This is a genomic window from Burkholderia sp. Bp9143 (genome assembly GCF_003853645.1).
Classification (GTDB): Bacteria; Pseudomonadota; Gammaproteobacteria; order Burkholderiales; family Burkholderiaceae; genus Burkholderia.
The window spans coordinates 55356-113026 of the sequence record NZ_QTPO01000019.1 but is presented as its reverse complement, the minus strand read 5'-3'; the positions used below and the strand labels follow the sequence as shown (position 1 = coordinate 113026).

Below are 57671 nucleotides of genomic sequence, written 5' to 3'. Positions count from 1 at the left end.
TCGCCGGACGTGATGCGCACGCTCGGCAACAAGGTGGCCGCGCGCAACGCGGCGATCGCCGCCGGCGTGCCGGTGATGCCCGCGACCGCGCCGCTGCCCGACGATCTCGCTGCATGCAAGGCGCTGGCGGCGGAAGTCGGGTATCCGCTGATGCTGAAGGCGAGCTGGGGCGGCGGCGGGCGCGGGATGCGCGTGCTCGAGAACGAGCGCGATCTCGAGACGCTGCTGCCTGTCGCGCGCCGCGAGGCGCTGGCCGCGTTCGGCAACGACGAGGTGTATGTCGAGAAGCTCGTGCGCAATGCGCGCCACGTCGAGGTGCAGGTGCTCGGCGACCTGCACGGCACGGTCGTGCATTTGTACGAGCGCGACTGCACGGTGCAGCGGCGCAACCAGAAGGTCGTCGAACGCGCACCGGCGCCGTATCTCGATCACGACGGCCGGCAGGCGCTGTGCGAAGCGGCGCTGCGCCTGATGCGCGCGGTCGGCTATACGCATGCGGGCACTGTCGAATTCCTGATGGATGCCGACACCGGCCAGTTCTACTTCATCGAGGTGAACCCGCGTATTCAGGTCGAGCACACGGTGACCGAGATGATCACCGGGATCGACATCGTGAAGGCGCAGATCCGCATCACGGAGGGCGGGCGGATTGGTCTGGCCGACGATGTCATCGATGGCGCGGGCACGCTCGTCGAACGTGCGGCCGGCGTGCCGGAACAGCAGGCGATTCCGCTGAACGGCAACGCGCTGCAATGCCGGATCACGACCGAGGATCCGGAGAACGACTTCCTGCCCGATTACGGGCGGCTCACCGCCTATCGCAGCGCGGCGGGCTTCGGCGTGCGCCTCGACGCCGGCACCGCCTATGGCGGCGCGGTGATCACGCCGTACTACGACTCGCTGCTGGTCAAGGTGACGACCTGGGCGCCGACGGCGGCCGAATCGATCCACCGGATGGATCGCGCATTGCGCGAGTTCCGGATTCGCGGCGTCACGTCGAACCTGCAGTTTCTCGAGAACGTGATCAATCACCCGGCGTTCATCGCGGGCGACGTGACGACGCGCTTCATCGACAAGACGCCGGAGCTACTCGCATTCGCGAAGCGCGGCGATCGCGCGACGAAGCTGCTGCGCTATCTCGGCGAGCTGAACGTGAACGGCAACGCCGAGATGGACGGCCGCACGCTGCCGGCACTGCCGTTGTCGAAACCCGTGCTGCCGAAGATCGATACGGCGGTGGCGATTCCCGCGGGCACGCGCGATCGCTTGCGTGAGCTTGGCCCGGAGAAATTCGCGAGCTGGATGCTCGACCAGAAGCAGGTGCTGCTGACCGACACGACGATGCGCGACGCGCACCAGTCGCTGTTCGCGACGCGCATGCGCACGGCCGACATGCTGCCGATCGCGCCGTTCTATGCGCGCGAGCTGTCGCAGCTGTTCTCGCTCGAATGCTGGGGCGGCGCGACGTTCGACGTCGCGCTGCGCTTCCTGAAGGAAGACCCGTGGGAGCGGCTCGCGCTGCTGCGCGAACGCGTGCCGAACATCCTGTTCCAGATGCTGCTGCGCGGCTCGAATGCGGTCGGTTATACGAACTACGCGGACAACGTCGTGCGCTTCTTCGTGCAGCAGGCCGCGAGCGCGGGCGTCGACGTGTTCCGCGTGTTCGACTCGCTGAACTGGGTGCGCAACATGCGCGTGGCGATCGATGCGGTCGGCGAGAGCGGGATGCTGTGCGAAGGCGCGATCTGCTACACCGGCGACCTGTTCGACACGTCGCGCGCGAAGTACGACCTCAAGTACTACGTCGGCATCGCGCGCGAGCTGCAGCAGGCCGGCGTGCACGTGCTGGGCATCAAGGACATGGCCGGCATCTGCCGTCCGCAGGCGGTCGCGACGCTCGTGAAGGCGCTGAAGGAGGAAACCGGGCTGCCCGTGCATTTCCATACGCACGACACGAGCGGGATCGCCGCGGCGTCGGTGCTCGCGGCGGTTGAAGCAGGCTGCGACGCAGTGGACGGCGCGCTCGACGCGATGAGCGGGCTCACGTCGCAGCCGAACCTGTCGAGCATCGCGGCCGCACTGGCCGGCAGCGAACGCGATCCGGGGCTGGATCAGGACCGCCTGCACGAGGCGTCGATGTACTGGGAAGGCGTGCGCCGTTATTACGCGCCGTTCGAATCGGAGATCCGCGCGGGCACGGCCGACGTCTACCGTCACGAGATGCCCGGCGGCCAGTACACGAACCTGCGCGAGCAGGCGCGCTCGCTCGGCATCGATCATCGCTGGACCGAGGTGTCGCGCGCGTACGCGGACGTGAACCGGCTATTCGGCGACATCGTAAAGGTCACGCCGACGTCGAAGGTGGTCGGCGACATGGCGCTGATGATGGTCGCGAACGACCTGAGCGTGGACGACGTGCGCAACCCGGACAAGGACATCGCGTTCCCGGAATCGGTCGTGTCGCTGTTCAAGGGCGAGCTGGGCTTCCCGCCCGATGGCTTCCCGGCGAACCTGTCGCGCAAGGTGCTGAAGAGCGAGCCGCCGGCGCCGTATCGTCCCGGCGACCAGATTCCGCCGGTCGACCTCGACGCGGTACGCAAGCAGGCCGAGGCCGCGTGCGAACAGTCGCTCGACGACCGGCAACTGGCGTCCTACCTGATGTATCCGAAGCAGACGGTCGACTACTACGCGCACGTTCGCTCATACAGCGACACGTCGGTCGTGCCGACGTCGGCGTTCCTGTACGGGCTGCAGCCGCAGGAGGAGGTGGCGATCGACATCGAGCCGGGCAAGACGCTGCTCGTGTCGCTGCAGGGCCAGCATGCCGATGCGCAGGACGGCATCGTGAAGGTGCTGTTCGAGCTGAACGGCCAGTCGCGTTCCGCGCTGGTCGAGCAGAAGACGGTCGTGCACGCGGGCAAGGAGCGTCATGGGCTGCAGCGTGCCGATCCGGGCAATCCGCTGCATGTGGCCGCGCCGATGCCGGGCTCGGTGGTGACGGTGGCCGTGCAGCCGGGGCAGCGCGTGGCGGCTGGCACGACGCTGATCGCGCTCGAGGCGATGAAGATGGAAACGCACATCGCGGCGGAGCGCGACTGCGAGATCGCGGCCGTGCATGTGAAGCCGGGTGAGCGCGTCGCGGCGAAGGATCTGCTGATCGAGTTGAAAGACCCGACGCAATGAGTGTCGCCGTGATCGGTTGGCCTTGCTGACCGTACCGGGGACCGCGACGGGCCGGGCTCGCGGCACGTCTCGCACATGGCATTCGCGCGTCGGCACGGAATGAATCGGTTTGCTCGAGTGTTGTCGATGGATATCAGCCACCGACCTTGTTCAGGACCGAAATGAGCTCTACGACCGAACTGCTGGATGCTTCCGTGGCCGCGTGGCACGAGTCGATCGACGCGTTTTGTCGCTTGCAGGATGGGGGTTTCGTCGAACGCGGCGCGCATGGAACGAAGGCGTTCTACAGTGGCGCGCCCGTGTCCGTGCTGAACGCGATCATCAGCATGACGTGTCAGCCTGATGTCGACGAAATCCGGCTGCTTTCCGGCGCGTTCAGCACGTGCGCAGTGCCGTGGAGCATTCAGACCCGCGACGCGAGCACGCACGCCGACGAGATCGCGCGGATCGCGGACGATCATGGCCTGACACGACGCGTCGCGCTGCCGTTCATGACGAAGCGGCTGGCGCGCGCCGCCGCGCCGGCGAACAGCGACGGGCAAGTGGTCGTGCGGCGCGTCACGGCAGCGGACAGCGAACGATACAACGGCGCGCTTGCCGCGGGCTATGAGGCGCCGGAAGGCGTATTTCGCAGGCTGAGCGCGCCGGCCGTGCTGGAAGCCGACGGCATGATGGGCTTTTGGGTGGAGGTCGACGGGATGCCGGTCGCGACTTCGTTCGGCGTCGTGCGCAACGCTCAGGTCGGCGTATTCAATGTGTCGACACTACCGGCCTATCGGCGACGAGGTTACGCGCGGGCCGCGACTCAGGCGGTACTGAATGCCGCGTTCGAGGCCGGCGCGCATACCGCGTTTCTGCATTGCACGCCGGCAGGGCGTCACGTGTACGAGTCGATGGGCTTTACCACCGGCGAGGAGTGGCAGGTGTACGTCAGTCGCTGAATGACGCGGGCGGGCGCACGCGGGAATCGCTCGCATCGTCCGGGCAGCGCCCGGCGCATTCACCGGGCGTTGAACGGCGGCCATTCCATCGCCGACCGTCAAAGCGATCGGGCTTTCGTCTCCGGCAACAGGAGCACCGCCAACAGCACCACGCCATAGGCCGCGCCCGAAAAGATCGCGATGGCCAGCGCCAGACCGAGCGAATGGCTCAGCATCCCAACGAGGCTCGGGAACAGCGCGCCGATGCCGCGGCCGAAGTTATACGTGAAGCTTTGCGCATTCGCGCGGAAGTTCGACGGATACAGTTCCGTCAGGTAGGCGCCGACCCCGCTGAAGATCCCGCATGAAGAAAAGCCCAGTGGAAAGCCCAGCCACAGCATCTGCGCATTCGACAACGGCAGCGTTAGGTACAGACACACCGACACGAGGGACAGCGCGGAGAACAGCATGAAGTTGCGCCGGCGTCCCCAGAAGTCGGAAAGGTACGCGCCGACGACATATCCGCAGAACGACCCCACGATGATCACGAACAGATAAGCGCTGGTGTCGAGCACGGACAGGTGTCGCTCGATCTTGAGGAAGGCCGGCAGCCAGGTGGACATCGCATAGAAGCCGCCCTGGATGCCCGTGCACAGCAGCGCGGCCAGGACCGTGCGTCGCACCTGCGAACGCGAGAAGATGGCCCACACCGACGGCTGGCTGGCGCCTTGTTTCCGGGCTGCGTCCGCCTGCACGAACACGTCGGGCTCCGGCACGTGCTTGCGGATGTAGAGCACGAGCAGGGCGGGCACGATGCCCACCCAGAACAGGCTGCGCCACGCCAGCGACTCGGGCAGGACGGAAAACGCAATGCTGTAGAGAATCGCCGCGCAACCCCAACCGATCGCCCAGCCGCTTTGTACCAGCCCAACTGCCTTGCCGCGATGTGCGGGCGCGACGATCTCGCCGATCAGCACGGCGCCCACCGCCCATTCGCCGCCGAAGCCGAGTCCTTGCAGCGCACGAAGCACGAAGATCTGCTCGAAGTTCTGCGCGAAGCCGATCGCGAGCGTGCAGACCGAGAACCACAGGATCGTGCCTTGCAGTACCTTCACCCGTCCGTAGCGGTCCGCCAGGATGCCGGCAATCCAGCCGCCCACCGACGAGAAAATCAGGGTTACGGTGCTCAGCAGGCCGGCCTTGCCGCGATCGAGGCCCCACAGGTCGATCAGCGAAGCCAGCACGAAGCTGAACACCATGAAATCGAACGCATCGGTCGCCCAGCCGGCGAACGATGCCTTGAATGCCCGCTTGCCGGCGGGATCGAGTTCCGCGTACCAGGACGAGCCGGATCCGGCTCGCAGTGAGACTTCCTCGGCATTTCTTGTTGGCGTCATCGTGTTGTTCGCTGAGTGGGAACGGCGCTATCGGAGCGCGACACGCACGACATCCGGCGTGGCCGGGGCCTGGCGGATGCGTACGCCGGTTGCGTGATGGATCGCATTCAGGATGGCCGCCGCCGTGGGGACCAGCGCCGGCTCGCCGATGCCTTTTGCCCCGTACGGGCCGACGGCCGTCGGCGCTTCGATGAAAATCGACTGCACGTCGGGCATGTCATGCACTGTTGGAATCAGGTAGTCGTGCAGATTGTTATATCGCCCGGGGTGGTACTTCTCCATCAGCGCCATGCCGATACCTTGCGCCACCGCGCCTTCGATCTGTCCTTCGAGCAGCGTCGGATTGACCATTCTGCCGACGTCGTGCGCGGCCACGACCTTGAGCACGCGGACGCGGCCGCTGTCGCAGTCCACCACGACTTCGGCCATCTGCGCGCCGAATGCATAGGTGGCATACGGCGAGCCTTGCCCCGACGCATCGAGCGACGTGGTCGGCGGATCGAAGCTCTCTTCGGCCGCGATGACGTAGCCGTGTGCATCGACCGGCAGCGTCCGCAGATCGAGCACTTCGCCATCCACGACAACGCCGCGCGCATCGGCCGAAATCCGCGCGTCGGATGCCGCGCCGGCGAAGGCGAGCAGCCGGTGGCGCAGCGTCGTGCCGGCGAGGAACGCCGCTCGACCGGTAATGAGCGTCTGGCGCGAAGCGGACGTGCGACCGCAATCCGGCGTCACCGACGTGTCCGTGCCGACGAAGTGCAGCCGATCGACCGGTACCCCCAGCGCATCGGCCGCGATTTGCGGAATCACGGTGTTCGCGCCCTGACCGGCGTCCACCGCGCCCTGGTGCAGGACGATCGTGCCGTCGGGCCGAATGCCGAAGCGCACGGTCGACGGGTTCGGCAACGCGGTGTTGCCGCACCCGTAGAAGAACGCCGCCATCCCGACGCCATGACGCAGGTGGCCCGGCGCGGCCGCATTCAACGTGGCGACGCGGGCGTGTGCGTCACGCCACGCCGGTCGCAGCGCATCGAGGCAGGCGACGAGCCCCACGCTGTCGTCCAGAACCTGCCCGGTCGGCAGGGTGTCGCCCGGCCGCAGCGCGTTCATCGCGCGGAACTCGAGCGGATCGATGCCAGCCGTGAACGCCAGCTCGTCGATGAGTTGTTCCTGGGACATCGTCGTCTGCGGTACGCCAAAGCCCCGGAATGCGCCCGCGGCCGTCACGTGCGTATGAACCGCACGTGCGCGCGCCGCATAGTGGGGGATGACGTACGGCCCGCCGGCATGCACCGGTACCCGGTTGGCGACGGCCGTGCCCCAGGACGCGAACGCGCCGGTATTGAAGTCGGCGTCGAACGTCACCGCATGGAGCCGGCCATCGGCATCGGCGGCCATGCTGGACGTCATGCGGCCGGGATGGCGCTTGGTTGACGTGGCCATCGATTCCTCGCGCGACAACACCATCGCGACCGGCTTGTCGAGATGCCAGGCCGCGATCGCGAGCAGCGGCTGGACCGTCATGTCGAGCTTGCCACCGAAACCGCCGCCGACCGCGGTCGCCACGACGCGCACCTGCTCCGGCGCGACCGCAAGAATGCGGGCGAGATCGGCGCGATGCGGATGCGGCGCCTGCGTGGACGAATGGATTTCGATGGTGTCGCCCACGCGTCGCGCCCAGCCGGCCTCGGGCTCGAGGTACGCATGCTCGACGAAACTGGATTCGAACGTTGCACTCACGACGTGACGGGCGTCTTGCATCGCGCGTTCCGGGTCGCCGCGGCGCACGCGCCCCTCGATCAGCACGTTGCCGGGACGATCGGCGTGCAGCTGCGGACTGTCGTCCAGCACCGCATCGGCGATCGCGAGCACCGGCGTCAGCGGTTCCCAGCTCACCGGAAAGCAGTCGAGGTCGAGCGCCGCGATGGCGGCGCGCTCGCCGACCACCAGCGCAACCGCCTCGAGATGGTGGCGCGCCTCCATCTCCGGAAGGACGGGCTGATCCGCGTACGGTGTCGCGACACCGTGCAGATTCATACCGGGCACATCGGCGTGGGTGAGGACACGGTGCACGCCCGGATGGGCGTGCACGAATGCGTCGAGGTCGCCGAACGCGAAACGCGCGCGGTGATGCGGATTGCGGACCGCGCGCAGGAACAGGCTGTCGGCCGGATAGCCGTCGGCGCCGAAACGCTGGCTTCCATCGACCTTTTCCGGGCCGTCGAGCCGCGTCAGCGGTACGCCGACGGACGGCCCTTCGGACGGCGCAGGCGTCACGCATCGCGCGGCGGCGCCGCAGCCCGCCTCGGTCACCGCGTCGACGATCTTCTGGTAGCCGGTGCAGCGGCACAGCACGCCGTCGATGGCGGCCCGCGCACTGGCGCGATCGCTCACCTCGCCGGCGTCGATCGCCGCCGCCGCGGCCGTCAGCATGCCGGGCGTGCAGAAGCCGCATTGCACTGCCTGATGGGCGAGGAACGCGTGCTGCAGGCGGCCGCCGCAGCGGGTGCCTTCGGCGAGGCCTTCGACGGTGACGACACGGCGCCCCGCGACCTGGCCGACCGGAATCAGGCACGCGTAGCGCGCGTCGCCGTCGACGATCACCGTGCAGCTGCCGCAATCGCCCTGGCGACAACCTTCCTTGGTGCCGAACTGGCGCAGGTCCGCGCGCAGATGGTCGATGAGCCGCTGCGAGTGGTCGGTCGGCAGGCTTCGCCGCGTGCCGTTGAGCTCGAACCAGTCCGGCTCCGGCGAAACCGGCGTGCTGCCGCCCGCGATGGTTTCGCGAACGTCGGCCAGCTGATCAGGCAGTGGATGCGCCACGTGCGTTCTCCTCGATGCAGCATGTGAAAGCGCGCGTGACCGCCAGCCGCGCGAGATGAATGCGATGCGACGCGGTCGCCCGGCAGTCGTCGACCGGAGACAGCTCGGCAAGCGGCGCCGCCGCGATCACGCCGGCCAGTTCGTCGAGCCGCCGGCCCGCGAGTGCCGCCTCGAGCGCCCGCATCCGGCGCGCCACGTCGGATGCGCCGCCGATCGCAACGGCGACCGCATCGGCCGTGCCGTCCGCACTCACGCGCAATTGCGCGGCGGCCGAAACGACGGCGATCGCCGAGCCGTCGCGATTCGTGCATTTGATGAACGACGTCCGGTCGTGCGTGTGTGGTGGTGCAAGCAGCACGGCGACCAGCAGTTCGTCCGCGTGCAGCGCGGTCCGGCCGTTGGCGAGCAGGAATTCGGCCAACGGCAAGCGGCGCACGCCGCGCAGGCTCGCCAGCTCGACCCGAGCGTCGAGCGCCAGCAGCGCGGGGATCCCGTCCGCCACCGGCGACGCATGGCACAGGTTGCCGCCGATCGTGCCCTGGACGCGAATCTGCCGGGGGCCGACGCAAGCGGCGGCCGCCGTCAGCGCCACGGGCAGCCATGCCGTCCGGGCGATGGCTTCCCAGGTGCTCGCCGCGCCGATGCGGATCACGTCGTCGTGCTGCTCGATGGCGCGCAACGCATCGATGCGGCTGATATCGACCCAGGCCGAGCGGGCGGGCACGAGGCCGATATCGGCGAAGGCGTCGGTGGCCCCGCAAACGATGCGCGGCCGCGGCTGTGTTGCCAGCCGGCCGAGCACTTCGTCGATGGTGTGGGCGCGAAGATAGTTCATCGCAACGGGGCCTGCATCTTGATGGTCACGAGGGTCGACAGGGGTCGACAGCGGCGCCGGCACACGCTCAAGCATCGATCGACGCGTCCTTGCGGACCACCCGCAGCACGCTGTCGATCACGAACGTCTCCCAATGGCGCACGGCATCCGGCGCATTCAGCTCCTCCCCGAGGAACGCGGACAACGTATACAGGTTCGACGTATAAAAATACGCGGTCGAGATGATCAGCAGGAAAACGTCGCGCGCCCGGAGGCCCGTGCGAAACAGGCCTTGTGCGACGCCGTTCTCGAGAATCTTCGCGATGATCTCAACCGCATGCGACGAGTACTCGCCCCGGCGCTCGAGCTTGGACAAGTGCTTGCCCTTGTGCAGGTTCTCCGTGTTGAGCAGCGTGATGAAATCCGGATTGCGCCAATAATAGTCCAGCTTGAAGCGAATCACGGACTTGAGCGCTTCCACGGGGTTCGAAGCATCGGGCGCCATTTTGAGCTCCGCCTCGTCCATCCGTCGGTAGATGCCTTCGAGCACCGCAACGAACAGCCCTTCCTTGCTCCCGTAGTAGTAATAGATCATCCGGTCGTACGACTTCGCCAGCCGCGAAATCCTTTCGACGCTGCCGCCTTCGTAGCCGTAGCGCGCGAAGACCTTGGTCGCCGCGTGCAGGATCTTGTCGCGGGTTTCCTGCGCCGCCGCCTCCCGGACACCGGTTCCACGCACAGCCTTGCCTTTTGCTGCTTGAGCCATACCGTTCCTATGGCGGCCGCCAACCCGGCCATTCCGCCTGAAAAAACCTGCACTGGCGGCGTTCCCGCAAACTTTCGTACAGGGAACGCTACATGAACTTAGAATTCTACGGAACTCTTCTCGTGTCCGCAACATGAAATAAATTCACTGTATATTCAATGGTTTGTATTCGCACTACACGGCCGAGCCATCACCGTGGCGAACGAATCTCGCTATCTTCATATTTTTATTTCGAGAAAGTGCTGCTAACATTCGTTTGTGGAGTACTCACTACATGAAAAGTTGATTTCAGGTTGGCAGAGGCCGCAACCCGGTACGCAGGAGATAGACGAATGAACCACGAACTCGACGATTCCTGCAGCGCTTTCGCTGCGCGGACTACCTGGAAATCGCTCTCCGGCCCGAGCGGCCCTGAAATGACCCCGGTCATCGAGGAACTCATGTCTCAATCGCTTCTCGCACTGGACGTGCAGGTGTTGCGCCAGCTTTCCCACACGATGGCGGACGAGGTCGCGCCCGCGACGCGCGTCGGGAAATTGCTCGAGGCCGCGATACAGCACACGGCGGCGACGTGGGGCGTGATTGCGGTGATGCGCGACGGCGGCTGGGAGGGGGCCGCCAGCGCGACGGCGGCGCATCCGTCGCACGTCGAGCGGCTGCCAGCCGACCGGTTGCCGGTGCCGATCATGGCCGCTGCCGTGCATCTGCGCGACGGGCTCGTGCTGCGCGATGCCTGCGCCGCCGACCATTGGTGGACCGACGACTATGTGCGCCGTCGCAAGCCGCGCTCGGTGATGTGCGTGCCGATACGCTGCAATGGTGCATTGATGGGTGCGCTGTATCTCGAACACGGGGACTTGCCGGGCATTTTCACGTCGGCGAACGCCGCGTTGGTCGAGATCGTTGCGCTGCATGCCGGGTTCGTTCTGGAGAACCTGCGTCTGCACGATGAGCTTGCCGCCCGGCAGGCCCGCGCGAACAGCATCGCGGCAAGGATCGGCGACACGCCGTCCGACGCGGATTGTGCGGATCGCTTGAAGGCGTACGGCGAGCTGGCCGCTTCGATCGTGCATGAGGTCGCGCAACCGATCACGGCCATCGATACGTCCGCGCGCGCGGGGCTGAAGTGGCTCGATCGCGGCACGCCGAACCTCGACGCCGCGCGCGAGATGTTCGCCCACATCTGCGCGTGCGCCGAGCGCGCGCGCACCATCATCCGCGCGCTGCGCGCCAACGCACGGCACGAGGTTCCCGCCTTTGCAACGTTCGATCTCGCCGACGCGCTTTCCGAGGCGGCCGAGATCATGGCAAGCACGCTGGATGCGATGAAGGTGCGCTTGCGCGTCGACGAGTTCGTGTCCCCGATGCCGATGCGCGGCGAACGCATTCAGCTGCAGCAGGCCGTCATCGGCCTGCTGATGAACGGCGCGGAAGCGATGCTGGGCATCCCCGAGGAGCGCCGCGTACTCGTGCTGGCGTGCGAAGCCGTTCAGGAGGGCTTGCATATCCGGATCGACGATAGCGGCGACGGCATCGATCCGCGGTTGGCGCAACGCATCTTCGAACCGCTGTTCACCACGAAGCCGCACGGGATGGGCATGGGCCTTTCCATCTGCAAGTCGATCGTGGATGCGCACGATGGTCAACTGGCACTGACGCCGCGCGCGGAAGGCGGCACACGCGCAATGGTGATGCTCCCGCGTTTTTCGATTGACGGTGCATCGGCCGCGCCTCAGGCGGCGTGATGCGCGGCGACGCGTGCAGCCATGTCCGCAGCCTATACGAACGTATGCGGCCATCTATCCTGACGGGTTGTGTAGCTAGCTACAGATGCTATGGATGCCGTTGACGCAGCGCCTTATTCTGGTTCCACCGGTACACGAATCGCATCGGTGACGACTCGGGCGACAGGTGATCGAGTCGGCTTCGCGATGTGGCCGGAACCTGCGTGCCATTCGATACCAGCAACCCAAGGAACCCATCATGAAAATTCGACAAGTCATCCTGAATGGCGGCCTCGCGGCCGTCCTGCTCGCTTGCGTGCAACTGCAGGCATTTGCCGACGAAAGTGCCAATGCGGCGGGCACGGATGCCGCGGTGACGTCCACCCCGACATCGGCCCAGACGAAGAAGGCGACGCGTGCGGCCAATCGCACGTTCTCGCGGTCGATTCAGAGGACGCTGTCGCGAACGAAGGGGCTGCAAGGACAAGCGATCACGGTTTTCGGCAATGCCGCGACCGGGCAGGTGACGCTGGCCGGCCAGGTGCAAACCGAAGACGAAGACCGTCTCGCGGTCGAGTCGGCCCGGAAGATCCGCGGCGTCAAGTCGGTGAAAAGCGAGCTGATGCTGCGTGAGAAAGGCGGCGCCTGAACGAGGGCGCGCGCATCGCGGGGCCGAATGACAGGGTGTCGGTGATTCGTGCGTCCGCTTTCACATGATCGATCCGATTGATTGGGAGAAGAGGTGATGGGGATGCTGCATGAAGCGGACATCGTGGCTCGCACGTTGATCAATGTCCTGGATCCTTCGCAGGAACAGCGCAGCGTGTGCTTGCGAGCGCAGCGCACGCGATACAAGGCGCGATGCCTCGGGCTGCGTCAATGGAACGAGGACGATGCGAGTGCGCGCACCGAGCCGCCTACCAGGATAGCCGTGATGGAGCGCCTGTCGTTGTCCATGATCACTGTTTCGTGGAGCGACTCGTGTTCAGGGCGGTATGCGGAGCAAATCTGGTGCAGGAGCCGCGCGCGCGTGCCGTCGATATGTGCGCTGACGGGGCGTGCGATACAACGCGGCGATCCGGTGTTTCGTCCGCGCGGGAGCGATGTCTGTCTGCCCGGCAACCGCCAGCGGATGATTCTTGCCGCGACCGTTCAGTCGTGCATCGATGCGGCCGACGCGAATTAGGCCGGGCGGCGAACCGCGGACGAACGCGATCGCGCGTCGTCCGCGCGCATCGATGCGCGCCGGCGCTAGGTCGACGCGACCGTGACGACGACAAGCGCCGCACCCGGTACGCGCTCGGCCAGATCGAAGTGAACGGGAGGCTCGCGCCACCAGCGAGCGAACCCGGTGGGCGCGCGATATCCGACGACGATCATGTCCACGCAGGTTGTCGACGCATGCGCGGCGATGGAATCGGCCGCGCGTCCGAAGCAGACATAGCCGCGCGCGGCGATGCCGTGGTCCGTCAGGTTGTCGATCGCTCGTTGAAGATCGCGATGGGCGGATTCCGCCAGCCGCTGATGGGCGAGCTCGCTGAGCAGTCCGGCCGACCGCGCGTTGGCGGTGACATTGTCGACGATGGCGACGACGTCGACCGTGGCCGACAATGCGCGGGAGAGCGACGCACATCGTGCGAGCGCGGCGTTGGCTTCGTGGGATCCGTCATAGACGAGCAGCATTCTGGACAACGATGACATCTTCGATATTGGCGGCGGGGGAATGAGATCGCCCGTGACGGGCATCGGTACAGGCGGTCCGCACGCGGGCACGTGCGTGGAAGCGGGCGCGACTGCCAACACTGAACACGCGATGGCGATCGTTTATTCCGATGCGATCCTCAGCGCCGGCGATCGTATGCCGGCCGGTTCGCATCGGCAGGCGCGCGACGTCGCGCGTCGACGTCAGCTCCGCGCGTCGACGCGATGTCCCGTCTCCCGCTACACGTCACGCGATGCGTCGGCCGTGCCGAGGAATCCCGGCATCTTCGCGGCTTCGCCCGGACGCGGATGGGCGGCCGCTGATGAAGCGCGCACGTGCCGGCGAGCATCGCGCCTGCCCATGCCGGACCTCCGGAAAACGTCGGTGCTTCAATGACCGGAATAGAGTTTCCTGAGCGCGTCGAGCTCGCCGCTCTGGCGCGCCCGAGCGAGCTCCTGACGCACTTCGGAACGTGTCTTTCCCGTCGGCATCGCGATGGCTGGTGCCCATTGGGTCGTGGACGCGGCATCTTGATTCCCTGTCGTCGAATCGACGGGGGCCGCCGCATGGGCGCAGGCTGCGGTAGCAAACGCGACGAGCGCGAAGGTGATCCTTGAAGTCTTCATGTCGGAATCCGGAAGGTGAGTCGATCGAATGTTATGCACGGCCTCTGGCGAACGCGGGAGCCGGATGCACCGGCCGCGTCGCGAATGTCGTCAGAATCCGTCGCATATGTATTGAGCGCCGCAAAGGTATCCCGCATGTGTCCGCGGCGTGGTGTTTTGCAATGTCATGTATCGATGCGGACACGCGATACATCCGGATACGAAAGCGCCGATCATGACGCGACGCGAATGCGCTTCGGCAACGCGCAGGCATTCGCCGGCGCGCGTTGTTGCATTGACGATATCGGGCTGGAATAATCGGCGGGTTCGCGTGTTATCACGGGTACCTGGAAGAAGGGCGAGGCGGCCGGTGAGATGCGACACCGCACGAGCGAAATCGAGTGCGCCCCACGGCCTGCGGCCCGCGTCGCGACCGCGGGTTCGAACGAGCGGATACAACTCGGCATCCCGCCGCGGCGCGTGGCACGGGTGTCGCATGCCGTGCTCCACGCCGCCGTGCCAGCGGCGTTCGAGCTGATGAACGCCACCGTTTCCTTACTGCATTCGCATGATCGAACTTTCGACACGCCGCTTTATCGAATTGAGCCCCGGCCCGCCACGGCTGCACCGCGCGATCGACGACCATGCGCCGCCGGTTCTCGTCGCCGGGCGCGGCGTCGCGGCACCGTCCGCGGTCGCGGCGCTGCAACGCGAATATGTGTTGCGCTGGGCACTCCACGAACGCTGGTCCGCCGTGCCGCAAGCGATCGTGTCGCACGGTGGCGGCGCCGTGCTCATCCTGGCCGATCCGGGCGGGATGCCGCTCTCCGTTGAAGCTATCCCGCACCAGCGTGTGTCCGCGTTTCTGCGGCGCGCGATTTCGCTCGCGACCGCACTGGGCGAGATGCATGCGGCCGGTATCGTGCATCGCGCGCTTGCGCCGCATCGCTTCCTCGTGGATGACGACGATCGTGCGTTCCTGACGGGCTTCGGCCATGCGATCGGCCCCGATGCAACCGACCCGTTGCGCGACACCGCTCTCGAGTGGGACGACACGGATTTCGTCTATACGGCGCCCGAACTCGGCACGCGCATGAACCTGCGTGTCGACGCGCGCGCCGATCTTTATTCGCTCGGCTGCATTCTCTACGAGCAGTTGACCGGCGTGCCGCCATTCGATGCGACCGATGCGGCCGGGCTCGTGCACGCGCACGCCACGCATTCGGCGCGCGCTCCTCACGAACTCGTTCCGCGCGTACCCGAGCAGATTTCGCGGATCGTCGTGAAGTTGCTCGAAAAGGCGCCGGAGCAGCGTTACCGCACAGCCGCGGGGCTCGTCGCCGACCTGCAGCGATGCGAGCAGTGCCTGCGCCGCGACGGTCGCATTCCGATGTTCGCGCTCGACGTTCATGCGGCGCTGCAGCGTCTGCAGCAAGCCGATCACGTGGTGGGCCGCGAACAGGAGATCGACGCGTTGCGCGCGCAGTACCGTGCCGTCGCCGCCGGTGGCGAGATGCGCATCGCATGGGTTTCCGGCTACTCGGGCATCGGCAAGTCGACGCTGCTGCTGGAGGCCGTCGCGCGAATCAGGCACGACGGCGCGCTGCTCGTGGCCACCAGCAAGGGTGAGGAAGGGCGCCGCGGCACGCCGTATGCGATGCTTGCCCAAGCGCTGGAGCCGCTGCTGCAATTCGTGCTGGGTTGCGCGGACGACGAATTCGACAGGTGGCGCGCGCAAATCGGAACGGCCGTGGCGCCCGTCGGACGCACGCTCGCGCGATTCCTGCCGGCACTCTCGGCGGTGCTGGGCCCGCAAACGGGGCCGGCGGAGCAATCCGAACTGGCGCCCGGGCTGGAGCGGGAGCGCGTGCTGCAAGCGATCGCGCGGCTGATCGCGTGTTTCGCGACGCCGGAGCGCCCGCTCGCGCTGCTGCTCGACGATCTGCAATGGGCCGATGCGGGCACGATCCAGGTGCTGGAGCGGCTGGTGCAGCAACACCGCGACACGGCGTTGCTGCTTGTCGGCGCCTATCGGGGCAACGAGATCGATGCGGGTCATCCGTTGCGGGCCGGCCCGCTGGCGGACTTTCCCGAGGCATTGACGGTGGAGCTCGGGCCGCTGAACGAGCGCGCGACGACCGAGCTGATCGCCCATGCGCTGCATCAGGACACCGACGCGCTGCGTCCGTTGTCCGATCTGATCGGGCAGAGAACCGGCCGCAATCCGTTCTTCGTGCATCATCTGCTGCGCCTGCTGGCCGACGAAGGCATGCTCGATTACGATGCGGGCGCCGGCCTGTGGCGCTGGAACATGGCGCGCATCGCCGCGCATCGCGGCGGCGATGACGTCGCGATGATGCTGGCGCGGCAATTCGAGCTGCTGCCGGACGCCGCGCGATTCATGTTGCGACTGCTGGCCTGCATCGGCCAGCGAGCATCGACGCACCTGCTGGCCACGGCGGCCGGCCTGAGCGAGCCCGATGCGATCGAGGGGCTGCAGGCGGCGCTCGATGCCGGCAGTCTCCAGCGCGACGGCGACGACTGGACGTTCTGGCACGATCGCATTCGCGAGGCCGCGTATGCGTCGATCCCGGAGAACGAGCGCGCGCCGCTGCATCATGCGATCGCGTGCCGTTTGCTGGCGGCCGGCGAGGCCTGCGCCGATACCTTCGTGCTGGCCGCGCAGGCGAACCTCGCCGGCGCGGTGGTCGGGACACCCGCGCAGCGCCGCGCGTTCGCGCGCGTGAACCTGGAGGCCGGACGGCAAGCCCGGGCTGCCACCGCGCATCATTCCGCGCTCGGCTTCTTTCGCGCGGCCGTCGATTTCCTCGGCGAACGGGATACCAGCGACGACGGGCTCGAGGCGCGCATGCTGTGCGGCGAGGCCGAGTTCATGACCGGGGCGCTCGAAGCCGCCGAAGCGCGTCTGGCCGAGCTGGAGCGCGTAGCCGGCGACGGCACGTTCGGCGCGGATCTCACGCGCCTGCGCGCGGCGTTGTACACGGCGCTGGGTCGCTTCGATCTCGCGCTCGGCGTCGGCCTTGCGTTCCTGAAGCGCGCCGGCATCGATATCCCGCTCCATCCGGACAGCGCGGACGTGCATCGCGAATACCTGCGCCTGCGCGGCTGGCTGGATCGCAACGGGATCGACGCGCTGCGCGACCTGCCGATCATCGCCGATCCGCTGCAGCGCGCGATCGTCGACATCTTTGCCGACCTGATCCCGCCGGCACTCTATTCCGACCAGGATCTGGTCGACATGATTCTGCTGCGCGCGGTGAATCTGGCGATCGAGCACGGCCATTCCGATGCATCGGCCGACGTCTACGTCTGCATGAACCAGATCTTCGGCGTGCGTTACGGCGATTACGCCGCGTCGCTCGCATTCGGCGAGCTCGCGCTGCATCTGGTCGACGAACGCGGGCTCGATCGGTATCGCGGCCGCGTATACATGGCGCACGGCACGATCGTGGTGCCGTGGGTGTTGCCGGCGCGCTCGGCCCGTGGGTATATCTCGCGGGCATTCGAGATCACGGTCGAGTGCTGCGATCATACGTTCGCGCTCTATTGCAAGCGCAACGAGGCGACCGGCATGCTGTTCGCCGGCGAATTTCTCGGCGACGTGCGCGATACGGTGACACATGGGCTCGCGATCGCGCGCGATGCGAATTTCCAGCTCGTGATCGATGCGCTGCTCGCGCAGCAGATGCTGCTGAGGCGGTTACAGGAAGGCGACAGCGACGATCGCGACCTGTTGGCGCCGCCGGAGGGCCGGCCGGCGACCCTGGTCGATCTCGCGTACTGGGTCTACAGGCTGCAGGCCGCGTTGTTGTTCGGCGATCTTCCGGACGCGCTCGACGCGCGTCGGCGCGCCGAGGCTTGCGAGCATGCGGCGCGTTCGTTTGCCGAGCGCGCCGATCTGCCGTTCTACGGCGCGCTCGCCCTGCTGGCGCTGCCCGGCCGCGACGCGTCCGACGAGGCTGCGCTGCAGCGCCATGTCGAGCAGCTCGACGTCTGGGCGCGGGCGTGCCCGGCGAACTTCGTCGCGCGACGCGAGCTGGTGCGCGCCGAGCACGCGCGCGTGAACGGGCAGCCGCTGGACGCGGCGGAAGCCTATGCGCGCGCCGTGATGCACGCTGGCAGACATGGCTTCACGCAGGTCGAGGCATTGGCCGCCGAGTATGCGGCGCGCTTCCATGCGGGTCGCGACAATATCGCCGCGCACGCGTATTTGCGCCACGCGCTGAGCGCATGGCAGCGTTGGGGGGCGTTGGCGAAGGTGCGCCAGTTGCAGGCCGCGCATCCCGATGTATTCGATGCCGGAGCCGGCAATCCGGTCGGGAGCCGGATGCACGCACTGGACGTGAGCGCGGTGCTGCGCGTGTCGAACGCGCTGGCGAGCGACATCGTGCCGGCGCGTCTCGTGGAAACGCTGTTGCGCACGACGCTCGAAAGCGCCGGGGCCGAGCATGGCGCGCTCGCGGTGCTGCGCGAGGGCGTCTGGCATGTACCGGCGCGCGCGGACGTGATCGACGGCACGATCGTCGTGACGCAGGAGGCCGTGTCGTTGACGGCGAGCGTGCTGCCCATCTCCGTCGTGCAGGCGGTCGCGCGGACGCAGGAAGGCGTGGTGATCGACGATGCATCGGAGTCGCCGGTTCATGGTCAGGACGCTTATGTTCGCCGCCGGCGCCCGCGTTCGGTGATGTGTGTCCCGCTGATGCGTTATGCGACGCTCGTCGGCGTGCTGTATATGGAAAACAATCTGGCGGCGCGGATGTTTACCGCGGCCAAGGCGGCGCTGGTGGAGGTGATCGCGTCGCAGGCTGCCTTCGCGCTCGAGAATGCGCGGCTCTATGAGGAGCTGGTCGAGCAGAACCGTCAGCGCGCGCATGCCGAGGAACAGTTGCGTGCCGCACTGGCCGGCCTCGAGCGCGCCAGCCGGCTGACCGCGATGGGCGAGCTCGTCGCGTCGATCGTCCACGAGATCGGACAGCCGATCGCCGCCGTCGACACGTCGGCAAGCGCCGGGTTGCGCTGGCTGAACCGGGAACCGCCGGACGTCGGCGAAGCGCGCGCGATGCTCGAGCACATCAACCGGAGCGCGGCGCGGGCAAAGAGCATCATCCAGGGGCTGCGCGCGAAGGCCCGCAAGGCCGCGCCGCAGTTTGCGACGGTCGACCTCGCCGAGGCCGTGCGCGAGGCCGCGGCGCTCGTCGCGCGGCAGCTCGACACGCTGGACGTGGTGCTGGAGCTGCGCAGTCACGAGGGCCCCGTCTATGTATACGGCGACCGGATCCAGCTCCAGCAGGTCGTGATCAACCTGCTGACGAACGGCGCTGAATCGATGGCCGAGCTCGAGACGGCGCGTCGTCTCGAGCTTGCGTGCGAAGCGCACGGCGTTGACAGTGTGCGCGTGAGCGTGGAGGATTCGGGCAGCGGCATTGCACCCGATATCGCGGACCGTCTGCTCGAACCGCTTTTCACGACCAAGGAGAACGGGATGGGCATGGGCCTCGCCATTTCGCATTCGATCGTGGACGCTCACGGCGGCACGTTGACGCTGTCGCCGCGAGAAGGTGCCGGTACGCGCGCAACCGTGATGCTGCCGCGCGTCGATCCATGATGTGTCGTCCGTCGGCGCGACGCGCGGCGCGCAGGTGGCGGACAGGTTCTTCGAGTTGTTGTGTTTGAGCCGCCGAGCGGTTACTCCTGAAAATTCATCAGCGAATATCGATGCCGGAAACCAGAATGCCCCACGCGACACCTGATCGGAACAGCCGCATCGTCTACGTCGTCGACGACGACGAATTCGTTCGTGCCGCGCTGATCAGCCTGCTGCGATCGATCGACCTGGAGGTTCGCGCCTTTGCGTCGACGGAAGAGTTTCTCGCGGCACCGAAGGGCGCGGGACCGTCGTGCCTCGTGCTGGACGTCAGGCTGCGCGGGCAGAGCGGCATTGCGTTTCAGACGTCGCTGGCGGAGAGCGGCGGTCCGCAGATGCCGATCATCTTCATCACCGCGCACGGCGATATCGCGATGACGGTGAAGGCGATGAAAGCCGGCGCGATGGATTTCCTGACGAAGCCGTTCCGCGACCAGGACATGATCGATGCGGTGATCGCGGCGCTCGAGCGCGATGCGAAACGGCTGCAGGACGATCACTCGCTGCTCGATCTGCGCGCGTGTTGGGAATCGCTCACACCGCGCGAATGCGAAGTGCTGCAACACGTCGCGACGGGCTTGATGAACAAGCAGGTCGCGGGCAACATGGGCATCGCCGAGATCACGGCCAAGATTCATCGCAGCCAGGCGATGCGAAAAATGAAGTGCCGCTCGGTGGCCGAACTCGTGCGCAAGATGACCGCACTCGGCATCAACGTGCCGTCGCGCTAGCGGCAGCGCGGGCGAGGACAATCATCGGCGCCGTGCATCGCGCGCGCCGCTTCCAAAAGGCGCGCGCGCCGCTCGTTTACCCGGATCCTTCATCGATCGACCCATGCACGCACGCCGAGCCTACCCATACGTAGGTATGATGACGATGCCGCGGCGTGACGGTATGCTGGCAACTTGGGTAACAGTGCTCGGGACGGGCCCGGTCCGTCCCCCTCGTCATAAGCAGGGATGCCTTTTTCACTCTCAGCCTCCGATCTCGTGTCCATTGTCGACGACGATCCCTTCGTGCGCGCCGCCGCGGGAAGTTTCGTGCGTTCGCTGGGCGGAGAGGCGCGCGAATTCGCGTCGGGGCCGGCATTCCTGGCGTCCGACGTGGTGTCGCGCACGCGTTGCCTGATCTGCGATCTCCAGATGCCCGACATGGATGGCCTCGAAGTGCTGGCCCGGATGGAAGCGCTCGGCCTGCGTATTCCTACCGTGCTCGTCACGGCGTTCGTCAGCGCTCGCACGTCCGAGCGAGCGCGGGTCAGCACCGCGCTGTGTCTCCTCGAGAAACCGATCGACGCACAGGAGCTCGAAGGGTGGCTCGCCCGTGCGCTCGGATACGGCTGATCGCCGGCCCGCGCCGCAACGGCAACCTAAACCTTCGTAGGGGGTAGATGGCCGCTTGTTTGATGGTGCGAACCCCCGCACGCATGTTTTCATCTTCCCTGTACCGTCCGCCGCGACGGCGACAGGAGAACGAAGATGGCCAACATTCCTACCTTATCGTCCGGAGCCTGGTTTGACGCTCGGCTCACGCGCTCCATCCGCAACTTCAGCCGCACGTGCCGCGAGCATGCACGCGGTCTCGTCGCGTATCCGGCCCGGCTGTTCGTCGTGGCGGGCGTGCTATTCGTCGCGGCGGCGCTGTACGACGCGCGCGACCTGCTCGCGAATGCGTTGCTTCCCGCCGTCGACGGCAATCTCCTGATTGCGAGCGTGACGTGCGCGCTGCTCGCGCTGGTGGCGGCGGTGCTGTGGCTGCGTGCGCTGCGACTGGACGCGGCAATCCGGCAACTCGCCGCGGCACTCGAGGACCACGGGCTGGAAGAGTTGCCCCGTTCACTGGTCGAGTGCGGCACGCCGCCGATCGCGAGACTGGCCGCCGCGATCAACGACGCGCATCACCAGCATGCGGATCGCGTAACGGAATTGCTGCATGTGCTTGCTTCCTATGCGCATGATCTGCGCACGCCGCTGACGCGCGTGATGCTGCGTAGCGGCATGCTGGAAGATCGCACGTTGCGCGATGCGATGGAGCGCGACCTTGCCGAGATGGGCGAGCTGATCGACGCGAGCCTCGCCTGCGCACGGCTTCAGTGCAGCGTGGCGGAGCCACCGCGCAGCGTCGACGTGGACGCGTTGCTCGGCTCGCTGGTCGACAACTATCGCGACGCGGGGCTCGCCGTCGCGCTGGACGGGCGACTGGACTGTCCGCTCGTGACGTTTCCGCATGCACTGCGGCGCGTGCTCGTCAACCTGATCGACAACGCACTGCGTTACGGACGCGATGTCCGCCTGTGCGTTCGCGTCGATGCCCGGCGCGTAATGCTGGCGGTGGTGGATTCGGGGCCGGGCATCGTGCCGGCGGAGATGGAAGCGGTATTCACGCCGTGGTATCGGGCGCCGCAGACATCGGCGCGTGCGCCGGGATCCGGTCTGGGGCTGGCGATCGCACGGCGGCTCACGCAAGCGATGCAGGGCGAGCTGCAGTTGAACAATCGCAGCACCGGAGGCCTCGAAGCGCGCGTGACGTTGCCGCTCGCTGTCGCGTGACGGCACGGAGGCGATGCCGGCGGCGCGGCGCACCGGCATTGCCTCGAATTCCGCTTTCCGAATCGCGTTTGCCTAGACGCTCTCGTCGGTGAGCTCGTCGGCGACATCCTGCCGGCATTCGCTCACGTGGAGCCGATAGCCTTTCGCGTAGACCGACTGGATCGACCATTCCATGCCGATCGACCGCAGGCTCGCACGCAGCCGGCTGACATACATGTCGACCGACCGGCTCGTGGCCCCGCCGTCCCAGCCCCACACGACCGAATGCAGATCCTGCCGCGGGACGACGGTGCCCAGATGCGATGCCAGGTGCCACAGGAGTTCGAATTCCTTGGTTCCGAGCGCGTGTGCGATGCCGTCCGCGACGATGCTGAGGTTCGTGCGGTCGAGCAAATGGCGCCCGACGATCATCTGCCTGCTTTCATTTGCCGACGCGCGGGAACGGCGCAGGAGCGCGCGGATGCGCGCGAGTAGCACCCTTCGGTCGAATGGCTTGACGAGGAAATCGTCGGCGCCGGTGTCGAGGATCCGGACGATGTCCTCTTCACTCGAATGGATCGTCTGGAAGATCACCGGCACCGACGGGCTCGCCCGTCCACGGACCCACGTCAACAGCCTGTCGCCGCCGATGCCGGGCAGATCCCAGTCGAAAATCATCAGGTCGGCCCAGTGATCCGACAAGTAGTTTCGCGCATCGAGACCGTTGCCGAAGGCGCTCACATGATAGCCCTCGGTCTTCAGCCACGACGCCAGCAGCGATCGCTGGATCACGTCGTCTTCCACGAGAACGATTCGTACTTGCTTGCCCATCATGACTCTCTCTTGACCAGCGCAGCCTTGGACGGCCGCGCTTGCTCCATTTCCGGCTGCGCGAAAGCAGCGTCGGCCGCGGTGAGGAGGCGCGTGCCGGCAATCGCCGCGCTCGAGTTCCCTCGTCTTGAAGCTGGCGCCTCGACACCCGTCTCGCCATCGCATCTAGGGAGAACAATCGTCCTGATGCAAAAATTCCATTGCCGAAGCGTCGCTCGGTTGCGGCTGACGGACAGGCCGCCGCGTGCGAGCCGGTACGAGCCGATCGTTGCGGACGCTACCTTTCCCGACGTACAGCGGTTGTCCGTTTGCCGCGAATTCCGACGCATGCGCGATGCCGTCCGACATGAGTGAGGTCGTGCAGGCATCCTACAACAGGATCGGATCGTGAAAAATTGCCCGACGGGCCTTCAATGTATCCAATCCTTTCCGTATCCGTCGCGGATACAGAGCGATACAAAAAACCTGTCGATTCACGGGCGATCGTGCGCTTGTTTAGCGTATCCCGGGGAAATGGCGTGGGCGCATATATCGTCGTCGCGCGACGGAATATTCACAAAAAATGCTTTGCGAAATTATTTATATTTATGAAATTCGCATAGGCTGGCCTATATGCGCTTTCCGTACGCAGCCGATATCGGTCGAGCACCCCCGCGATTCAATGATCGGGCAGCGGCAGTGCGCCGTCGGGCAGTGCCGCGTTCCTGGGCAGTTTGATGAAATCGCCGGGCTGCGGATTCAGGCTGCAGGGAATCACGGCGTGCTCGGGCGCGCCGGCCACGCTCGCTGACGGTAGCGGCATCGCAGGCGCCGGCACGGACGGCGATCGATATATCAGGTACGTGGCCGTGTAGGGGACATTCAACACCGAGCCCGCGAGCACGCAGGGCCGGTCGGGCGGCAAGCCGCCTTTCGTCTGCACCCGCAGGATGAGCCCGGTTCGCGCGAACCGGGTCTCGAAGACCTTGTCTCCCCCGTTGAATCGGGCGACGAGCCTGGCCCATGGCAGGCTGTCCGGGCTCACCGTCGCCTCGGCGTCCGGGCGACTCACGACATAGCTGCCGTCGTAACTCGAAAAGTAGCCGCCCGGCAACGCGGTGCCCACACTCTCACCGGTCGAATCGACGAGCGTCGACTGAACGCCGCGATACACCCAGTTCAAGCCCTGGTCGCCACGATCGCACCGGTACACGACCTCTCCGCCCGCCGCCCGGCTTGGCGCCGCCGAGGAATTGCCCCAGATTGGCGAACGCCTGCAATACGGAAGACGTCACGCCGAAGATCGCGGCGCGTTGGTTGATGTCCGAGAGCCACGCATATTGAATGGAAGGGCCGATGGCGCCGAGCACGGACCCGGTCGTGCTCAGGATCGCCATCGCGGCAAAGAACGCCGTTCTTCTCGGCGTGGCGCTTTCACGCAATTCCGCTATCGTGCGCGCCGCGTCGTGCGCATGCTCGAGTGCCGCGTCGATTCGAGCGAGGCGTTCGTCATCGTCGGGGAGATCGTTGCGGAACTCGCGAACGGCGTGCTGTATCGCCGCGAGGTTGCCACTGAACCGTTCGGCGTGCGTTCCATAATCGGCTGCGGGCGACGCGGGAACCATGTCGCCTCGAAGCACTTCGTTTTCGCGAGGAAAGATGGCCGCGTGCAAGCGGGCAATGGAAGTGCAGGCATTGTCCAGATCGGCGTTCATCTCGACGAAATCCTGGGCAGGGACGGTGTCGAGCCACGTATTCAGAGACGGCTCGGGAATCCGTATTCCTGACTGTTCCGCCGGTGCCGAATGTACTTGCGAAGTGTGGGTGGGGAGGACGGAAGATCGATCGTCGCAGGAGCGCGCCGTTTTTTTCGACAACGTGTCGAAAATGGGCCGAAGCATGCGAATGATCAAGCCGTTCAACGCACCGGTTTGAAACGCAGCGCCTGCCGCGCTCAGTGCAAATCCGGCAACCTGATAGCCGGGAGGGGGTTCCTGCCCGGTCGCCTTGTTGATGCCGAACAGGATCGCGAGCGCGAAAGCCTGGTCGAGCGCCTGCGCAAATCCCTGCAACTGATTTATCTGACCGCCGGCATCCTTGAATCGTCGTTGCCCGTCGGTGGCAAGCGGATATTCCGTTATGGCAGCGAAGAGCAGCGCAAGCGCCGATCGGGATGTCACCAGCTTCGTCATTTCCCCGACGTTGTCGAAGCGCACATGGGTCGCCGGAATGAGTCCGGGCAGCGCGTACCATGCCGCATTCTTGGCCGCGATCGCCCCGACTACTTCCGCAAGTGCAATGCGGCGCTGGGTTTTGCTGACCTTCGACGACGCGCAGGCGTCGATCGTGGTCGATGCGGCGGCCAACCGTGATTCGAGGTCGTCAACCAGACGCCCGAGCATTGCCTTCACCGGCCCCGCGGTCGCGATGAAATTCCGGGCGTCTTCGATCTTTCGACGGTTCTCCTCCGTCAGGCAATCGGGGCCCGGGCCGCGCAGTTCATCGGTGACCCTGCGGTGAAAATGAGCGGCTTTGGCCAGCGAGCCGGTGAGCCGGTGAGCCGGTGCGTCACCTTTTCCAGGCCCGCGAGCATGGCCCGCGCGTCGCGCACGCTGATTGACGCAGGCGGATGAGCCCCGACGACCGGCAGTTCGACGACATTCGGTTCAGACGCGATCACTGCGTGGGAGATGTGCATTGAGGACGTCGTCGATACCGCGCCATCCAATGACGGTGCCCAACTTCTCCGGCGATTGTCCGGCGCTCCGGCTGCCGGGGAGCGGTCGCTTCGGTTTATCGCCTGAAGTGCGGTCAGGCCAGGGGAGGCGGTCGTTCGAGATCGCGTCGTTTCTGTCGAGTTCGTCGGTGCGCCGGCGTCGGTCGGGTCAGCCGTGGGGTCTTGTACGCCGGTGTTACATATGCTCGTGGTTCGCATGAGTATCTGCTTTCGTTGTCGATAACGCGCGGAAGCTCAATGATCGGCGGTACATCGTTCGATTGCTCGCGCAGCACGATATGCGCATCGAAATTGCGAAAGCATGCGCGAGGTGAATGGGCGAGCGGTCTAGCGTCGAAGGCATTGTCTGACCTTGGCCGATGATCGCGCGGATTTTGCACGGCGTTTTTTCAGAGCGGATGGGGAATAGCCGAACGCCTGGGGTGGTATAGATAGCGGACACCGTCACTCCCGACGTGTTCATCCTTTTTCGCCGATTTGACTTGATGCAAGGTCAGAGAGACGGTTCTCATTTGGAGCCCGTGATGAAAAAGTATGTTCCTTACATTGCTTAGGCTGTTATGGCTGTAGCCGCACTGATTCCGGGGCTCGCAGTTGCTTGGCCGCCGACGTGGGATTATTGAACGCGTGACAGGATTTCCGGCGTTTTGACGTCGGCCCGGCTGCAGAGAACTTGTATCGGTAGTCGGTGCCCTGTGGTCGGCCGTGCCAACACGCGTGAAATTGTAGTTGTTCGGATGATCTGTTCTTTTGTAAAGGTCTCTCATCGACCGCGCAACGTTCTTCGGGACGATTGCGCGATCACCGCGTCGTACTCACGGTATCGCCAGATACATTCCGATACGCGACGGACATACGCGAGATACATGGCGGGCTCCCAATGACGCATGACGTCGGGTTCGGCGAGTCCGCGATCCCGCGGACGCACGGCGAACACCCGTTTTCACGACGTGTGCGGGACCGGACGTCGATCGCAAATGACCGGGAGTGCGACAATGAATGACAGCAAGGTTTGGTTCATCACGGGCTGCTCCGGCGGCTTGGGTCTTCAGCTTGCGGAGGCCGTGCTTTCCGCCGGCCACAAACTGGCGGCAACGGCGAGGGACGGGACGCGTCTGGCCAGCCTCGCGGACGCATATGGCGACCGGATTCTTGCGATCCCGCTGGACATCACCGATCCGGACGCGGCGCGCGGCGCCGTCAGCCTGGCGGTGGAGCAATTCGGCCGCCTCGACGTGCTGGTGAACAACGCGGGCTATGCCGATCTGGCGTCGATCGAAGACATCACCGACCAGGCGCTGCACGAGCAGATCGAAGTCAACTTCTTCGGCGTGTGCAATGTCACGCGTGCGGCGCTGCCGTTCATGCGTCGGCAACGGGCCGGCCACATCATTCAGATCTCGTCGGTGGGCGGACGAGTCGGCGGCCCCGGGCTCGCCGCCTATCAGGCAGCCAAGTGGGCGGTGGGCGGGTTCTCGGAGGTGCTGGCGAAGGAGGTTCGCGATTTCGGCATCCAGGTCACGATCGTCGAGCCGGGATCGATGCGGACCCGCTGGGCCGGTTCGTCGATGACCATTCCGCCGATCAGCGACGCGTACAAACCGATCATCGAACCGGTAGCGGCACGCTTGCGCAGCATCGACGGCGCGCAACCCGGCGATCCCGCGCGGATTGCCCGCGCGCTGCTCGGCATCGCTGGATCGCCGACAGCGCCTTTGCGACTGCTGATGGGCAGCGACGCGGTCGCGGTAGCCGGCGCGGCGGCAAGCTTCCGTGCGGAAGAGGACGCGCAATGGCGCGAATTGAGCGAATCGGTTTCGTTTCCGCCGGCGCAGCCCGAATGAAGCCGGCTGCCGGGGACCGCCGATGACCACGCTGTGCGAGGACAACATCGTGGCGCGGGTGCTGCTGAACGTGCTCGATCCATCCGCCGAGCAGCTCCACGCGTGCACGAAGAGATGGTCGATCGGGCACCGGCCGCGCCGTGCAAGCACGGGTTTGCGCACGGCGCGGCGGCCCGTCAACGTCGTGATCGTCAGGCGGATTTCGGCCAGCGCGATAAGCGTCTCGTGGAGCGACGCGTGCCTGGGCAAGTCTACCGAGCAGATCTGGAGCAGGGGTTTTGCCGACGGCGCGGCGGTCTGCGCACTGACCGGGCGTTGCATCGGCCGCGGCGACCCGGTGTTTCGCCCTCACGCCGGCGAGGCGCGCGTTCCGGTCAGTCGAGAACTCACGATCCTCGCCGCAACCGTCGCGCAGCGTCCCGATCTGTCGCTCGCCGATACCTGAGCGCGTCGCACGCGTGCGGGAACGTGGGGCGGTCGTCGGCGCCTATACGAACGTATGCGGCGCATCATCGGAACAGTTCATTTCCGCGATTGCGGATTGTGCGGATCATGTTGCGATGGCCTGGGGGCGGCGCGCTTGTCGCGCCGCCGCCCGAATCGACCGGAATCTTGAAACAAGGGGAAGCATGATGGCCGATCCACGCACGATGTCGCCGCGCGTCGCCTCGTTCGTGCTGCTCGGCGCGCTGTTGACGGCATGCGGCTACGGCGCGACGTTTCTGCTGTCGATGCATTTCCGTGTGGCGGGCGGAAGCGACATCGACACGGGGGCCGCACTGGCCGAAGCGATGATCGGTGCGCTGATCGGCCTGCCGCTGGTCGCGTCGTGCGCACACCGGATCGGCGCCGCGCGGGCGACCGCGCTGGCGGCGCTGGTCGTCGGCGCAGGCGTCGTCGGCTTCGCGCTGATCGGGCGCACCGGCTCGCTGAGCGTCGTGCCCGGCTTGCTGGTCGGCATTGGTTGGGGCGGGTTCTGCCTCGCGGCGCCGATGATGATCGCGGAGCGCACGGCGGATATCGAACGTGAGCGCTGGTTCCTGCGGTTCGGGTCGTTTCAGATGGCCGGCGTCGGCGGCGGTCCGGCCGTTGCGGCACTTGCGATTCGCAATTGGCACTGGACGACGGGCGCGGTGTTCTGCACGGTCGGCGCGCTGTGCGCGACGGCCGCGGTGATGCTGGAATGTTTCGGCCGCCTCTCGCCGGCGTCGCACGCCGTTGCGCCGCCGATGCGGGATCGGTGGGTTCGCGAGATGGGCGCGATCGTCCGCACGCCTGCGATCTATCCGATCGCGATCATCGCGCTCGGCTCGAGCGTCTTCTCGGGGCTGATGACGTTCCAGATGTCGATGGCGCAGGGCCCCGGTGTGAAGGCCGGAACGTTTTTCGGTCTGTATTCCGCCACGGTGGTCGTCATCCGCGGGCTGCTCGGCGCGGTCGTGATTCAGATCCGCGTCAGCGCGACGACGCAGATCCTGCTCGGCTTCATGATCCTGAGCGTCGCCGTGACATTCGCCGTGCCGCACAACGCGCTGCTTCATTCGGCCAGCGCCGTGCTGCTCGGCACCGGGTATGGCCTCGTCTATCCGATCGTGCAGGCGCAGGCCGTCAACAGTGCCGATGCGCGGCACCGGCACGCCGTGCTGACGTGGTTTGTGGCGTCGTACTTCGTCGGCGCATTCGGGTTCCCCGCGCTCGGCAGCATGGTGCTGGTCAGCATGGGCAAGACGATGCTGTTGATACTGATCGCGGCTTGCGGCTTGGCGGCGCTGCTTCTGTCGATCGTCGAGCACCGCAAGCGGGTATTGCCGGCGGCGTGCTGAACGCACGCGCCGGTGTTGCGGAATCCGTCTCCGGTGCGACGCGCGACGATGGTCGGCGTCGCGCGCACACGAGCCGAGCGGCCTCCGGCGGTCAGCTCACGGCTTCCTGGAGTATCGCGCGGACTTCTTCGAGCAGTCCGCGAATCGCGCCATGGCTCGTATGCGTGAGACGCAGCACGCCATCGATCGTGCACGCGCCGATGATCTGGTCGTCGGCGAAGCCCGACGTCACGATGGGGCCCCACAGCGCTTTGAGCGACACACTTTCGTACTGGGAGGCAATCGGCTGATTGCCCAGATTCGACACCATGACGTCGAAGGCCAGCACGGCCGATAGAAACCCGGCCGCATGCTCGACGCTCGGCCGCGTGGACATCACGGCATCGAGTGCCTTCAGTTCCGCCGCCACGCTCGCGCGCGCTTGCGACGGTGCAAGATCCTGTTTGATCTTGCGGGCGGCGGTCCATATATCCATACCGCGCGGGTGATCGTCGATCGTGATGGTCTGCGTGATGTAGACGCCGGCGGCGGCACGCGCGTCGTCGGAGAGACCGCGCAGGTCGATCGGCGTGACGGTCCTCAACGCGCGTTCGATCCACGCGCTGGACAGACGCCGGCCGGCTTCGTGAACGGCCGCGGCAATCGCGCCATGCACGGTGGTTTGCTCGGCACGTGCGCGGATCATGAGCTGGCGGGTGACGTCGGCGGAAAGCGCAATGGCGTCGACATGCGGCGCTTGCGCGGCGTCCGGACGAAATGGCTTGGGCGCGGGCGCCGGCGCGGGGGGCGGCAAGACGGCGGCGTGGCTCAGATCGGTATCCAGCACGGTCTCCAGCGACGGCACCAACGGCAACGGCGCCAGTCGCTCGCCCGACAGGATACGCAACAGATCGTCGATCAGCGATGCACTGCCCATGCCGTCGACCACGGAATGATGTGCGACCAGAATCAGCGTCGAGCTGCATTCGCCTTGCAGCAAGGTTGCGCGCAGCAGCGGCGCCGCGGACCCGACGAAGCGCGCGGCGATTTCGCGGGCCGTTTCCGCCTGCCACGCGGTCGGGTCTTGCTCGAGCACGCGCAACGGCACCGCAGCGTCAGTCACGCGATAGAAGCCTGAATTCCGTTGCGCGTCGGCGGCGATGCAGGTCGATAGCAGCGGATGCCTGTGCTGCAGCGCCTGAAACGCCGCACGCCACGCGTCCGGCGCAAAGCGCCGGTCGATCTCGGCGACTATCGCGAAATGCGTCGGCCGATTCTGGTCGAGCAGCCAGAACAGGTGTTCCGTGCTCCCGAGCGCCCGCACGAGCCGCTGATTGTCGTCGATTTCCTGCGATGGATTCCGCACCGTGTGACTCCCGAAGTGATGGTCTGCCTCAATAGAACAATCGAGGAGGGTGCGCTATTCCGCCATGGCCGGGTCGCTCGACATGTGCCGGACTATTTTTTCCTGTCGTCGGGATTGTAGGTCGCATAGAGCTTCGTATAGCCCGGCGTGTCGAAATGTCCCGTCCATCCCTTCGGAAGCGTGACGGCCTCGCCGGTCTTCACGAGCATTACCGAACCGTCCGACGACGTGAGCTTCACGCTGCCTGACAGAAAGTACAGGAACTCGTTGTACGGCAGCCCGTGCGGCCCCTTGATTTCCTCATGCGACGGCCCGGATCGATAGACGCCAGTCTGGTAAGCGTTGTCGGTCGACGTGAACGTCGCGACGTCCGCGCTCGTTTCGCCGGCTTCGTCTTTTTTCACGGTGTCGGCGCGATTGAATATCGCACCGGCAAGGTCGGACCTCGACGCCTTGATCGGCTTGATCGTTTCGGCGTGCGCGTCGACCGCGGTCATGACGCTGAACGACAGCAGCGCTGCGAGGGCGTATCTGGACATCGGCTATCTCTCCGTTGGTTTTTTCGTGGCAGCGACGCAAAGGGTGAGCGCGCTGGCGTGGCGCCATTTTGTCGGAAAAACCCGTCTTCGTTTGGCGATCGATCGAAAACGCGACGGCAGTTTTGTTTCTCAATGTGTATGAAACCGGTCTGGATACATGGCCTTGAAAAAGCCATTGGTCGAGACACACGTCAGATACGTGGTCTGGATTTAATGCATCTCATCGATCGAATCCGATCAGCGCGCTCGAGACGGCTTCGCGAGATCCGCGACCGCTGAAGGCCCCGACAGATTCGCGACAGCCGAATTTATCCAGGAGAACGACATGAAAGTAAAGACGATCGCTTTGGCTTTCGCGGCGTGCGCCGCCGTTGCAGCCGCCACTTCCGCTTTTGCAAGCAGCGCCGTCGACACGAGCATCAACGACCAGACCATCGGGCAGGCGAGCCAATGGGCGACGGGCGGCAAGGCGCCGAAGGGCAAGACGCGCGCCCAGGTTCGCGCGGAACTGGTGCAGGCGGAGAAAGACGGTCAGCTCGCGGCGCTCGACCAGCTCTATCGAGGCAGTTGATTGCCTGCTGCCGACGCGATGCCGATGTTCGGCATCGTCATTCACCCACCCCGTTCAACACGACACCGACCATGAACCACGAAACGAAAATTCTGTACACCGGCGAGGTTCGCACCACCGGCGGCCGCGACGGCGCCGCGCACAGCGCGGACGGCCGCCTGGATGTGAAGCTCGCCGCGCCGGGCTCGGCCGCGCCCGGCACGAATCCCGAGCAGCTGCTGGCCGCCGGCTGGTCGGCCTGCTTCATCGGCGCGATGGGCCTGTCCGCGCAGAAGCTGAAGGTTTCGCTGCCGCGCGACACGCATGTCGATGCGCAGATCGATCTGGCCACGAACGACGGCGCGTACTTCCTGCAGGCGCGGCTGAACGTCAGCGTGCCGGGCATCGACGCCGACGTCGCGCAGGCGCTGGTCGATGCGGCGCACCAGACGTGTCCGTATTCGAAGGCGACGCGCGGCAACATCGACGTGGTCGTCACGGTGGTCTGATACGCGTGCGGCGCTCGACGCGATCGACGCGCCGTTGGCAACTCTCCGGAAGGTGCAATGACCGCATTGACGTGGTGTGCGATTTTTCTTGCCGCGCTGACGGCGATCTCGAGAATGCCGCGCGGGCTCACGCTGAGCCTGCTCGCCATCGGCTATGCGATCGCGTTCGCGTCGCGGCAATTGCAGCCGATCGCGCTCGTGCCGATCGCGCTGCTGGTCGGCACCGGCGTGCTGTTGCAGCGGAATCTGCCGGTCGCCGGCAAGGTCGTGTGCAACGTCGTCTTCTGCGTCATTGCGGTCGGTCTGTTTCAGCATTGGCTGCCGGGTTTCGACAATCTCAGGGTGATTCATGCGGCACGCCTGACGCCGGATGCAGCGCCCTACACGATGTATCTGAACTTCGACAAGCCGCTGATCGCGTTCTGGCTGGTGCTGGCCTGCCCGTGGGTTCTGCCGGAGAAGCCGCTGTCGACACGGGCGATCGCGGCGGTCGTCGCGTGCGCGGCGACAGCGGCGGTCTGCTTCTCGATCGCGTGGTGGGCCGGGTTGATTGCGTGGGCGCCGAAGTGGCCGCATTTCGCATGGCTGTGGGTGCTCGACAACCTCCTGCTGGTCGCGTTCGCGGAAGAAGCGTTTTTCCGCGGCTACGTCCAGGCGGGCGCGACACGGTTGATGCGTGCACAACCGAATGCCGGCTGGCTGGCGCTTGTCGCAGGCGCCGTGTTGTTCGGCCTTGCTCACTATCAGGCCGGCGCACTGCTGGTTCTGCTGGCCGGCCTGTCCGGCATCGGATACGGGCTCGCCGCTCGCGCCGGCGGTCTCCAATCGGCCGTGCTCGCGCACTTCGGCGTCAATCTGGTGCAGTTCGGGTTGCTGACCTATCCATTCATCGCCCGTGCCTGAGCGAACGCACGCTCTGGCACGAGGGCCTGTGATCCGGCAGTTCGGGTAATACGCGACGGCGGATGGAATATCTGCGCCGTCCAGCTGTTTACGTGCACTGCAGGGGTGTTGCCCGCTCAATTTCGCCTAAACCCATGGATACACGTCAGATACTGCAGTTCGTCAACGTCGGCTTGGTTGCACCGCGGGAGGATCGACGTAGATGACCGCAGCCGAACTGTCCGCCATGCTCCCCGCGATGCTGCCGCGTCTCTGGACCTTCGCGTTGCGAATCTCCGGCGACCGGCACGACGCCGAGGATCTCGTGCAGGGCGCGTGCGTCCGTGCGCTCGAACGAGCGCATCAGCTACGACCGGGAACCGCGCCGCTCAGCTGGATGTTCTCGATCGTGCAATCCACCTGGCTCAACGAACTCCGCGCACGCAGCGTGCGTCGGCGCTCGGGCATGGACTGGGACGACGACCTGCTCGAAACCATCGCCGATCCCACCGCGCCGACCCTGGAACAGCAGGCGCTGGATGCGCAGATCGTCAGGGCGGTGCAGCAGCTCCCCGAGGCGCAGCGCGTGGTCATGTTGCTGGTCGCGGTGGAGGGGCTCAGCTATGGCGAAGCGGCCGAGGCGCTCGGCGTACCCATCGGGACGATCATGAGCCGGCTTTCGCGTGCCCGCCAGACGATTGGCACCCTGTTCAGCGATGGAAAGGAACGACCCGTGAAAAGCGCGGCGAACAGTGAGGATCAGGGGGCATGAAAATGGACGACATCCTGCTCATGGCATACGTGGATGGCGAACTCACGTCGCACGAGCGCGAGGAAGTCGACAGGGCGATCGGCAGGTCGGCCGAGATCGCCAGGCGGGTCGTCTTGTTCGAAGCATCGGTGTTGCCCTATCAGCAGGCGTTCCAGCGACAGGAATGGCCGGCGGTGCCGCAGAGCCTGGCGCGCACGGTCGCCGACATCGCGCTCGCGCATGCCGCGCCTGCGACGCCTTCCGCGGTCGGCGACGGTCGCCGGGAACCGCCGGCATCGCAGCCCGACGGACGCGCGCCGTCCTCCGTACCGGTTCGCTCCCGCGTTCGCACGATGATGCCGTGGCTCGCGGTCGCCTTCGTCGCGGGGGCGTTCTGCTGCGGCGCCATACTGCGCTTCGCGCCGGGCGCGGCACAGCGCGCATTCGCGCCGCCGGGCGCACCGGTGACGGCACAGGCGCAGCTATCCCCGTGGATCATGGCGGCCGTGAATTATCAGCGGCTCTATACGCGCGACACCATCGCGCTCGACACGCCGAATCTCGCCACCGCCGCGCACACGATGGACGCCATTCGCCGCGACGACGGGCTGCGAATACGGATTCCGGACCTGCGCCCGCTCGGCCTGACGTTCAAGCGCATCCAGCGCCTGGACTTCAACCACAAGCCGCTGGTGCAGATCGTCTATCTACCCGAGAAAGGCCTGCCCGTCGCGCTGTGCGCGATGAAGGACGAACGGCCCGACAGCGTGCTCGCCCGACAGCAGGTCGGCAACATGGATGTCGCGACCTGGCGTCGTGCGAGGATCACCTACGCGTTGATCGCCGCCCCCGGCGATGCGGATCTCGGCGCGATTGGCAAGCGGATCGCCGACAACGGCATGGAAGCCATGCTCGGTCAGTTGTCGCAGGCCGTCCAGGCGTTCGCGAGCTGAAGGTTTGCGCCGCACCGTCGCCGGGCGCCGCCGCGATGCGGGCGTCGGCGCCGGCGTGCAGGGGCGTAATGGAATGACAAGGGCCGCTCGGCTGTTATTGGCGTGAAGCACGTCACCGGGTTGACGCGCTGCTCCTGACTTCGGATCTCTTCCAGATGAATGCTCCAGACGCGTTTCAGATTCCGGTTGTGCCGCACCGCTCGCTGACAGGCAGCGATCACCGAACGCTGGTGCTCGCCGCGCTCGGTGGTGCGCTCGAGTTCTACGATTTCGTGATTTACGTGTTTTTTGCGACCGTCATCGGTCAACTGTTCTTTCCGCCATCGATTCCCGACTGGCTGCGCCAGCTGCAGACCTTCGGCATTTTTGCGGCCGGCTATCTCGCGCGTCCGCTCGGTGGCGTGGTGATGGCGCATTTCAGCGATCTCGCCGGCCGCAAGCGCATGTTCACGATGAGCGTGATGCTGATGGCCTTGCCCACGTTGATGATGGGGCTGCTGCCGACTTACGAGTCGCTCGGGATTGCCGCGCCCGTGCTGCTCCTGCTGTGCCGGGTGTTGCAAGGCGCGGCGGTGGGCGGCGAAGTGCCCGGCGCGTGGGTGTTCGTGTCCGAACACGTGCCGCCGCGCCATGTCGGCTATGCGTGCGGCCTGCTGACCGGCGGCCTGACGCTCGGCATCCTGCTCGGCTCGCTGATCGCGTCGGCGATCAACCATCACTATTCGCCTGCCGCGATCGGCGCCTATGCGTGGCGGCTCCCCTTCGTCGTCGGCGGCCTGTTCGGGATCCTGTCCGCGTTTCTGCGCCGCTGGCTCGATGAAACGCCCGTGTTCGCCGAAATGAAGCGGAGCCGGTCGCTGACCCGCGAAGTGCCGTTGAAGGCCGTGCTGCGTGATCATGGTCGAGCCGTGCTGGTATCGATGATCCTCACCTGGACCCTGACCGCGGCGATCGTCGTCGTCATCCTGATGACGCCGACGCTCGTGGCCAAGCGCTTTCATGTCGCGCCCGCGCTTGCGCTGCAGGCGAATTCGGCCGCCACGTTCTGCCTGACGATCGGGTGCGTCGTCGCGGGGTCGATCGCGGGGCGGATCGGTACCGGCCGCACGATCTTCGTCGGCTGCCTGCTGCTCGGCGCATCGTACTGGCTGATGGCCGCGCAGCTCGCCGTCGATGCGTCGCTGCTGCTGCCGCTTTACGCGGTGTGCGGCTTCTTCGTCGGTGCGGTCGCGGCGATTCCGGTCGCGATGGTCCAGGCGTTTCCGCCGGCCGTGCGCTTTTCCGGCATCTCGTTCTCGTACAACGTCGCATATGCCGTGTTCGGCGGACTCACGCCGGTGTTCGTCTCGCTGATGCTGAAATCGAACCCGCAGGCGCCGGAACTGTATGTGGGCGTGCTGTGCATCGCGGGCGCCCTGGCAGGATGCGCATTGCGCCCCGCGGGCCAGCCGGCGCGCTCGGGTAGCACGTGCACGCGTCGGTAGTCGTGTCGAACCCGCTGTGCGATCCCGCGCATGCGCTGACGCCGCGCCGTCCACGGATGCCCGAGGTTGCGATCGTGCAGGCGCGTGGCCGGCGCGGCGCGCGTCGCTCGCTATACGTTGACGACGCCGCGCCCAAGCTCCACCACGCGCCCGCCGACGTCGATCGCGCCGTTCTCGCCGACCGACAACCGAAGCAGGCAAGGTCGGCCGACGGCTTCGCCCTGTTCGACCTGAAACGCGGCGGGCAGCGCGTGATTGGCTGCAAGCAGCCAGCCGCCGAGATTCGCGCAGGCCGACCCGGTGCCCGGGTCTTCGAAGATTCCGCCGCCCGGCTTCGCAAAGAAATAGCGGGAGACCACTTTCTCGGGACGATGCGGATCGAACGCGAACACGTAGGCGGTCTTGCGGCCGAGGCTGCTGGTCGGCCAGATATCGAGGTAGGTGCTTTCGGGCCGGGCGCGGCGCACGGCCGCGGGGTGCTTGACGGCGACCAGCAGTTGGTCCGCGCCGGTGTCGACCCAAAGCGGCGGCGCGAGCAAATCGTCCGTCGTCAGTCCCAGCATGGCCGCCGTGTCGGTATCGGGCAACGCGCAAGGCGCCGTTTTCGGCATGCCCGCGTGCGGGGCGGTGAACGTCCACACGTCGCCGTCGGCCTTGACGTCGACCACGCCGGCCTTGAATTCGAGTGAGAGTTCGTCGCCTGCATTCAGCAGGTCGCGCACGACGTGCGCGGTACCGAGCGTCGGATGGCCCGCGAACGCCATTTCATAACCGGGCGTGAAGATGCGAACGCGTGCATGCGCACGCTCCGACGGCAGCACGAAGGTCGTTTCCGACAGGTTGAACTGCACGGCCAGTGCCTGCATGGTCGCGTCGTCCATGCCGCGCGCATCGTCGAACACGCAGAGCGGATTGCCGCCGAAGGTGGATTCGGCGAATACGTTGAGCAGGCGGAACGCGTACTGGGTCATCGGGATCTCGCGTGGGTGGGTCTGGCCGGTCGAGTTGCGCGCGCATGTCAGGCTGCTTCGGCACGAACCCGTATTCTGCCGGACCGATTGCGTCGATTGATACACGGCCGCTCGGAATTTCAATTTTCGTGCATCATCAGGGTTCTCCGATTCGTCGATGTCGATCCGGTCCGGGTCAGGGGGGCGGTTGCCGACGAACCCGGATTCAACCGGCTTGAACACAACGACGCCGCACCCATGCAACACCTGTCGGGTTCAGTGTCGCTCAACGCTTGCAGCATCAGGCATGCAGGAGGAAGACATGGAATCCGACGGGAGCGACCTGAAAACCGAGGGCGGGCTCGCGAAGGCACTTGCGGACACCGCTTCGCCGCAAACCGTGCTGGAAACGATCGCACGCGGCGTGGAAGGCCTGCTGATTCCTGCCGACACACCCTGGCCCACGGCGCGGCTTTACCTCGCGGACAACGACGGACAGTGGAAATTCTCCGCTGTCCTGGTCGCGCTCGTCGCGCGGCGCGAGCCGACGATCCTGCTGACCAAGCGATCGTCGGGGCTCAGCGAATACTCGTCGCACGTGAGCTTTCCCGGCGGACGTCCGGCGGAGTCGGACACCAGCATCGGTGCGACAGCGCTGCGCGAGGCGTTCGAGGAAATCGGCCTCGATCCCGGCGCGGTCCAGATGATCGGAAGCCTGCCGATTCATAAAACCCGAAAGCGCAATCACGCCATTTTCCCCGTGATCGGCTTCGTGCCGGAAACGGCCGCCTGGGAAGCCGCGCCCGCTGAAGTCGAGGAGATTTTCGAGTTTCCGCTCTCGACGCTGCTCAATCCCGATCTGCCGCGGCAATACAGCGACGGCGAACGCGCCGGCGCCTGGTATTGGGCGGATCAGGCGCAGGACATCTGGGGCGTGACCGCGGTCATCCTGAAATCGCTGGCGGGTCTGGTGCTCGACGCCGAGCGCGGCGAGCGTGCACGTCCCGAGTAGGTGCACGCACCGGGCCTCGGGCCCGCAAGGGGCACGCGCGCCGCTCGCGGCTCAGTGCGACGACACGAACACCGCATCCTCGAACGCCGCCGGAATCGCGAACTGCGCACGCATGCGCTTCGCCTCCTGCGCGGGCGTGAGCCCGAACAGCCGCTTGAACTCCCGGCTGAACTGCGACGGGCTCGTATAACCGACCGCATGGCTGGCTGCCTCCGCCGTCAGGTCCTGACGCACCATCAGCAGGCGCGCCTGATGCAGCCGCGTCGACTTCAGGTACTGCATCGGCGACACCTGCGTGATCGCCTTGAAGTGGCTGTGGAAGCTCGGCACGCTCATGCCGGCTTCCCCGGCCAGTTGCGCGACGTCGAGCGATTGCGCGTAGTCGGCGTGGATCAGGCGCAGCGAACGGCCGATCCGGCCGAACTGTCCACGCATCGCCAGCGCGTTCCTCATCGCGCTACCCTGCGCGCCGATCAGCACGCGGAAATACAGCTCGCGCAGCAACCCGGGGCCGAGTACCGCCGCTTCGAGCGGCCGGTGCATCGCCTCGACGAAACGCACCACGGTCGCCTGCATCGCGTCGTCCATCGGCGACGACATCATGCTTCTCGGCGCCTGCACGGGTTCGGCGGTCCCTTCGCGGTCGATCTGCGCGGCCAGTTCCGCGGCCATCGGGAAATCGAGGTGCAGATACAGCGCGAGCAGCGGGTGCGCCGCCGTCGCGTCGGTTTCCATGCTGAACGGCACGGGCACCGAGACGGCCAGGTAGTGGTCCTCGTCGTACAGATAGCGTTCGCCGCCGAAATAGCCGCGCTTGCGGCCCTGGCACACGATCACAATGCCCGGGTCGTACAGCACCGGCGTGCGCGACAGCGCCCGGTTCGAGCGCAGGATGCGCACGCTCGGTAGTGCGGTCAGGTTGTAGCCTTCGTCCGGCGCCATCGCATGCAGCAACGCGATCAGGCGTTGGCGGCTGCGCGCGGGCAGCGACGGCGATCGGGACGACGAGGGTGCGGCGCTCATGGTTTTGTGCAAGAAATTCAGCGGAATCGGGCTTATTCGGTGTAGATCGCCAGACTAGCATGCATGCTTCGATCGACATTCGGGAGAAGCTCACATGGCATCCGGCAATATCATGCTCATCACCGGCGTCAGCAGCGGCTTCGGCCGCGCGCTCGCACAAGTGGCGCTGGACGCGGGTCATACGGTGGTCGGCACCGTGAGAAGCGAGGAGGCAAGGCGGGCGTTCGAAGCGCTGTCCCCGCATGCGGGCATCGGGCGCATGCTCGACGTGACCGACTTCGAGCGCATCGACGACGTCGTCGCGGAGATCGAGTCGAGCGTCGGGCCTGTCGACGTGCTGGTGAACAACGCCGGCTACGGGCACGAAGGCATCATGGAGGAGTCGCCGCTGTCGGAGATGCGCCGGCAGTTCGACGTGAACGTATTCGGCGCCGTCGCGATGATGAAAGCCGTCGTGCCGTTCATGCGCGAACGCCGGCGCGGCCGCATTCTGAACATCACGTCGATGGGCGGCCACATTACGATGCCCGGCATTGCCTATTACTGCGGCAGCAAGTTCGCGCTGGAAGGGATTTCCGACACGCTCGGCAAGGAGCTCGAGCCGTTCGGCATCGCGGTGACCGCCGTGGCGCCGGGTTCGTTCCGCACCGACTGGGCCGGCCGTTCGATGACGCGAACGCCACGCTCGATCGCCGATTACAACGCGCTCTTCGATCCGATCCGCCAGGCGCGCGAGGAGAAAAGCGGCCGGCAACCGGGGGATCCCGCGAAGGCCGCCCGCGCGATGCTCGCAGTCATTGCGGCGGACCGTCCGCCGGCCCATCTGTTGCTCGGCAGCGATGCGCTTCGGCTCGTGCGCGCCAAATGGTCGGCGCTGGAAGACGACATCCGTGCGTGGGAGGCGGTGACCGTGTCGACGGACGGTTGAACCGGCACGTGATCGCCCGCCAGTCACGCGCGTTCGGCCGGTTCGTTACGCGCGCGTGCAGTGAAGCGTGGCTCGATCGGACGATCAGATTTCGGGATGCGAGCAGACCGCTTCGATGTTGTGCCCGTCCGGACCGATGACGAACGCGGCATAGTAGTTCGCGTGATACTGCGGGCGCAGGCCGGGTGCGCCGTTGTCCTTGCCGCCCGCCGCCAGCGCTGCACGGTGGAACGAATCGACTTGCGCGCGCGTGTCGGCGGCGAATGCGAGGTGAAGGCGGGCCGGTTTCTCGTCGGTCTGGAACAGGCACAGCGTCGGCTTGCCCGGTGTGCCGAGTTCGACGCCATAGGTCGGCACGCCTTCTGCGAGGACCGCTACGCCGAGCGGTTCGAGTGCACGGAGAAAGAACGCCTTGCTCGCTGCATAGTCGCTGACGCCGAATTTGACGTGGTCGAACATGAGGGGCCTTGAAGTGAGTGGGGCTGCACGGCGGATCCGACGCGATATTGCCATAGGTCACGGCCGCCCGCAGGGGCCCGATGGATGCCGGCATGTCATCGGCTTCATGACACGGTCGCGGTTTTCCGCTACAACAGCGAGGTGCCGCATCGACCGGCGCGGTGTGCCGCCGCGCCGCAGTCCGTCACCGACGCCCGCCCGGGCGGCCGGCCGGCACGTGTTGTTCACCTACCCCAAAGGAGCCTGCAGCCATGCCGACCATCACCACGAAGGACAACGTCGAGATCTTCTACAAGGACTGGGGCCCGAAGGATGCACAGCCGATCATGTTCCACCACGGCTGGCCGCTGTCCTCCGACGACTGGGATGCCCAGATGCTGTTCTTCGTCCAGAAGGGCTATCGCGTGATTGCCCACGATCGCCGCGGCCACGGCCGGTCGGCGCAGGTTTCCGATGGCCATGACATGGATCACTACGCGGCGGACGCGTTCGCGGTGGTCGAGGCGCTGGACTTGCGCAACGCGGTGCATATCGGCCACTCGACCGGCGGCGGCGAAGTCGCACGCTACGTGGCCCGCCACGGCGAGCCGGCCGGCCGCGTCGCGAAGGCGGTGCTGGTCAGCGCGGTGCCGCCGCTGATGCTGAAGACGGATGCCAATCCGGAAGGCCTGCCGCTCGACGTCTTCGACGGCTTCCGCAAGGCGCTCGCCGACAATCGCGCGCAATTCTTCCTGGACGTGCCGTCGGGCCCGTTCTACGGCTTCAATCGGCCCGGCGCGACGGTACATCAGGGCGTGATCCGGAACTGGTGGCGCCAGGGGATGGAAGGCAGCGCAAAGGCGCACTACGAAGGCATCAAGGCCTTCTCGGAAACGGACCAGACCGAAGACCTGCGGTCGATCTCGGTGCCGACGCTCGTGCTGCACGGTGAAGACGACCAGATCGTGCCGATCGCGGACTCGGCGCTGAAGTCGATCAAGCTGCTGAAGAACGGCACGCTGAAGACGTATCCGGGCTATTCGCACGGCATGCTGACGGTCAACGCCGATGTGCTGAACGCCGACCTGCTGGCCTTCGTCCAGTCGTAACGCGATCGGCGCATGCCCGCTTTCGCGGGCCGCGCCGCGCTGGCCGGCTATGCCGGCCAGCTTAAATCAGCTTGGGAATCCCGCGCGTCATGCCGAAGGGGGATGACGCCGCGACTTGTGGCGGTGCTGTACCGCGTTTTCGACGAAGCGGTGCGTTGGTCTCATCGCACGCACGCTCACCCGGTCGGTACTGCACACATCACGCATCACGCATCGTTCGCGGCGCTGTCGCCAACATCGCCTTCGATCGCGGCCATCAGGTCGTCGACGCCCACCATCAACGCCCGTACCTGCCGCAGCGATTCGTACTGGTGCAGCACCGAGCGCCATGACGGCAGTTCCAGCAGCGCGTGCCAGACGACGCCGAGGCCGCGCAGATCGGCGTCCGAGTGCTGCGTCAGCGCGCTCGCGTATTCAAGGCTCGCCGGCGCCGACAACAGCTGCATCCGGCTCGCGGCACCCAGCAGGCGCGGCGCCGGGTCTGCCGATGCATCGCAGCAGTACAGCACCTCGCGCTGCAATGCGGCATCGTCGATCGTCAGCGCGTGCAGCGACGCACCGTGCAGGCGTACCGCGCCTTCGCGCGTGTCGAACGCATAGACGGTGTCCGGATCGGCTTGCGCGAGCAGGCTCAGGCCGCGCAGCAGGCGCGGCAGATCGGTCGTCGCGGCATCCGCGGACGCCTTCGCCTCGACGAGGAACCGGACGTGCCACGCGGCCGACGGATCGTCGCCGCGCGCGCGCTCGAGCAGCACCGCATCCCACTCGGTTTTCGCGCGGTCATGCTTGCCCGGAATCGACGCCGGCACGCGCATCGACGTGACCACGCGATAGGTGCGGTGCGCATCGCCCGCATCGAGCTGCGCGGCCAACGCGTCGAGCGCCTGCGCGGCCAGCGCTTCGACGGCCGCGCCCCGCTGTTGCGACGTGACGCCCTGCGCGACGGCGAGCGCGCTGCCTTCGAGCGGACCCTGGCGGCCCCACAGCGTGCGGTATTGCTGGACGTCCGGATCCCGCGACAGTGCATGGAGACGCTGCAGCCGGGCCAGCGCGGCACTGTCTTTCAGTCTGGCGATGTCCTGCTCGAACGCGGTGTCGGTCGCCATCTCCGGTTGCGCGAGCAGGTGCCGCAGCGCGGCATCGAGTTCGTCCCACGCTGCGCCGGCCGCGGCCGCATGCAGCCGCGCGAGCGGCTCGCGTTGCCATGCCTGCGCATGCCGTTCGAGCCGGGCCGGATGCGCGATCGTGTTGACGGCCGAGCGCAGCATGCGCCGATCCTGTTCGGCATGTGCGGCGAGTGATGCGTATTCGCGCACGGCCGCCGCGCCATGTCGAAGCACCGCGGCCTGGAAGGCGGGGTCGCCGGATTGCACGTCCATCGCGTCGCGGATCATCCGCGCGAGCGCGTCGATGAAACGGCGTTGCAATGCCGCGTCGGGCGGTCGGCCGTCGGCCCGCATCCGGCGCGCTTCCTCGATCACGATGGCGATGACGGTGGCCGGGTTCGCGGCGTCGGTCAGCGACGACGCGCGCACGAGCGGCGGCAGCCGGTAGCGGCGATCGACGGCGCGCAGGACTTCGTTCAGCAGGGCGGGCAACGGTGTCGGCGGCATGGCGAATGACGGGAGGGCACGCGGTTCGCGCGCGTGACGGGCGATGTGCAACGGTATCACGTCGCGCCGGCAGGCAGGGCCGGGCGCCGCGCGCTCGCCGGGATTCACGCGCGGGCCGCCCCCGCCGCCGGACGTCAGGCCGTCAGCGTCACCGACAGGCTGCCGAGTTCGCCGAAGCGCACCGTCAGCGCATCGCCGAGCGGCACGTCGATCGCGCCCGCATACGAACCGGTCGTCACGATCTGGCCGGCGCGCGCGCCGTCGCCGCGCGATGCGAGGAAATTCACCAGCCACACGAGCGGCTTGAGCGGATCGCCGTCCGGATGGCGGCCGTCGATCGTGCGATTCAGCGCACCCTCGAACGACAGCGCGAGCGTCTCGAGCGGCGCGTTCAACCCGTCCGGTACGACGGGGCCCACGCACAGCCCCTGGTTGAACTGGCCGTCGGCAAGCAGTTCGAATTTCGACGCGCGCGCGGGCTCCGCATAGCGGCAGCCCAGCACCTCGAGCACGATGCGCACTTCGCGGATCGCGCCGCGCACGTCGAGCTCGTCGTACGGCTGCGCGCGGGCGGGCAGGTCGCGATCGAGCACGAACGCGATTTCCGGCTCGATCCGCACGATCGGGCCGCCGACGACGCGGTACGGCGCATCGGCTTCGCGGATCGTCGAAGCGAAGATCGGCGCGACGATCACGCGGTCGGGCGGCGGCAGCGCGCATTTCCAGCCGCCGATGGTCTCGCCGAGCAGGTCGGCGACGCGATGCTGGATCGCGAGCGCGGTTTCGACGTTCTCGGGGCGCAAGGCGTCGGGCAGCAGCGGGCCGGGCACGCCGGCATGGCGGGCGGCGACGAGATGCTGGGCGGCGCCGGCCACGCGTTCGGTAGTCGTTGTCATGTCGGTTGAGCGAGTTGAAGGTGAGCCGGCAAAATGGGGCCGGACGAAGGTCGCAACATCGATGATAGCGCTTTCGGCGGCATGGCCGCTCGGTTGCACGGCGCGGCCGCCGGTACGGCGCGCCGATTGCACCGCGTGGCGCTTTGCCGCACGACCCGCTTCCGGGGAATCTTGATCGCCGTCAACCTTCGCACCCGCCGTCAGCCGATGATGGGCACATGGCCGCGCGCCACCGCGCCCGGCAACTACCCCAGCGAGGTTTGCATGTACAAGAAGATCATGGTGGCCGTCGACGGCAGCGCTTCGTCGAAACAGGCGCTTGCCGAGGCAGTGAAGGTGGCACTGGCGGGCGACACGCACGTCAGCGTCGTGTACGTGGTCGACAAGTCGGTGCTGTTCACGTACGCGGGCCGTTTCGACCCGCACGCGCTCATCGAGGAAATCCGCGACGAAGGGCGCAAGGTGCTGCGTGAAGCCGAGCAGGTCATCGCGCAAGCCGGCGCGAAAGGCGAGGGCGAGCTCGTCGAAACCGAGAGCATCGGCGAGGACATCGCGGAACGCCTGCAGCGTTACGTGAAGGAGCGCGGGATCGATCTCGCGGTGGTCGGCACGCATGGGCGGCGCGGCATCCGGCGCGTGGTGCTCGGGAGCGTCGCCGAGCGCTTCGTGCGCGGCTCGAAGTGCCCGGTGCTGCTGATTCGCGGCGACGACACCGGCGTGCCGGCTTCCGCCGCGGCAGCCTGACGCGGCGAGGGCGCGATGATACGTCGCCAGTACCGGATCGTCGTCGCGGCGATTGCCGTGTTCGTGTCGCTCGCGGGGATGATGGCCGTCGTGACCGGGCTGCTGTTCGACGAAACGATCGCGCTGCGTGGCGGCGCGATCGCGTTGATCGCCGGTGTGGCCTGCTTTGTCGTGATGCTCAACCCGGGGCCGAAGGGCGAGGGTTGACGGGCGGCCCGTGCCGGCTCCGCCGGTCAGCGGCGCCCGACGCGCGCGGCTCGCGCGTGCCGTGCCGCCGCGCTTGTTGTTCCTTGCCCGTCTGCCGCGCCCGACGCATTTGCGTCACCCCTCTCCAGCCGGTATCGCCAGCTGCTTCAACACATCAGCCGGCACCGCGCTTCTCCGTCGAATCTTCCTCGCATACCTGAAGGCGTCGCACATTTCATCGCGACCCGGGCATAGCCATGCCCGGCCTTTGCTGCCGCGTGCACATGCGTCGTCCGCACTGACGGGCGGGACGAAGCGCGTCGCGTCGTGAAAATGCGCTTCCCAAATGTAATGGTGTGATCGACGGGCGGCCGGCATGACGTCGCACGTGTTGCGCGGTCTTCCATGAACAAACCGGCGCGGCCCGGCGATTCCCGATGGACGTCGCCGGTCATTGCAGCGCAATGCACGCGGACTACGCCCGAAGCCATGATTGACCGGCCATCCCGCGTCCGGCATGGCGGCTGCCGTCTCGCGATCGCTGCCCGTCTGGCGTCGTTGTGCACCGGTGAACGATATCGTGATTTGTATCAAGTCGTGATACGTCGATTCGAAAGAGAATCGATTCGACCCGGCCGCAAAGGATGAGCACGGACGGAACGATCGACATCCGATCGTCCTTTACAACCGGTAATTCACCTCCTTAAATAATCAGGGTCTGCCAAAAGACCGGAAAAAACGAGATCCCCATGAGCCATTTCCTGGATAGATTGCGTTATTTCTCCACCACAAGGCCAACCTTCTCCGACGGACATGGCGCCGTCACGGACGAGGGCCGCAAATGGGAGGACGGCTACCGGCTGCGCTGGCAGCACGACAAGATCGTCCGTTCGACCCACGGGGTGAACTGCACGGGTTCGTGCTCGTGGAAGGTCTATGTGAAAGGCGGGATCGTCACCTGGGAAACCCAGCAGACCGATTACCCGCGCACGCGCCCCGACATGCCGAACCACGAACCGCGCGGCTGCTCGCGCGGCGCCTCGTACTCCTGGTATCTGTATAGCGCGAACCGTCTCAAGCATCCTATGGTTCGCAGCGCGCTGGTGAAGCTGTGGCGCGAACGCCGGCGCACGCTTGGCGCCGTCGACGCCTGGCGCTCGATCGTCGAGGACGACGACGCGCGGCGTTCGTACCAGAGCCGGCGCGGGCTCGGCGGCTTCGTGCGCGCGAGCTGGGACGAGGTCAACGAAATCGTTGCGGCTGCAAACGTTTACACGGTCGAGCGGCACGGCCCCGATCGCGTGGTCGGCTTCTCGCCGATTCCGGCAATGTCGATGGTGTCGTACGCGGCGGGTTCCCGCTACCTGTCGCTGATCGGTGGCGTATGCCTGAGCTTCTACGACTGGTATTGCGACCTGCCGCCCGCGTCGCCGCAGACCTGGGGCGAGCAGACCGACGTGCCGGAATCGGCCGACTGGTACAACTCGACGTTCATCATGATGTGGGGCTCCAATGTCCCGCAGACCCGCACGCCCGACGCGCACTTCCTCGTCGAGGCGCGCTATCGCGGCACCAAGGTCGTGTCGGTGTTCCCCGACTATTCGGAAGGCGCGAAGTTCGGCGACCTGTGGCTGCACCCGAAGCAGGGCACCGACGCGGCGCTCGCGCTCGCGATGGGGCACGTGATCCTCAAGGAATTCCATCTTGCCGGCAAGAGCGACTACTTCGTCGACTACTGCAAGCGCTACACCGACATGCCGTGCCTCGTGCGCCTCGTGCCGCACGGTGACGGCTACGTGCCCGAGCGCCTCGTGCGCGCGTCCGATTTCGACGACTCGCTCGACGAGGCCGCGCATCCGGACTGGAAGACCGTGATGATCGACGACGCGACCGGCGAGTTCGTCGTGCCGGTCGGCTCGGTGGGTTTCCGCTGGGGGCAGCAGGCGGATGCCGACAAGGGCAAGTGGAACCTGCGCGGCGAGACCTCGAAGGGCGCGGCGCTGTCACCGCGGCTGACCTGCACGGCCGAGCACGACGACGTGGTCGACGTGCTGTTCCCGTACTTCGGCAACCAGCCGCACGCGCACTTCAACTCGACGCAGCACGGCTCCGAGCTGTCGCGCCGGATCGGCGTGCGGCGCGTCGCGACGCGCGACGGCGAGATGCTGGTCGCGACCGTCTATGACCTGTTCGTCGCGAACTACGGGCTCGACCAGGGGCTGGGCGGGCGTGACGTAGCCGCCAGCTACGACGACGATCTCCCGTACACGCCGGCGTGGCAGGAAGCGATCACCGGCGTGAAGCGCGCGGACGTGATCTCGGTCGCGCGGCAATTCGCGGAGAACGCGCACAAGACGCAAGGCAAGTCGATGGTGATCATCGGCGCGGGGATCAACCACTGGTTCCACATGGACATGTCGTACCGCGCGATCATCAACATGCTGATCATGTGCGGCTGCGTCGGCAAGCCGGGCGGCGGCTGGTCGCATTACGTGGGCCAGGAGAAGCTGCGTCCGCAGACGGGCTGGACCGCGCTCGCGTTCGCGCTCGACTGGAACCGGCCGCCGCGCCACATGAACGCGACGTCGTTCTTCTACGCGCACACCGACCAGTGGCGCTACGACACGATGGACCCGGGCGCGCTGCTGTCGCCGCTCGCCGACAAGACGCAGTTCCACGGTTCGCCGATCGACTACAACGTGCGCGCGGAACGGATGGGCTGGCTGCCGTCCGCGCCGCAGCTCGCGGTGAATCCGCTGAAGGTCGGCGCGAGTCTCGGCGACCCGGCGCAGGCCGGTGCCGACGTCGCGCGGCAACTGAAAGCCGGCATGCTGCGGATGGCGTGCGAGGACCCCGACTCACCCGACAACTTCCCGCGCAACCTGTTCGTGTGGCGCTCGAACCTGCTCGGCTCGTCGGGCAAGGGCCACGAGTATTTCCTGAAGCACCTGCTCGGCACGACCAACGGCGTGCAGGGCGAGGATCTCGGCGCGACGGGCGGCGCCCGCCCGGAGGAAGTGAAGTGGCACGACGAAGCGCCGCGCGGCAAGCTCGACCTGCTCGTCACGCTCGACTTCCGGATGTCGACGACCTGCATGTATTCGGACGTCGTGCTGCCGACCGCGACGTGGTACGAGAAGGACGACATGAACACGTCCGACATGCATCCGTTCATCCATCCGCTGTCGGCGGCGGTCGATCCCGCGTGGGAATCGAAGAGCGACTGGGAGATCTTCAAGGGAATCGCGAAGCGTTTCTCCGAGCTGTGCGCCGGCCATCTCGGCGTCGAACGCGACGTCGTGCTCGCGCCGATCGCGCACGACACGCCGGGCGAACTCGCGCAGCCGTTCGACGTGCAGGACTGGAAGCGCGGCGAATGCGAGCCGGTGCCGGGCCGCACGATGCCGGCCGTGATTGCCGTCGAGCGCGACTACCCGAACACCTACGCGCGCTTCACGTCGCTCGGGCCGCTGATGGACAAGCTCGGCAACGCGGGCAAGGGCATCGGCTGGGATACGAAGGACGAAGTGAAGCTGCTCGGCCAGCTCAACTACACGGTCGCCCACGGCGCCGCGCAGGGGCGCCCGCGCATCGACACGGCGCTCGACGCGGCCGAGGTGATCCTCGCGCTCGCGCCGGAAACCAACGGCGAAGTCGCGGTGAAGGCATGGCGTGCGCTGTCCGGCATCACCGGCATCGATCACGCGCACCTGGCCGTCGCGCGCGAAGACGAGAAGATCCGTTTCCGCGACATCCAGGCGCAGCCGCGCAAGATCATCTCGTCGCCGACGTGGAGCGGGATCGAATCCGAGCACGTGTCGTACAACGCCGGTTATGTGAACGTGCACGAGCTGGTGCCGTGGCGCACGCTGACCGGCCGTCAGCAGCTGTACCAGGATCATCCGTGGATGCGCGCGTTCGGCGAGTCGCTGTGCGCGTACAAGCCGCCGATCGACACAGGCAGCTACGCGCATATGGTCGGCAAGCGCTCGAACGGCAATCCCGAGCGCGTGCTGAACTTCCTGACGCCGCACCAGAAGTGGGGAATCCACAGCACGTACACGGACAACCTGCTGATGCTGACGCTGTCGCGCGGCGGCCCGATCGTGTGGATGTCGGAGGACGACGCGAAGGCGATCGGCGTGGTCGATAACGACTGGATCGAGTGCTACAACTCGAACGGCGCGTTGTGCGCGCGGGCGGTGGTGAGCCAGCGGATTCCGTCCGGGATGGTGATGATGTACCACGCGCAGGAAAAGATCGTGAACACACCGGGCTCCGAGATCACCGGCACGCGCGGCGGCATTCACAACTCGGTCACGCGCATCGCGTTGAAGCCGACCCACATGATCGGCGGCTATGCGCAGCTGTCGTATGGCTTCAACTACTACGGCACGGTCGGCTCGAATCGCGACGAGTTCCTGATCGTGCGCAAGATGAACAGGATCGACTGGCTCGATGGAGAAGAGGCCGTAACCGACACACCGAACGTTCGGGCTTTGCATGGGATGGGAGTAAGCGCTAAAGCGCCAACTCCCATCGACACCGGAGAAACGTCATGAAAGTACGTGCACAGATCGCGATGGTGCTGAACCTCGACAAGTGCATCGGGTGCCATACCTGCTCGGTGACCTGCAAGAATGTGTGGACCAGCCGCGAAGGAATGGAATACGCGTGGTTCAACAACGTCGAGACCAAGCCGGGCATCGGCTATCCGAAGGACTGGGAGAACCAGGACCGCTGGCGCGGCGGCTGGCAGCGGCGTGCGGACGGCAGGATCGAGCCGCGTCTGGGCGGCAAGTGGCGGCTGCTCGCGCAGATCTTCGCGAACCCGCACCTGCCCGAAATCGACGACTACTACGAGCCGTTCACGTTCGACTACGGCCATCTTCAGGAAGCGGGCAACACGCGCGCGATGCCGGTGGCCCGGCCGCGCTCGCTGATCAGCGGCCAGCGGCTCGAGAAGATCGAGTGGGGCCCGAACTGGGAGGAGATCCTCGGCGGAGAGTTCGAGAAGCGCGCGAAGGACTATAACTTCGAGTCGGTACAGAAGGAAATCTACGGGCAGTTCGAGAACACCTTCATGATGTACCTGCCGCGCCTCTGCGAGCACTGCCTGAATCCGGCGTGCGTCGCGTCGTGCCCGTCGGGCTCGATCTACAAGCGCGAGGAAGACGGCATCGTGCTGATCGACCAGGACAAGTGCCGCGGCTGGCGCATGTGCGTGTCGGGCTGCCCGTACAAGAAGATCTACTACAACTGGCAGAGCGGCAAGGCCGAGAAGTGCATCTTCTGCTATCCGCGCATCGAGGCCGGCCAGCCGACCGTGTGTTCGGAAACCTGCGTCGGCCGCATCCGCTACCTCGGCGTGCTGCTGTACGACGCCGACCGGATCAGCGAGGCCGCCAGCGCGGAGAACGAGAAGGACCTGTACGAAGCGCAGCTGTCGCTGTTCCTCGATCCGGAGGATCCGGCCGTGATCGCGCAGGCCGAGCGCGACGGCGTGCCGGCCGCGTGGATCGACGCCGCGCGGCGCTCGCCGACCTACAAGATGGCGATCGACTGGAAGATCGCGTTCCCGCTGCATCCGGAATACCGGACGCTGCCGATGGTCTGGTACGTGCCGCCGCTGTCGCCGATCAACTCGGCCGCGAACAGCGGCGCGCTCGGGATGAACGGCTACCTGCCGGACGTCGAATCGCTGCGCATTCCGCTGCGTTACCTGGCGAACCTGCTGACGGCCGGCGACGAGGCGCCCGTGAAGCTCGCGCTCGAACGGCTGCTCGCGATGCGTGCGTTCATGCGCGCGCGTCACGTCGACGGCATCGATGCGCGCGGCGTGCTCGACCAGGTCGGGCTGTCGCTCGCGCAGGTCGAGGAGATGTACCGCTATCTCGCGATCGCGAACTACGAGGATCGTTTCGTGATCCCGACGACCCACCGCGAGTATGCGGAGAACGCGTACGACCTGCGTGCATCGTGCGGCTTCTCGTTCGGCAACGGCTGTTCCGACGGCCGTTCGGAGGGCAGCCTGTTCAGCCCGAAGAAGGGCACGAAAACCATTCCGATCCACGAGGCATCCCGATGAGCACCGCACCCGATCCGACCTACGCGGCGTTCGCGGCGCTGCTCGACTATCCCGACGACGCGCTCGTCGACGTGCTCGACTCGATCGAAACCCACCTGCGCGAACGCGCGCGCGTGCCGAAGGCGGTGCGCGCGGGCCTCGATCGGTTTTTCGCGTACGTGCGCGAGCGCGACCTGCTGACGCTGCAGGAGAACTACGTGGCGCTGTTCGATCGCGGCCGCGCGACGTCGCTGCACCTGTTCGAACACGTGCACGGCGAATCGCGCGATCGCGGGCAGGCGATGGTCGATCTGCTGCAGATGTACGAGCGGCACGGGCTGACGTTGAACCCGGGCGAGTTGCCCGACTACCTGCCCGTGTTCCTCGAATATCTGTCGCGGCTGCCGGCACCCGATGCGAGCAACCTGCTCGGCGAGACCGGCGAGATCCTGCGCGCGCTGGCCGGCCAGCTTGCGCAGCGCGGCAGCCATTACAGCTTCGTCGTCGGCGCGCTGTTGCCGATGGCCGGCCTCGCGCCGGTCGACGCACCGGCGGATGCGGACGACGACGTGGCCGCCGCGCGGCCGAGTGCCGACGACTACCGCGCGCTCGATGCGTCGTATGCGGACGAAGCGGTGCGCTTCGTCGGCGCGGCGACGCCGGCCGAGCAGACGGTGCGGTTCCACGACAAGCGGCCGGCCCGCGGCGCGTAAGCGCGGGCCCAACTGGGGAAAGACATGAATGCTTACTTGCATCAGTTCCTGTTCGGGATCTACCCGTACATCTGTCTCGCGGTGCTGCTGGTCGGCAGCCTGATCCGCTTCGACCGCGAGCAATACACGTGGAAAAGCGATTCGTCGCAGCTGTTGCGCCACGGGATGCTGCGGCTCGGCAGCAACCTGTTCCACTGGGGCGTGCTGGTCGTCGTGCTCGGCCACTTCGGCGGTTTTCTTGCGCCGCACTGGCTCGTGTCGCCGTTCCTGTCGGCGTCCGGGCACCAGCTCGTCGCGATGGTGGCGGGCGGTGCGGCCGGCGTCGCGGCGATCATCGGGCTGACGATCCTGATCTGGCGTCGTCTCGGCGACCCGCGCATCCGCAAGAACAGCCGCAAGTCCGACATCCTGATCGTGCTGATGCTGTGGGTGCAGCTCGCGCTCGGGCTCGGCACCGTCGTGCTGTCGACGCGCCATATGGACGGCGCGATGTTCGAGCAGCTCACCGACTACGTGAAGGGCGTCGTCACGTTCCGGCCGGACATCGCGAGCCTGCTGGTCGGCGTGCCGCTCACGTACCGGCTGCATATCCTGCTCGGCTTTACGATTTTCCTCGTGTCGCCGTTCACGCGGATGGTGCATATCTGGAGCGGCATCGCATCGGTCGCGTACCTGATTCGCCCGTACCAGCTCGTGCGCAAGCGCTGAGGAGGCCGCATGAACGACGTTCTCTCCGAAGTCGCGACGGCGCCGCTGACGATCAACGGTGTCGCGATCGACGACGCGGCTATTGCCGCCGAGGCCGGGCATCACGGCGACGCGCCCGATCCGCTCGACGCGGCACGGCATGCGCTTGCGGTGCGCGAATTGCTGCGGCAGCGCGCGGTGTCGCTCGCGCTGATCGATGAAGGCGCGCCGCTCGACGATGCCGCAGTCGACGCATTGCTCGAGCGCGAACTGACGCACGTGCCCGAACCCGATCGCGCCGACTGCGAGCGCTACTACGCGCAGCATCCGGCACGCTTTCGGCGCAACGACATCGTCTATGCGAGCCACGTGCTGTTCGCGGTGACCGACCGCGTGCCGCTCGCGCCGTTGCGGCAGCGCGCGGAACGCGCGCTCGCCGACGTGGTCGCCGCGCCCGATACGTTCGAAGCGCTCGCGCGCGCGTCGTCGAACTGCCCGTCGGCACAGGTCGGCGGCAGCCTCGGGCAATTGCTGCGCGGCGACACCGTGCCGGAATTCGAGGCCGCGCTGTTCGACACGGACGGGCTCGGCGTGCTGCCGAAACTCGTCAATACACGCTTCGGCTTCCACATCGTGCGCATCGAGCGCCGCGTGCCGGGCGACACGGTGCCGCTCGACGAGGCCGCCGGCCAGATCGCCGCGTACCTGTCGGAACGCGTGCGGCAACGGGCGATGCGGCAGTACGTGGCGATACTCGCGAGCGGCGCGCGCATCGAAGGCGTGACCTTCGACGGCGCGAACGGGCCGCTCGTCCAATGAAACGGGGTTTTGCGTATGTCAACTCAACAGGGTAACCTCGGCCGGGCCGGGGACACACAGGCCATCCCGCTGCGCGCATGGTCGGTGCTGGCCGCGAGCACGCTCGCGTTCATGGTGTGCTTCGTCGTGTGGATGATGTTCGGCGTGCTCGGCGTGCAGCTGCGTACCGATCTCGGCCTGAACAGCACCCAGTTCGGCCTGCTCACGTCGACGCCCGTGCTGACCGGCGCGCTGATGCGCTTGCCGCTCGGCACGTGGACCGACCGCTTCGGCGGCCGCATCGTGATGACGGTGCTGCTCGTCGTGTGCGCGATTCCCGTCTACATCGTCAGCTACGCGACGCAGCTCTGGCAGTTCCTGTTCATCGGGCTGTTCCTCGGCTGCGTCGGCGCGTCGTTCGCGGTCGGCACGCCGTATGTCGCGCGGTTCTTTCCGCCGAAGCGGCGCGGGCTCGCGATGGGCGTGTTCGGCGCGGGCACGTGCGGCGCGGCCGTGAACCTGTTCGTCACGCCGCTGCTGCTGTCCGCGTACGGCTGGCGCTTCGTGCCGCGTGTCTATGCGATCGCGCTGCTCGTCACGGCCGTGATCTTCTGGTTCGCGTCGGCGCCCGATCCGGGGGCCGGCAAACGGGGCGGCTCGATGCTCGACGCGTTCAAGGTGTTGCGCGACCCGCGCGTGTGGCGGCTCTGCCAGTACTACTCGATCACGTTCGGCGGCTTCACCGCGCTGTCGCTGTGGATTCCGCAGTACCTGAAGAGCGAATACGGGATGTCGCTCGTGATGGCGTCCGCGTTCGCGGCAGGCTTCTCGCTGCCGGGCTCGGTGCTGCGCGCGCTCGGCGGCGCGCTGTCCGATCGCTTCGGCGCGCACGCGGTCACGTGGTGGGGGCTGTGGGTCGCGTGGATCGCGCTGTTCCTGCTGTCGTATCCGGCGACCGACTTCGTGATCCATACGATCGACGGCACCGCGTCGCTGAACCTGGCGATGCCGGTGGCCGGATTCGTTGCGCTGACCTTCGTGCTCGGTGCGGTGTTCGCGTTCGGGATGGCGTCGACCTTCAAGTACGTCGCCGACGATTTCCCGGACAACATGGGTGTCGTCACGGGCATCGTCGGGCTCGCGGGCGGGCTCGGCGGCTTCCTGCTGCCGATCCTGTTCGGCGTGCTGCTCGACCTGCTGCGGGTGCGCACGACCTGCTTCATGTTCCTGTACGGGGTCGTGTGGGTGTCGCTGATCCTCATCTACCTGTCCGAGGTGCGGCGCACGCCTGTGGTGGGCTGACCGTTCCCGCGCGATGCCGGCAGCGTCCGGCATCGCGCGGGTGTCGTGCAACGCTTCGGGCGTTTTCGAGCGTGCGCAGTTCTGTCAAACTGGCGCCCATGACACCGCGCCTCGCTCCACTGCCTTCCTCCGATTCCGCACCTGCACCCGCGGGCTTTCCCGACGCCGATGAACTGGCCGCGCTGCGTGCGTGGTATGCGGGCATGACCGTGCGCCAGGCCGTCGAGCGCTATCTGCCCGATCGTCTCGGCGAAGGTCGCTCGGCGCGCGGCGTGATCGGCGGGATTCGTCGTCGCCTCGTGCGTGTCGCGCGGCAGGCCGGGCGGCCCGATCTCGCCGAGCAGCTCGGTCATGCCGACAGCGAGCGCATTCAGGCGGCGAAAGCCGCGACCGATGCGATCGGCCTGCTGCGCCATGCGCGCCCGCCGGTGCCGCAGATCAGCGACGACGTCGGCCTGTGGCTGCCGGCGCGCGCGGTCGTCGCGCTGCGTGCGCACGGGATCGCGACGCTGGCCGACCTGACCGTGCGGATTCCGCGGCGGCGTCAGTGGTGGCGCGCGATCGCGGGGCTCGGCGTGGCGAGCGCGCGGCATGTCGAGGCGTTCTTTTCCGCGCATCCGGAGCTGACCGAGCGGGCGCGCGCGCTGATCGCGGCGACGCCGCGCAGCGGCATCGTGCCGTGGGAGCAGCTGAAACTGCCGCACGAGGTCGACGGGTCGGCCGGCACGTTCCGCGCGCCGCGCGCGACCAGCACGCTCGATGCGGACAACGACTATGCGGCCGTGCACGCGTGGCTGTCGCTGCACGAATCGGCCGCGACGCGTCGCGCGTACCGGAAGGAGGCCGAGCGGCTGATCCTGTGGGCGATCGTCGAGCGTGGGCGCGCGCTGTCGTCGCTGACGACCGAGGACGCGGTCGCGTATCGCGCGTTCTTGCGCAACCCGACGCCGCACGAACGCTGGATCGGCCCGGTGCGGCCGCGCGGCGCGCCGGACTGGCGGCCGTTTTCGGGCGGATTGTCCGCACGTTCGGCCGCCTACACGCTGTCGGTGCTCGGCGCGCTGTTCCGCTGGCTGATCGAGCAGCGCTACCTGCTCGCGAATCCGTTCGCGGGCGTGAAGGTGCGCGACACGCGCGGCGCGAACGCGCTCGATACGTCGCATGCGTTCACCGAAGGCGAGTGGCTGCTCGTGCGCACGATCGCCGACGGGCTCGAATTCCAGAAGCGCACGGCCGACGGCGCGCCGCAGTCCGGCTGGACGCCGGCCGCCGCGCAACGGCTGCGCTTCATCCTCGATTTCGGTTATGCGACCGGGCTGCGCGCAAGCGAACTGGTCGGCGCGACGCTCGGCGACATCGATACGGACGCGCACGGCGATGCATGGCTGAAGGTGATCGGCAAAGGCAGCAAGGCCGCGCGCGTCGCGCTGCCGCCGCTCGCGCGCACTGCGCTCGATCGGCATCTGGTCGCACGGCGGCTGCCGGTGACGCCGGTGCGCTGGCGGCCCGATACGCCGCTGATTCCGAGCCTCGCGGAAGACGGCGCGGCCGGGATCACGAGCGTGCGGCTGTGGAAGGTGATGCAGCGGTTCTTCGCGCAGACGGCCGCGCTCGTCGACGACGACAACCCGGCGCTCGCGCAGAAGCTGCGGCAGGCAAGCCCGCACTGGATGCGCCATACGCACGCGACGCATGCGCTCGCGCGCGGCGCGGAGCTGACGACGGTGCGCGACAACCTGCGGCATGCGTCGATCTCGACGACCTCGATCTATCTGCACGGGGATGACGTGAAGCGGGCGCGGCAGATGTCGAGTGCGTTCTCGGCCGACAAATGAGCAGCACGCGGAGCCGGGCGCACGCGCGGTTGCGCGAGGAGTGAACGGAACGACACCGCATCGGCGACGGTCAGAAGGGTTATTCGGTAACGGAGTGGATGGATGGCATCGAGTCAGGGAACCGTCGATTTCATTGTCGAGCAGATGGCTCCGGCGGGCACGGTATCGGCCCGCAAGATGTTCGGCGAATATGGAATCTACTGCGACGGCAAAATGGTCGCGCTGGTGTGCGACGACCGACTGTTCGTCAAGCCGACTCCGGACGGGCGTGCGTTTCTCGGTGCGTGCGAGGAAGGTCCGCCGTATCCGACGGCGAAGCCGCATCTCGTCATCGGAGGCGAGCGCTGGGACGACCGCGAATGGCTGTCGACGCTGATCCGGATCACCGCCGCGCAATTGCCGGTGCCGGTGAAGCGGAGCCGATAGCGGTCGGCGTATTCTGTGAACCATGCGCGCCAATACTGCGCCCCCCGCAGGAGCACAAGAATGGAGACATCCGAACACCCGCAAGCCCCGCGATACGCGCGCCGCGCCTGGCGCGCGCTGGTCGCGGCGCTATGCGTCGGCTGGAGCGCGCTGTCGTTCGGCGCGGACGGCGCGGCGGCGCTGCTCGACCGCTACCACAGCCTCGGCGAGCAACTGAAGAACAACCCGTTCCATCGCCCGCTTTACCTCGAGTCGTCCGAGGCATCGTCGTCGCTGAAAGGCGACATCTACGCGGTCGTCGACTACCCGTTCTCCGTCGTGAGCGGCAAGCTCAACGACCCCGCGCAGGGCCCCGCGAACTGGTGCGCGGTGCTGATCCTGCACCTGAACACGAAGTACTGTCACGCGTCGACCGGCAGCAACGGCCCGGTGCTCGACGTGAACCTCGGCCGCAAGATCGAGCAGAAGCTGTCGGATACCTATCGCGTGCAGTTTCGCTATGGCGTGGCCGCCGCGACGCCCGACTACTTCCAGGTCGACCTGACCGCCGACAGCGGCCCGATGGGCACCAAGGACTACCGGATCGCGCT

General features: G+C 66.6%; 50 protein-coding genes (2 of these 50 cut by a window edge). 33 read left to right on the top strand and 17 right to left on the bottom strand.

The window, feature by feature from the left end; all coding sequences use genetic code 11:
- A protein-coding gene (locus tag DIE23_RS16580) for a pyruvate carboxylase (protein WP_124613125.1) crosses the window boundary here: on the top strand, positions 1 to 3183 show its 3' portion. 339 nt of this gene lie to the left of the window's left edge; 3183 of the gene's 3522 nt are visible here — the last part of the coding sequence; its start codon lies off the left edge, out of view; the stop codon is at positions 3181 to 3183.
- Positions 3184 to 3344: 161 nt separating this feature from the next.
- Entirely contained in the window at positions 3345 to 4124 is a 780-nt protein-coding gene (locus tag DIE23_RS16575; protein ID WP_124613124.1) for a GNAT family N-acetyltransferase, read from the top strand.
- Positions 4125 to 4222: 98 nt separating this feature from the next.
- Here DIE23_RS16575 and DIE23_RS16570 read toward each other — a convergent pair whose 3' ends face one another.
- From DIE23_RS16570 to DIE23_RS16555, 4 genes are read right to left on the bottom strand one after another with little or no spacing between them, the layout of a single operon-like run.
- Positions 4223 to 5500, bottom strand: a complete 1278-nt coding sequence (locus DIE23_RS16570) for an MFS transporter (RefSeq protein ID WP_124613123.1) — start codon at positions 5498 to 5500, stop codon at positions 4223 to 4225.
- Positions 5501 to 5527: 27 nt separating this feature from the next.
- Positions 5528 to 8323 (bottom strand): molybdopterin cofactor-binding domain-containing protein, encoded by a 2796-nt coding sequence (locus DIE23_RS16565; RefSeq protein WP_124613122.1) that lies wholly within the window; start codon positions 8321 to 8323, stop codon positions 5528 to 5530.
- Positions 8304 to 9221: a xanthine dehydrogenase family protein subunit M gene (locus DIE23_RS16560; RefSeq protein ID WP_260436090.1), complete on the bottom strand. Its 918-nt coding sequence runs from the start codon at positions 9219 to 9221 to the stop codon at positions 8304 to 8306. Before DIE23_RS16560 ends, DIE23_RS16565 begins: the two co-directional genes overlap by 20 nt.
- A gap of 4 nt (positions 9222 to 9225) precedes the next feature.
- Complete coding sequence (locus DIE23_RS16555) at positions 9226 to 9903, bottom strand: TetR family transcriptional regulator (RefSeq protein WP_124613121.1); 678 nt, start codon at positions 9901 to 9903, stop codon at positions 9226 to 9228.
- A gap of 440 nt (positions 9904 to 10343) precedes the next feature.
- Between DIE23_RS16555 and DIE23_RS16550 the strand changes: the two genes are divergently transcribed.
- From DIE23_RS16550 to DIE23_RS16540, 3 genes are all read left to right on the top strand, one after another.
- Positions 10344 to 11648 (top strand): ATP-binding protein, encoded by a 1305-nt coding sequence (locus DIE23_RS16550; RefSeq protein WP_260436089.1) that lies wholly within the window; start codon positions 10344 to 10346, stop codon positions 11646 to 11648.
- A 238-nt stretch (positions 11649 to 11886) separates the two neighbouring features.
- A complete protein-coding gene (locus DIE23_RS16545; RefSeq protein ID WP_124613148.1) occupies positions 11887 to 12276 on the top strand; it encodes a BON domain-containing protein in 390 nt (129 codons plus the stop codon).
- Between the two features lie 96 nt (positions 12277 to 12372).
- A complete protein-coding gene (locus tag DIE23_RS16540; protein ID WP_124613119.1) occupies positions 12373 to 12813 on the top strand; it encodes a DUF3331 domain-containing protein in 441 nt (146 codons plus the stop codon).
- Positions 12814 to 12878: 65 nt separating this feature from the next.
- Here DIE23_RS16540 and DIE23_RS16535 read toward each other — a convergent pair whose 3' ends face one another.
- Together DIE23_RS16535 and DIE23_RS16530 are read right to left on the bottom strand one after the other, a co-directional pair.
- Entirely contained in the window at positions 12879 to 13310 is a 432-nt protein-coding gene (locus tag DIE23_RS16535; RefSeq protein ID WP_124613118.1) for a universal stress protein, read from the bottom strand.
- 408 nt (positions 13311 to 13718) lie between these two features.
- Entirely contained in the window at positions 13719 to 13955 is a 237-nt protein-coding gene (locus tag DIE23_RS16530) for a DUF4148 domain-containing protein (protein WP_124613117.1), read from the bottom strand.
- Between the two features lie 547 nt (positions 13956 to 14502).
- Between DIE23_RS16530 and DIE23_RS16525 the strand changes: the two genes are divergently transcribed.
- The 4 genes from DIE23_RS16525 (at position 14503) to DIE23_RS16510 (ending at position 22148) form a co-directional block, all read left to right on the top strand.
- Positions 14503 to 19560 (top strand): trifunctional serine/threonine-protein kinase/ATP-binding protein/sensor histidine kinase, encoded by a 5058-nt coding sequence (locus DIE23_RS16525; protein WP_124613116.1) that lies wholly within the window; start codon positions 14503 to 14505, stop codon positions 19558 to 19560.
- A 125-nt stretch (positions 19561 to 19685) separates the two neighbouring features.
- Positions 19686 to 20330 (top strand): response regulator transcription factor, encoded by a 645-nt coding sequence (locus DIE23_RS16520; protein WP_373422143.1) that lies wholly within the window; start codon positions 19686 to 19688, stop codon positions 20328 to 20330.
- A gap of 228 nt (positions 20331 to 20558) precedes the next feature.
- The gene (locus DIE23_RS16515) at positions 20559 to 20942 is read left to right on the top strand and encodes a response regulator transcription factor (RefSeq protein WP_124613115.1); all 384 of its coding nucleotides are present in this window, start codon (positions 20559 to 20561) and stop codon (positions 20940 to 20942) included.
- A gap of 135 nt (positions 20943 to 21077) precedes the next feature.
- Entirely contained in the window at positions 21078 to 22148 is a 1071-nt protein-coding gene (locus DIE23_RS16510) for a sensor histidine kinase KdpD (RefSeq protein ID WP_124613114.1), read from the top strand.
- Positions 22149 to 22220: 72 nt separating this feature from the next.
- Here DIE23_RS16510 and DIE23_RS16505 read toward each other — a convergent pair whose 3' ends face one another.
- The 4 genes from DIE23_RS16505 to DIE23_RS16495 all read right to left on the bottom strand — a co-directional run bounded on the left by DIE23_RS16505 (position 22221) and on the right by DIE23_RS16495 (position 25635).
- Positions 22221 to 22958, bottom strand: coding sequence for a response regulator transcription factor (locus DIE23_RS16505; protein WP_124613147.1), 738 nt, complete (start codon positions 22956 to 22958; stop codon positions 22221 to 22223).
- A 658-nt stretch (positions 22959 to 23616) separates the two neighbouring features.
- The gene (locus DIE23_RS16500) at positions 23617 to 24120 is read right to left on the bottom strand and encodes a DUF3455 domain-containing protein (RefSeq protein WP_260436086.1); all 504 of its coding nucleotides are present in this window, start codon (positions 24118 to 24120) and stop codon (positions 23617 to 23619) included.
- Complete coding sequence (locus DIE23_RS39565) at positions 24068 to 25339, bottom strand: hypothetical protein (protein WP_185646470.1); 1272 nt, start codon at positions 25337 to 25339, stop codon at positions 24068 to 24070. Before DIE23_RS39565 ends, DIE23_RS16500 begins: the two co-directional genes overlap by 53 nt.
- 68 nt (positions 25340 to 25407) lie before the next feature.
- Positions 25408 to 25635 (bottom strand): hypothetical protein, encoded by a 228-nt coding sequence (locus DIE23_RS16495; protein ID WP_124613112.1) that lies wholly within the window; start codon positions 25633 to 25635, stop codon positions 25408 to 25410.
- Between the two features lie 1034 nt (positions 25636 to 26669).
- Between DIE23_RS16495 and DIE23_RS16490 the strand changes: the two genes are divergently transcribed.
- From DIE23_RS16490 to DIE23_RS16480, 3 genes are all read left to right on the top strand, one after another.
- On the top strand, positions 26670 to 27518 hold the full coding sequence (locus DIE23_RS16490) for an SDR family NAD(P)-dependent oxidoreductase (RefSeq protein WP_124613111.1): 849 nt from the start codon (positions 26670 to 26672) through the stop codon (positions 27516 to 27518).
- A gap of 22 nt (positions 27519 to 27540) precedes the next feature.
- Positions 27541 to 27963: a DUF3331 domain-containing protein gene (locus tag DIE23_RS16485; RefSeq protein ID WP_124613110.1), complete on the top strand. Its 423-nt coding sequence runs from the start codon at positions 27541 to 27543 to the stop codon at positions 27961 to 27963.
- A gap of 184 nt (positions 27964 to 28147) precedes the next feature.
- On the top strand, positions 28148 to 29341 hold the full coding sequence (locus tag DIE23_RS16480; RefSeq protein WP_124613109.1) for an MFS transporter: 1194 nt from the start codon (positions 28148 to 28150) through the stop codon (positions 29339 to 29341).
- Between the two features lie 91 nt (positions 29342 to 29432).
- Here DIE23_RS16480 and DIE23_RS16475 read toward each other — a convergent pair whose 3' ends face one another.
- Positions 29433 to 30563 carry a condensation protein gene (locus DIE23_RS16475; RefSeq protein WP_260436091.1) on the bottom strand — a complete coding sequence of 377 codons (1131 nt, stop codon included), beginning with the start codon at positions 30561 to 30563 and terminating at the stop codon, positions 29433 to 29435.
- On the opposite strand from DIE23_RS16475, the gene DIE23_RS40195 reads away from it, so the two are divergent.
- Positions 30501 to 30806 (top strand): hypothetical protein, encoded by a 306-nt coding sequence (locus DIE23_RS40195; protein ID WP_260436093.1) that lies wholly within the window; start codon positions 30501 to 30503, stop codon positions 30804 to 30806. The genes DIE23_RS16475 and DIE23_RS40195 overlap by 63 nt on opposite strands.
- Here the strand turns inward: DIE23_RS40195 and DIE23_RS16470 are convergent.
- Positions 30779 to 31225 carry a cupin domain-containing protein gene (locus DIE23_RS16470; RefSeq protein ID WP_124613107.1) on the bottom strand — a complete coding sequence of 149 codons (447 nt, stop codon included), beginning with the start codon at positions 31223 to 31225 and terminating at the stop codon, positions 30779 to 30781. The two genes, DIE23_RS40195 and DIE23_RS16470, sit on opposite strands and share 28 nt — an antisense overlap.
- 325 nt (positions 31226 to 31550) lie before the next feature.
- On the opposite strand from DIE23_RS16470, the gene DIE23_RS16465 reads away from it, so the two are divergent.
- From DIE23_RS16465 to DIE23_RS16440, 6 genes are all read left to right on the top strand, one after another.
- The gene (locus tag DIE23_RS16465; RefSeq protein ID WP_124613106.1) at positions 31551 to 31796 is read left to right on the top strand and encodes a DUF4148 domain-containing protein; all 246 of its coding nucleotides are present in this window, start codon (positions 31551 to 31553) and stop codon (positions 31794 to 31796) included.
- A 71-nt stretch (positions 31797 to 31867) separates the two neighbouring features.
- Positions 31868 to 32284: an organic hydroperoxide resistance protein gene (locus DIE23_RS16460; RefSeq protein ID WP_124613105.1), complete on the top strand. Its 417-nt coding sequence runs from the start codon at positions 31868 to 31870 to the stop codon at positions 32282 to 32284.
- A 57-nt stretch (positions 32285 to 32341) separates the two neighbouring features.
- Positions 32342 to 33187, top strand: coding sequence for a CPBP family intramembrane glutamic endopeptidase (locus DIE23_RS16455; RefSeq protein WP_124613104.1), 846 nt, complete (start codon positions 32342 to 32344; stop codon positions 33185 to 33187).
- 202 nt (positions 33188 to 33389) lie between these two features.
- On the top strand, positions 33390 to 33938 hold the full coding sequence (locus DIE23_RS16450) for an RNA polymerase sigma factor (RefSeq protein WP_124613103.1): 549 nt from the start codon (positions 33390 to 33392) through the stop codon (positions 33936 to 33938).
- Positions 33935 to 34870 (top strand): anti-sigma factor, encoded by a 936-nt coding sequence (locus DIE23_RS16445; protein ID WP_124613102.1) that lies wholly within the window; start codon positions 33935 to 33937, stop codon positions 34868 to 34870. The genes DIE23_RS16450 and DIE23_RS16445 overlap by 4 nt, the downstream gene beginning before the upstream one ends.
- Positions 34871 to 35025: 155 nt before the next feature.
- Positions 35026 to 36354: an MFS transporter gene (locus tag DIE23_RS16440; protein ID WP_124613101.1), complete on the top strand. Its 1329-nt coding sequence runs from the start codon at positions 35026 to 35028 to the stop codon at positions 36352 to 36354.
- 110 nt (positions 36355 to 36464) lie between these two features.
- Here DIE23_RS16440 and DIE23_RS16435 read toward each other — a convergent pair whose 3' ends face one another.
- A complete protein-coding gene (locus DIE23_RS16435; protein WP_124613100.1) occupies positions 36465 to 37325 on the bottom strand; it encodes a PhzF family phenazine biosynthesis protein in 861 nt (286 codons plus the stop codon).
- 214 nt (positions 37326 to 37539) lie between these two features.
- Here DIE23_RS16435 and DIE23_RS16430 point away from each other — a divergent pair, with 214 nt between their 5' ends.
- Complete coding sequence (locus tag DIE23_RS16430) at positions 37540 to 38316, top strand: CoA pyrophosphatase (RefSeq protein WP_260436085.1); 777 nt, start codon at positions 37540 to 37542, stop codon at positions 38314 to 38316.
- Between the two features lie 51 nt (positions 38317 to 38367).
- On the opposite strand, the gene DIE23_RS16425 is transcribed toward DIE23_RS16430, so the two are convergent.
- Positions 38368 to 39339, bottom strand: coding sequence for an AraC family transcriptional regulator (locus DIE23_RS16425; protein ID WP_124613099.1), 972 nt, complete (start codon positions 39337 to 39339; stop codon positions 38368 to 38370).
- 94 nt (positions 39340 to 39433) lie between these two features.
- Here DIE23_RS16425 and DIE23_RS16420 point away from each other — a divergent pair, with 94 nt between their 5' ends.
- Positions 39434 to 40267, top strand: coding sequence for an oxidoreductase (locus tag DIE23_RS16420; protein ID WP_124613098.1), 834 nt, complete (start codon positions 39434 to 39436; stop codon positions 40265 to 40267).
- An 84-nt stretch (positions 40268 to 40351) separates the two neighbouring features.
- On the opposite strand, the gene DIE23_RS16415 is transcribed toward DIE23_RS16420, so the two are convergent.
- Positions 40352 to 40726 (bottom strand): VOC family protein, encoded by a 375-nt coding sequence (locus tag DIE23_RS16415; protein WP_124613097.1) that lies wholly within the window; start codon positions 40724 to 40726, stop codon positions 40352 to 40354.
- Between the two features lie 251 nt (positions 40727 to 40977).
- Here DIE23_RS16415 and DIE23_RS16410 point away from each other — a divergent pair, with 251 nt between their 5' ends.
- On the top strand, positions 40978 to 41814 hold the full coding sequence (locus tag DIE23_RS16410) for an alpha/beta fold hydrolase (protein ID WP_124613096.1): 837 nt from the start codon (positions 40978 to 40980) through the stop codon (positions 41812 to 41814).
- Between the two features lie 206 nt (positions 41815 to 42020).
- Here DIE23_RS16410 and DIE23_RS16405 read toward each other — a convergent pair whose 3' ends face one another.
- Both DIE23_RS16405 and DIE23_RS16400 read right to left on the bottom strand, forming a co-directional pair.
- Complete coding sequence (locus tag DIE23_RS16405; protein ID WP_124613095.1) at positions 42021 to 43427, bottom strand: 3-deoxy-D-arabino-heptulosonate 7-phosphate synthase; 1407 nt, start codon at positions 43425 to 43427, stop codon at positions 42021 to 42023.
- A 134-nt stretch (positions 43428 to 43561) separates the two neighbouring features.
- Positions 43562 to 44323 (bottom strand): 2-keto-4-pentenoate hydratase, encoded by a 762-nt coding sequence (locus DIE23_RS16400; protein WP_124613094.1) that lies wholly within the window; start codon positions 44321 to 44323, stop codon positions 43562 to 43564.
- Positions 44324 to 44587: 264 nt separating this feature from the next.
- On the opposite strand from DIE23_RS16400, the gene DIE23_RS16395 reads away from it, so the two are divergent.
- From DIE23_RS16395 to DIE23_RS16345, 11 genes are all read left to right on the top strand, one after another.
- Complete coding sequence (locus DIE23_RS16395; RefSeq protein ID WP_124613093.1) at positions 44588 to 45067, top strand: universal stress protein; 480 nt, start codon at positions 44588 to 44590, stop codon at positions 45065 to 45067.
- A 15-nt stretch (positions 45068 to 45082) separates the two neighbouring features.
- Positions 45083 to 45274: a DUF2964 family protein gene (locus tag DIE23_RS16390; RefSeq protein ID WP_124613092.1), complete on the top strand. Its 192-nt coding sequence runs from the start codon at positions 45083 to 45085 to the stop codon at positions 45272 to 45274.
- A 728-nt stretch (positions 45275 to 46002) separates the two neighbouring features.
- Complete coding sequence (locus DIE23_RS16385; protein ID WP_260436084.1) at positions 46003 to 49815, top strand: nitrate reductase subunit alpha; 3813 nt, start codon at positions 46003 to 46005, stop codon at positions 49813 to 49815.
- Positions 49812 to 51341 carry a nitrate reductase subunit beta gene (narH, locus tag DIE23_RS16380; protein WP_124613091.1) on the top strand — a complete coding sequence of 510 codons (1530 nt, stop codon included), beginning with the start codon at positions 49812 to 49814 and terminating at the stop codon, positions 51339 to 51341. Before DIE23_RS16385 ends, narH begins: the two co-directional genes overlap by 4 nt.
- Positions 51338 to 52033 (top strand): nitrate reductase molybdenum cofactor assembly chaperone, encoded by a 696-nt coding sequence (narJ, locus tag DIE23_RS16375; protein ID WP_124613090.1) that lies wholly within the window; start codon positions 51338 to 51340, stop codon positions 52031 to 52033. Before narH ends, narJ begins: the two co-directional genes overlap by 4 nt.
- A 24-nt stretch (positions 52034 to 52057) precedes the next feature.
- Positions 52058 to 52741 carry a respiratory nitrate reductase subunit gamma gene (gene narI, locus DIE23_RS16370; RefSeq protein ID WP_124613089.1) on the top strand — a complete coding sequence of 228 codons (684 nt, stop codon included), beginning with the start codon at positions 52058 to 52060 and terminating at the stop codon, positions 52739 to 52741.
- Between the two features lie 9 nt (positions 52742 to 52750).
- Positions 52751 to 53539, top strand: coding sequence for a peptidylprolyl isomerase (locus tag DIE23_RS16365; RefSeq protein WP_124613088.1), 789 nt, complete (start codon positions 52751 to 52753; stop codon positions 53537 to 53539).
- Between the two features lie 15 nt (positions 53540 to 53554).
- Positions 53555 to 54820: a nitrate/nitrite transporter gene (locus DIE23_RS16360; RefSeq protein WP_124613087.1), complete on the top strand. Its 1266-nt coding sequence runs from the start codon at positions 53555 to 53557 to the stop codon at positions 54818 to 54820.
- Between the two features lie 98 nt (positions 54821 to 54918).
- Positions 54919 to 56655, top strand: coding sequence for a site-specific integrase (locus DIE23_RS16355; RefSeq protein WP_124613086.1), 1737 nt, complete (start codon positions 54919 to 54921; stop codon positions 56653 to 56655).
- 102 nt (positions 56656 to 56757) lie between these two features.
- Entirely contained in the window at positions 56758 to 57081 is a 324-nt protein-coding gene (locus DIE23_RS16350) for a TfoX/Sxy family protein (protein WP_124613085.1), read from the top strand.
- A 60-nt stretch (positions 57082 to 57141) separates the two neighbouring features.
- On the top strand, positions 57142 to 57671 hold the 5' portion of the coding sequence (locus DIE23_RS16345) for a hypothetical protein (RefSeq protein ID WP_124613084.1). 382 nt of this gene lie beyond the right edge of the window; the window shows 530 of its 912 coding nt (coding positions 1-530); the start codon lies at positions 57142 to 57144; its stop codon lies beyond the right edge, outside the window.

Coding starts and splice junctions, on each gene's coding strand:
- DIE23_RS16365 (WP_124613088.1), top strand. CDS start 52,751: ATGAACGACGTTCTCTCCGAAGTCGCGACGGCGCCGCTGACGATCAAC.
- DIE23_RS16460 (WP_124613105.1), top strand. CDS start 31,868: ATGAACCACGAAACGAAAATTCTGTACACCGGCGAGGTTCGCACCACC.
- DIE23_RS16485 (WP_124613110.1), top strand. CDS start 27,541: ATGACCACGCTGTGCGAGGACAACATCGTGGCGCGGGTGCTGCTGAAC.
- DIE23_RS16350 (WP_124613085.1), top strand. CDS start 56,758: ATGGCATCGAGTCAGGGAACCGTCGATTTCATTGTCGAGCAGATGGCT.
- DIE23_RS16400 (WP_124613094.1), bottom strand. CDS start 44,323: ATGACAACGACTACCGAACGCGTGGCCGGCGCCGCCCAGCATCTCGTC.
- DIE23_RS16355 (WP_124613086.1), top strand. CDS start 54,919: ATGACACCGCGCCTCGCTCCACTGCCTTCCTCCGATTCCGCACCTGCA.
- DIE23_RS16525 (WP_124613116.1), top strand. CDS start 14,503: ATGATCGAACTTTCGACACGCCGCTTTATCGAATTGAGCCCCGGCCCG.
- DIE23_RS16520 (WP_373422143.1), top strand. CDS start 19,686: ATGCCCCACGCGACACCTGATCGGAACAGCCGCATCGTCTACGTCGTC.
- DIE23_RS16420 (WP_124613098.1), top strand. CDS start 39,434: ATGGCATCCGGCAATATCATGCTCATCACCGGCGTCAGCAGCGGCTTC.
- DIE23_RS16470 (WP_124613107.1), bottom strand. CDS start 31,225: ATGTCCAGATACGCCCTCGCAGCGCTGCTGTCGTTCAGCGTCATGACC.
- DIE23_RS16540 (WP_124613119.1), top strand. CDS start 12,373: ATGGGGATGCTGCATGAAGCGGACATCGTGGCTCGCACGTTGATCAAT.
- narI (WP_124613089.1), top strand. CDS start 52,058: ATGAATGCTTACTTGCATCAGTTCCTGTTCGGGATCTACCCGTACATC.
- DIE23_RS16465 (WP_124613106.1), top strand. CDS start 31,551: ATGAAAGTAAAGACGATCGCTTTGGCTTTCGCGGCGTGCGCCGCCGTT.
- narJ (WP_124613090.1), top strand. CDS start 51,338: ATGAGCACCGCACCCGATCCGACCTACGCGGCGTTCGCGGCGCTGCTC.
- DIE23_RS16390 (WP_124613092.1), top strand. CDS start 45,083: ATGATACGTCGCCAGTACCGGATCGTCGTCGCGGCGATTGCCGTGTTC.
- DIE23_RS16385 (WP_260436084.1), top strand. CDS start 46,003: ATGAGCCATTTCCTGGATAGATTGCGTTATTTCTCCACCACAAGGCCA.
- DIE23_RS16360 (WP_124613087.1), top strand. CDS start 53,555: ATGTCAACTCAACAGGGTAACCTCGGCCGGGCCGGGGACACACAGGCC.
- DIE23_RS16425 (WP_124613099.1), bottom strand. CDS start 39,339: ATGAGCGCCGCACCCTCGTCGTCCCGATCGCCGTCGCTGCCCGCGCGC.
- DIE23_RS16395 (WP_124613093.1), top strand. CDS start 44,588: ATGTACAAGAAGATCATGGTGGCCGTCGACGGCAGCGCTTCGTCGAAA.
- DIE23_RS16440 (WP_124613101.1), top strand. CDS start 35,026: ATGAATGCTCCAGACGCGTTTCAGATTCCGGTTGTGCCGCACCGCTCG.
- DIE23_RS39565 (WP_185646470.1), bottom strand. CDS start 25,339: ATGCTCGGGCGTCTGGTTGACGACCTCGAATCACGGTTGGCCGCCGCA.
- DIE23_RS16555 (WP_124613121.1), bottom strand. CDS start 9,903: ATGGCTCAAGCAGCAAAAGGCAAGGCTGTGCGTGGAACCGGTGTCCGG.
- DIE23_RS16530 (WP_124613117.1), bottom strand. CDS start 13,955: ATGAAGACTTCAAGGATCACCTTCGCGCTCGTCGCGTTTGCTACCGCA.
- DIE23_RS16545 (WP_124613148.1), top strand. CDS start 11,887: ATGAAAATTCGACAAGTCATCCTGAATGGCGGCCTCGCGGCCGTCCTG.
- DIE23_RS16505 (WP_124613147.1), bottom strand. CDS start 22,958: ATGGGCAAGCAAGTACGAATCGTTCTCGTGGAAGACGACGTGATCCAG.
- DIE23_RS16495 (WP_124613112.1), bottom strand. CDS start 25,635: ATGCACATCTCCCACGCAGTGATCGCGTCTGAACCGAATGTCGTCGAA.
- DIE23_RS16405 (WP_124613095.1), bottom strand. CDS start 43,427: ATGCCGCCGACACCGTTGCCCGCCCTGCTGAACGAAGTCCTGCGCGCC.
- DIE23_RS16575 (WP_124613124.1), top strand. CDS start 3,345: ATGAGCTCTACGACCGAACTGCTGGATGCTTCCGTGGCCGCGTGGCAC.
- DIE23_RS16480 (WP_124613109.1), top strand. CDS start 28,148: ATGATGGCCGATCCACGCACGATGTCGCCGCGCGTCGCCTCGTTCGTG.
- DIE23_RS16570 (WP_124613123.1), bottom strand. CDS start 5,500: ATGACGCCAACAAGAAATGCCGAGGAAGTCTCACTGCGAGCCGGATCC.
- DIE23_RS16435 (WP_124613100.1), bottom strand. CDS start 37,325: ATGACCCAGTACGCGTTCCGCCTGCTCAACGTATTCGCCGAATCCACC.
- DIE23_RS16410 (WP_124613096.1), top strand. CDS start 40,978: ATGCCGACCATCACCACGAAGGACAACGTCGAGATCTTCTACAAGGAC.
- DIE23_RS16510 (WP_124613114.1), top strand. CDS start 21,078: ATGGCCAACATTCCTACCTTATCGTCCGGAGCCTGGTTTGACGCTCGG.
- DIE23_RS16550 (WP_260436089.1), top strand. CDS start 10,344: ATGTCTCAATCGCTTCTCGCACTGGACGTGCAGGTGTTGCGCCAGCTT.
- DIE23_RS16490 (WP_124613111.1), top strand. CDS start 26,670: ATGAATGACAGCAAGGTTTGGTTCATCACGGGCTGCTCCGGCGGCTTG.
- DIE23_RS16515 (WP_124613115.1), top strand. CDS start 20,559: ATGCCTTTTTCACTCTCAGCCTCCGATCTCGTGTCCATTGTCGACGAC.
- DIE23_RS16455 (WP_124613104.1), top strand. CDS start 32,342: ATGACCGCATTGACGTGGTGTGCGATTTTTCTTGCCGCGCTGACGGCG.
- DIE23_RS16450 (WP_124613103.1), top strand. CDS start 33,390: ATGACCGCAGCCGAACTGTCCGCCATGCTCCCCGCGATGCTGCCGCGT.
- DIE23_RS16535 (WP_124613118.1), bottom strand. CDS start 13,310: ATGCTGCTCGTCTATGACGGATCCCACGAAGCCAACGCCGCGCTCGCA.
- narH (WP_124613091.1), top strand. CDS start 49,812: ATGAAAGTACGTGCACAGATCGCGATGGTGCTGAACCTCGACAAGTGC.
- DIE23_RS40195 (WP_260436093.1), top strand. CDS start 30,501: ATGCCTGTGCTGCAGCGCCTGAAACGCCGCACGCCACGCGTCCGGCGC.
- DIE23_RS16415 (WP_124613097.1), bottom strand. CDS start 40,726: ATGTTCGACCACGTCAAATTCGGCGTCAGCGACTATGCAGCGAGCAAG.
- DIE23_RS16445 (WP_124613102.1), top strand. CDS start 33,935: ATGAAAATGGACGACATCCTGCTCATGGCATACGTGGATGGCGAACTC.